This is a genomic window from Bradyrhizobium arachidis, from assembly GCF_015291705.1.
In the GTDB taxonomy this organism is placed as follows: domain Bacteria; phylum Pseudomonadota; class Alphaproteobacteria; order Rhizobiales; family Xanthobacteraceae; genus Bradyrhizobium; species Bradyrhizobium arachidis.
The window spans coordinates 7,766,332-7,823,677 of sequence record NZ_CP030050.1 but is presented as its reverse complement, the minus strand read 5'-3'; the positions used below and the strand labels follow the sequence as shown (position 1 = coordinate 7,823,677).

Here is a 57,346-nt window from a genome sequence, read left to right as displayed (position 1 = left end):
CGATTTCTCGTGACCCGGATTCAGGAATTTAAAATTGTCTGCTGCGTGCGGATTTGCTTCTGAGCCAGACGCGCCGTTGGCCTTGGAATGCAGCTGAATATCAAGCGCGCCCCCGGTATCGGCGGCGCTCGCATCGCCAGGCGCCTCGGCAGCCTTGCCGCTGTTGGTGTGTTGGGCGGATGCAAAGTGGAAGCCGTCCGGTGTACTGAAAGGAACTTCCAGTCCCGAATGACTTTCGGTTGCAGTGCTGATCGGACTGATCGACATCGAATGGTTGCTGTCGTCTTTTCCAATTTGCTCAAAGACGAACTTGAAGTCCGCCAATGGCGAAACGCTCGCTACTTCCAAGAGGCCGGGTGTCGCAGTCCCGGCCGAGTCGGAAGAGCCGGGATGCTCGCTCGGCCCGGTCCGGCTTTGACCGGCATCAAGGCTATGGTTCGCGTCGGCTGCTTGAGCCGCGGAGATCTGGTCGACGGGGAGGGTCTCGGCCGTCGTATCAGCGATGCTATCGTGTCCGGGGGGCCCGCCGACGAACGGAGGATCCGATACCACGGTCGTCCCTGTGGCCAGATTGTCGAAGTCGTTGGGGTCGCAGTCGCTGGCGCCATGGATCGAGATCGTCACCTCTTGCTTGGTGCCGTCGATGCTTGTCACCGTGAAATGATCGCGGAGCGTATCGCAGGCATCGAGTGCGTTGACCACGCTGTTGCAGTTGTCGAGCGTATAGGTCCATACGCCGGTGGCGCTCATCGTGAAGGTGCCGTAGCCGCAGTCGCTTGCAGTCGGCGAGGTCACGGCGGTGAAGCTGTTGGCCGGATTGTCGACATCGGTATCGGTGAGCGTGCCAACCGCGACTGGCCTGCCGGGTGAGATTGCGCCCGCCTCGAGCACCGAGCCTGTCGTGGTGCCGCAAATGATTGCGGCGTCATTCGTGCCGAAGATCTTGATGGTCACCACCTGCGGCGTACCGTCGATGGTCGTCACCGTGAATGTGTCGGTCAGCGTGCCGCAGGCATTCAGCGCCTGCACGGTGCTGTTGCAGTTGTCGAGCGTGTAGGTCCACGTGCCACACGCCGTCATCGTGAAGGTGCCGAAGCCGCCTGCGCTCGGCTTGGGCGAGCTCACCGCGACGAAGGTGTTCGACGGATTGTCGGGATCGGTGTCGGTCAGTGTACCGCAGGCGACCGGCGTCCCGGGCTTCCCGTTGGCGATGCCCCCGGCCTCGATCACGCAGCCGGCCGTCTGTCCGGAAATGACGGCCGCATCGTTGCTGCCGTTGATGGTGATCGTCACCACCTGTGCGGTGCCATCGATCGTGGTTACCGTGAAGCTGTCGGTCAGCGTCTGGCCGTTGTTGAGCGCCTGTACCTTGGTGTTGGCATTGTCGAGTGTGTAGGTCCACACGCCGGCGGCTGTCATCGTAAAGCTGCCGTAGCCGCCCACGCTCGCCGTCGGCGAGCCGGCCGCCACGAAGGTGTTGGACGGATTGTCGACGTCGACATCGGCAAGCATGCCCGTCGCGATCGACGTACCGGGCGAGGTGCAGCTGCCTTCGATAACAGCACCGGCGGCGGTGCCGGAGATGATGGCGGCGTCGTTGCTGCCATGGATCGTGATCGTGACGACTTGCGGGGTGCCGTCGATGCTGGTCACCGTCAAGGTATCGGTCAGGGTGTCCCCGACATTGAGGGCCTGGACCGCATGATTGGTGTTGTCGAGCATGTAGGTCCACACGCCGGCTGCCGTGATCGTGAAGAAGCCATAGCCACCCGTGCTCATGGTCGGCGAACTGACCGCCGCGAACGTATTGGGCAGGTTGTCGACGTCCACATCCGTGAGCGTGCCGGTTGCCGTTGGCGCGCCAGGCGCCGCATTGGTGGCACCGCCTGCCTCCGCCACCGTGCCATTGACGTTGCCTGAGATGATAGCCGCGTCGTTGGCGCCGTTGATGTTGATCGTGAAGGCCTGACCCACCGAGAGCGAGCCGTCCGAAACTGTGATGAGGAAGCTCGTCGTCGTCGGCGATTGCAGGGCGTTGATTGCATCGTTGTTCGGAACGAAGGCGTAGGCGCCGGACGTGCTGTTCAGGAAAAGGGTGCCAAAGGGACCCGCCTGCGAAAGATTGTAGGTCACCCCATTCAGTGTCGTGCTGCCGGCTGTTCCCCCGCTGAGGCCGAAGGCCAGTACGGCGCCGGTCTCGGAACTGTTGGCCGTGAAAGTACCGCTCGCCGTGGTGAACTGGTCGAAATGGATCGTGTCGACTTCGACCGGTCCGGCGGGCAGGCCCAGAGACGGCGGCGTATGTATGATGATGGGAACAGGGATGTCGAACGGCGGCAACGGCGGAAGCGGGTCTTGCGGCCTAGTCGAGTCATGCGACGTGAAATTGATATGCTGAATCGAGAGTGAATCGCCGAAAGGAGGTGTGCTCGATCCCGTCGGCCCCCGCGTGAGATTGGCGAGCACGTCCTGTTGCGCCGACTGCAACTCCTCCATTCGCGTAGCACTATTGGCGACCTGATCGACCCTGACCGAGGAGCCGATCCTGTTCAGGACGATGGTCTCGCCGGGATCTTCGACGATGATGTGTCGCGGCACCGCCTCCTTGGTGATGAGCTCGAAGGAGCCGTGCTGAAGGTCTTTGTAATTGATCTTGTCGTCATCCAGGAATGTGGCGTCGGGGTCCGCGGCGTTTGCGTCCGGCATCATCGAGAAGGTCAGCGCCGCAAGCGTCAGTATTCCGAAACCGCTCGAATAGGAGCGGCCGCGAAGGCTTCCCAACGGCGTGTCGACCGTCAGAGTGCCGCCGCTGCCCAGCCGGCCGGCTGCGAAGGAAAAGCTTCCTCTGGTCACCGCAAGCACGATCGCGCGCACGGTGTCGTTGGGATCGTAGACGAAATCGCTCACCTCGATCCGGGCTCCGCCGGCGAGATTGAAGACGGTGCCGTCGACGAGCAGAATTCCGATCTGTCCGTCCGCGGCAGTCTCGATTGTGTCACCATGACAGACAGGGGCGCCAACGCTGACCTGTATTGCCGCGGAGTTGTCTCGCGTGAGAGTTGTGCGACCAATCGCCGTCTGAACGATGCCGATGATTTGGTGAGGCGGGATCGCGACGGCCTCATCCGAGAGTTCAACGCCGGACGCAACCAACATTGGGCCTCGCCTGCTGGACAATTCTGGCTCAGCGCGATGCCGCAGTCTTGTTGGTCTTGCCTACGCCACAGAAACAGAATGCACTGGCGTCGGCTGATTGGGCCCTGCACGCCGAAAACGTTTTGAAACTCGATCCCTGCGGGGCCAGCCAGGAGCAGGGCCCCCCTTCCTGCGAGCTTAAGCGCCCCGGCGCGACGGTGGAAAACGCAAAAGGAGTACTCCATTTGTAGGCTGGTCCATGGGGCCGCTTCAGGTGGTAGATTCCGCGATGCACGACGTGCGGGCGCCGCCGAGGTTCAAAGAGCCCATCGCGCGGCCATGCGAACGAGATCTTCTCGGAGATGGCGGGTCATGTGCAGACAGACGATTGCAGCTTTCGCGACCGGTTTCGTTTGGGTATTTGCAAGTACCCTCTCTGGGCCCGCGCAAGCGCAAGTCGATTCTGTGAAGCCCGCCGTCCAGGATGTTGCGCCAAAACTCATCGGTAAGGTCATCCGCGTCACCGGCGTGGTCACGATCGAGCACAAGGGTGCGGTCGTGGTCCAGGCGAGCCTTGGCGATCAGGCCGGCCAAACCAAGGTTGGCGATGTCGTATATCTGGGCGACGTGGTGCGAACCGAGGTCGACAGCCGGGTCAGCATCAACTTCACCGATGGCTCGTCGTTCAATCTGTCCAGCAACGCTAGCATGACGTTGGACGAGTATGTGTACGAGCCGGAGGGGAAGTCGAATGCGACGTTTTTCAATCTGACCAAGGGAACGGCCACGTTTGTTGCCGGCAAGGTCGCCAAGACCGGCGACATGAAGGTGGATACGCCCGTCGCGACCATGGGAATCCGAGGCACCACGCCGCACATCGAAATCCAGGATGATGGTTCCACCAGATTCTCCACTCTGATCGAAGAGGGCAAGAGCAAGGCGCTGAAGAAGCGTGCAGCCGCCCCGCCGCAGCAGCCCGCAGACGCAGCCAATCGCAAGCTGACCATCTGCCGAGGATGCTGAAGCGATTCCGCGCTGCGTCATCCATTGCAGTGGGAGCCGATACGGACATGAGTATGAGGGGCGCTCTCATCGACGGCGCGGCGACCATCCTCGTTTTGCTGTTGGTCGGCTCACCGGCAGCGGCGCGACAGCCGCAGGAAAACAGCAATCTCAAGAGCATCGAACTGTGCAACGGCGCGGACGTTCCGCCTCAAGCCAGGATCGTCGGCTGTACGGCGCTCATTGGTTCGGGTGAGGCCAATGCGGACGCGCTGGCCGTCGCCTACAACAATCGCGGCAATGCTTACGTCGTGACGGCGGAGTACGACCTCGCGATCAAGGATTTCGATCAGGCGATCGAGCTCGCCTCGGGTTACGTCAAACCGGTCAACAATCGCGGCGTGGCCTATCTGAAGAAGGGGGCGTATGACGTCGCGGTGAAGGCTTTCGACGAGGCGATCAAGCTCAATCCCAACTATGGCGGTGCCTTCGTCAACCGAGCCGAAGCCTACATTAAGATGAACGAGTACGAGCGCGCCGCGCGCGACTTCGACGAGGCGATTCGTCTCGATCCGAATTCGAATCTTGCCTGGAGTGGACTTTGCTGGATACGGGCCGCCCTCGGCAATCTCGAGGCCGGGCTCGACGACTGCAACAGGGCGCTCCAGTCGGGATCGGACAGTGCCGCGGCCTACGACTCGCGTGCGCTGATCCATCTGAAGATGGGCCAACTCGCCGCGGCCATCGACGACTATAATGCGGCGTTGCGCGTCGAGCCGAAGCTGGCAAGCGCGCTTTATGGGCGCGGACTTGCCAAGCTCAGGCAGGGTGACCAAGCCGGCGGCGACAGCGACATCTCGGCAGCGAGGATCATCGAGGCCAAGATCGGCGATGACTTCGCTCGCCATGGCGTCCAGTGAGGCGGGGCCGCGGGCGGTCGTTTGAGTTCGTGGAATAGAGGATCGCGAAGTTGATGGAGGGGGCTCGACGCTCCCGCGCGCGAGGCCCCGCCAGTTTGGCGTCGGATGTCGGTTCGACCGCCGGCTCCTCAGTCCGCTACAAGTTCGATCCGTGAATCGCGTCGATCACGGCATCCGTGACTTCCTTCGTCGTCGCCTTGCCACCGACGTCTGGCGTCAGCACGCCGGCCGCGCAGACGCGCTCGACCGCCTTCATCAGCCGCGCAGCCGCATCCTTCTCGCCGAGATGCTCGAGCATCTGCGCGCCGGTCCAGAACGTCGCGACCGGATTGGCAATGCCCTTGCCGGTGATGTCGAAGGCCGAGCCATGGATCGGCTCGAACATCGAGGGGAAGCGGCGCTGCGGATCGATGTTGCCGGTCGGCGCCACGCCGAGGCTCCCTGCCAGCGCGCCGGCAAGGTCCGAGAGGATGTCGGCGTGCAGATTGGTCGCAACGATGGTGTCGAGGCTCTTCGGATGCAGCGTCATGCGCACCGTCATGGCATCGACCAGCATCTTGTCCCAGGTGACGTCGGGGAATTCGGTCGCGACCTCGGCGGCGATCTCGTCCCACATCACCATGCCATGGCGCTGCGCGTTCGACTTGGTCACCACGGTCAGCAGCTTTCGCGGGCGCGACTGGGCCAGCTGGAACGCATAGCGCATGATGCGGGTGACGCCGACGCGGGTGAACACGGCGACCTCGGTGCCGACCTCTTCCGGCAGGCCCTTGTGGGCGCGGCCGCCCATGCCGGCATATTCGCCTTCCGAATTCTCGCGCACGATCACCCAGTCGAGATCGCCAACGCCGACATTGCGCAGCGGCGAGGCGACGCCGGGCAAAATCTTGGTCGGCCGCACATTGGCATACTGGTCAAAGCCCTGGCAGATCGGCAGGCGGAGGCCCCACAGCGTGATGTGGTCGGGCACATCAGGCGCGCCGACCGCGCCGAAATAGATCGCGTCGAACTTCTTCAGCTCGGCGAGACCGTCGGCCGGCATCATCACGCCGTGCTTCTTGTAATAGTCCGAGCCCCAGTCGAACGTTTTGACGTTGAAGGCGAGGTCGCCGCTGCGTTTTGCGAGAGCCTCCAGCACGCGGACGCCGGCCGAGATCACCTCGGGGCCGATGCCGTCGGCGGGAATGGCTGCGATCGAATGGGTGCGCATGAAGATGCTCCGTTTGGGGTGTCAGTGGGATTGCGGGACGGGTTCGACGGGCGCAGTCTTTGCGCGCGACAATAGCAAAGTGAGGGCTGCGGAGAGAACGAGCAGGCCGCTGACGAAATAGAGCCCGCCGACAAAGCTGCCGGTCTGGTCCTTGATCCAGCCGATCATGGCGGGGCCGACGAAGCCGCCGAGATTGCCGATCGAGTTGATGGTGGCGATGCCGGCGGCAGCCGCGGGGCCGGACAGGAACAGCGTCGGCATGCTCCACAGCGGTGGCTTGGCCGAGGAGATGCCGATGTTGACGAGCGTCAGCGCGAGCAGCACGGCGACGACGCCCGCGGCAAGTCCGGCATAGGCGAGGCCCGCGGCCGCAATCAGGCAGGCCCACACGACGTGCCAGGTGCGCTCGCCGGTGCGGTCCGAATGCCGGGCCCACAGGATCATGGCGACGACGGCGGCGGTTGCCGGCAATGCGTTGAGGAAACCGACCTGGAGCGAGGACAGGCCGAACTGCTTGATGATCTGCGGCGCCCAGACGCCGAGCGTGTAGAGGCCGGCCGAGGTGCCGAAATAGATCAGCGACAGCGCCAGCACGCGGGGATCGGCGAGCCCGCGCCAGATGCTGTGGCTTGCGGTCGCGGCCTTGCTGGTGGTCTCCGCATTCATGGTCTCGACCAGCCAGCGGCGCTCGTCCTCGGCAAGCCATTTTGCTTTCTCGGGGCGATCGGTGAGAAAGCCCAGCACGACGAAGCCGAGCAGCACGGCCGGCAACGCCTCGAGCACGAACAGCCATTGCCAGCCCTTGAAGCCGAGCAGACCGTCCATCTCCAGCAGCGCGCCTGAGATTGGCGAGCCCAGCACCGTCGAGAGCGGCGCGGCCGCCATGAACAGCGCGGTCACCGCGGCGCGCTGGCGCGCCGGGAACCAGTAGGAGAGATAGAGGATGATGCCGGGGAAGAAGCCGGCCTCGGCGACGCCGAGCAGGAAGCGCAGGATGTAGAAGCTGGTCGCCCCTTGCACGAACGCCATTGCGGCCGAGACGAGACCCCAGGTGATCATGACCCGCGCGATCCATATCCGCGCACCGACCTTGTGCAGGATGATGTTGGAGGGCACCTCGAACAGGAAATAGCCCCAGAAGAAGATGCCGGCTCCAAAGCCGTAGACCGCGGACGACAGGCCGATGTCCTTGTTCATCGTCAGCGAGGCAAAGCCGATGTTGACGCGGTCGATGAAGGCCACGAAGTACAGCAGCATGATGAAGGGAACGATGCGCCAGGTGATCTTGCGCAGCACGCGCGTCTGAATCTCGCTCGCCACCCTGGCCTCCTCAGGTTCCGGTTTGTTGTTGTGTCGGCGGACCCGGAAGGTCGATGCCAGCAGCAAGCCTAGGCGGGGGCAGGAGGCATACTCAATTGGCGCTGGTTTATACAAAAAAATGATATAATCCTCGCCAGGGCGTGCTTCCACGGCGTCATGGCCGGGCTTGTCCCGGCCATCCACGTCTTTCCCCGCGGCACGAAGAACGTGGATCCCGGGACAAGCCCGGGCATGACGACTGCGTGTGGACGTGAGGACCTTAAATGGAACTGCATCAGCTTCGATGCTTCGTGGCGGCGGCCGAGCAGCTGCATTTCGGCCGCGCGGCGCAGCAGCTCCAGATGCTGCCTTCCGCGCTCGGCCGGCAGATCAGGCTGCTGGAGGAAGACCTCGGCACGCGGCTGTTCGCGCGGACGACGCGCGCGGTGTCGCTGACGGACGACGGCACGACGCTGCTGCGCGATGCCCGCGCCATCCTCGCCAGGGTCGAGGCGGTCGAAAGCAATTTGCGCAACCGCTCGCGTGCAGGGGCTGCACGGCGGCTCCGCGTCGGCGCCATCGACAGCGCGGCAGCCGGGCTCCTGCCGCCGCTCTTGCGTGATTTCCGCGCCAGGCATCCGGAGATTGCGGTGCAGCTGCTGGAGGACAAGACCGTCCGGCTGCTGCCGAAGATTTTGACCGGCGCGCTCGATCTCGCCTTCGTCCGTCCGCCCGATCGTGCGGACAAGCGGCTCGAATTCCGCGATCTGCTCCAGGAGACCGCCATCGTTGCGTTCCCGCAGCGGCACGCACTGGCCGCGCGCAAATCGATCACGCTCGCCGACATCGCCGACGAGGCGATGCTGGTGCCGGACCGCCGTTCGCGGCCGCACAGCCACGACCTCACGATCAAGCTGTTCGAGCAGGCCGGGTTGACGCCGCGCATCGTGCAGGTCGCCGACGAGAAGCAGACCATCATCAACTTGGTGGCAACCAGGCTCGGCGTTGCCATCGTGCCGCGCTGGACCACGCGGATGGCGGTCTCAGGCGTGCGCTTCGTGCCGCTGCGGCCGAGGCAGAACGGCCCGGTCGGCCGCCTGCCGCTTGCCGCCGCCTGGCTGCGCGGCTCGCGCGATCCCGCCCGCGATGCCATGCTGGCGGTGCTGGAAGCGCGCCTGCGCCGCTATGCGCGGGAGGCGTGAGGGGCTATGACGTAGGCTTGGACCAAAGGTGGATGCGATGACTGGATCGAAAGCGCCGAACGAGTTGCAGGTTGCCATCGCCGGATTGGGCTCGATCGGCACCAAGATCGCGACCGCGCTGGATCAGGGCATCGAAGGATTGGCGCTGTCCGCGGTGGCCGTGCGCGATCCCGCCAAGCATCAGGCCTTTCTGAGCAGCGTGCGTCGCCCGCCGAAAGTTATGCCCATCGACCAGCTCGGCGACGCCGCCGACATCGTGGTCGAATGCGCGCCGAGCAATCATCTGCGTTCCATCGTCGAGCCCGCGGTGAAGCGGGGCAAAGCCGCGGTCGTGGTCAGCGTCGGTGGCCTGCTCGACAATTTCGACCTCGTCGATCTCGCCCGCGCCAATGGCGGCCGCATCCTCGTGCCGACCGGCGCACTGATCGGCCTCGATGCCGTCAACGCCGCCGCGGTCGGCACCATCCATTCGGTGAAGATGGTGACGCGCAAGCCGATCGACGGCCTGAGAGGCGCGCCCTTCATCGTCCAGAACAAGATCGACATCGATAATCTGCGCGAGCCGCTGAAACTGTTCGAGGGCAGCGCGCGCGAGGGGGCGAAGGGCTTCCCCGCGAACGTCAATGTCGCTGTTGCGCTGTCGCTGGCGGGCATCGGGCCCGATCGCACTCAGATGCAGGTCTGGGCCGACCCCACCGTGACGCGCAATGTTCACCGCATCGAGGTGGAGGCGGATTCGGCGCGGTTCTCGATGGGCATCGAGAACGTTCCGTCCGAGAACCCCAAGACGGGAATGATCACCGCGCTGTCCGTGATCGCGCTGCTGCGCAAGCAGCGCGCCACGCTGTGCGTGGGGACCTAGAGCATGATCCGGAAAAGTGTGAAGCGGTTTTCCGGAAAGATCATGCTCAGACAATAGAGCTTTACGCGCCCGTCACGCGCCAGATCACGTTGCCGACGTCGTCGGCCATCAGCAGCGACTTCTTGTCGGGGCCGATCACGACGCCGACCGGACGGCCGTAGGATTCCTTCTCGTCCGGCGACAGGAATCCCGACAGGATGTCGCGACCGGGGCCGGACGGCTTGCCGTTCGCGAACGGGATGAACACCAGCTTGTAGCCGGACAGCGTGCTGCGATTCCACGAGCCGTGCTGGCCGATCACCATGCCGTCTCCGAAGCCGGGCAGGGTCCCTGCGGGCATCCAGCACAGGCCGAGCGAAGCCGTGTGGCCGCCGAGCGCGTAGTCCGGCTGCAGCGCCTTGGCCACCATCGCCGGATCCTGCGGCACGCGGTCGTCCACCGTCTTGCCCCAGTAGCAATAGGGCCAGCCATAGAAGCCGCCGTCGCGCACCGAGGTCAGGTAATCGGGCGGCGTCTCGTCGCCGAGGCCGTCGCGCTCGTTGACGACGGTCCAGAGCACGCTCGTATTCGGCTCCCACGCAAGGCCTACGGGATTGCGCAGGCCCGCACCAAAGATGCGATGCGTGCCGGCGGCGAGATCGAGCTCGTAGACCGCGGCGCGGCCTTCCTCGACCTCCATGCCCATCTCGGCGATGTTGCTGAGCGAGCCGACGCCGGCATAGAGCTTCTTGCCGTCGGGGCTTGCCAGCAGGCTGCGCGTCCAGTGGCCGCTCGGCTTGAACGTGGTGAGCCGCTTGCCAGGCGCGGTGATGCGGTCGGCATTGGCGACGTAAGGAAAGGCCATCACGCCGTCGGTGTTGCCGACGTAAAAAGTGTCGCCGACCAGCGCCATGCCGAACGGCTGGTTGAGATTCTCCATGAAGGCGCCGCGGACTTCGGCGACGCCGTCGCCGTCCTTGTCGCGCAGCAGCGTGATGCGATTGGCGGACACGCCGAGCGCGGCGGCGCGCCGCATCGTCGCCTGCATCGCGTAGTGAAACACGCTGCGCGGGGGACCTGCGATCTGCGTCGCTTCGGCGATCAGCACGTCGCCATTGGGCAGCACCTCGATCCAGCGCGGATGGTCGAGGCCGCTCGCGAATGCGTTGACCTTGAGGCCGGGCGCGACGGTCGGCTTGTGGCCCTCGCTCCAGCCGCGCGCGGTCGGCATCTTCAGGGTCGGGATCGCGCCTTGCGGCTTGGCTTCGGGAATGGCGGGCGTCTGGCCCCAGGCCGGCGCGGGCTCGGTGCCCGACAGTTTGCGCCATTGCAGCGCGATGCCGCCGAGTAACGCGACGAACTGCGCGAAGATGCTGGAAAAAGTCATGAGACGCCCCTGTCGAATTCTGCGGCACCGTCCAACGCCGATCGCCAAAAACCCCGCGCGGGCTCAGGCCTGATCGCCGACCTCTCCAGATCAACGATGAAATGTCGTGCCTCGTTGCGCGCGCATCCAACTGGTTGGCGGTAAAAAGGTCAACCGCCAGGGAACTCGGCGGATGTCTATTCCCGCGGAATGGCAGCCGGCCAAATTTGCATGGAGAGGTCAGCGGCCGATCTGCCGCTCCAGCCGCCGCGCCGCGCGGAAATCGTCGAGGTGATGGACGTTGGGCGCGAGCGCAGCCTCGCGGGACAGCAGATGATAGACCCGCGCCACCGTGCGCTGCTTCTGCTTGGAACGCCCGGGCGGCAGCGCCCGCGCCTTACGGACGGCGGCGATCGCATGCGCGCGGAAATAATCGTAGGCGTCCGACATGGTTTGATGCTCGGCTCGATGCTCTGCTTCTGGTGCAGGTGTCGAGGGCTAACGGACGAGCGGAGGGGCGGTTCCGTGGCGGAATGTTCCGGGCTCGCGACGCATCCCCGTCATCCTGAGGTGCGAGCCATGTGGCGCACGGCGCCGCATGGGGAGCCTCGAAGGATGGACGGCCCGGCTGCATCTCGGCCGTGCATCCTTCGAGGCTCGGCTCGCGATGCATCCGCATCGCAAGCCTCGCACCTCAGGATGACGGGGCTAGTAGCAGCGTTGCACTGAGAAAGCGGGAGGTGGAAGCCGAAGCCGCGCTCACCGCGGCGACGTGAACGGGATGATCATCGGCACACGGCGGCAATAGGCGCCGTAGGCGTCCTCGCCGAGCTCCTTCGACAGGAACACCTCTTCCATCCGGCCCTTCTGCCACATGCCGAGCGAGATCAGGATGGCGCCGAGGATCGTCGTTACGCTGCCGATCGCGAAGCCGGTGACGAGCATGCCGAAGATCAAACCGGTGTAGATCGGGTGACGCACGATGCCATAGGGGCCGGTGTCGATAACGCGGTGATCTTCCTTGTGGGTGATGGTGTTGGACCAGAATTTTCCGAGATGCAGCCGGCCCCACCAGGCGAAGGCGATGCCGGCAGCCGAGAGGACCGCGGCGATGTAGATGCCGGCGTTGCCGAGCACCCAGAGCGGCTTCCAGCCCAAGACCTCCGCAATGAACGGCGTGTACAGGATGCCGCCGATCAGGATCGGCAGGCGATAGCGCTGCGACTCCAGCGTCATGACCTGCTTCTTGGTCTGCCCCTGCCAGAACGAGGCGCCGACCCAGCTGGCGAGAAAGGCGAGCCAGATCAGGGCCAGGAGTTCGGTCGGCCAGGTCGTGGTCCAGCCACCCCAGGCCACGGAGAGAAGCTTGCTGAAATCGAAGGACATGAAGGTTCTTTGCGTTGGGCGGCGGCTTCAGCCCGCGCGCGAGGACAGCGCGTGATGCTCGATGGCGCCGGAGGGCTGCTGGCCGTTGCGGGCGAGCAGATGGGTGATGGTTTCGCGCAGCACCGGCTCGATCGGGCGTGGCGAATAGCCGAGCTCGTTACGGGCTTTCCCGATCGAAAGATCGCTCGCGGCGAGCGCGATGCGCACGCCCTCGGCGGTGCCGTTCGGCGGCCGGCGCGTGATGTGGTCGGAGATGGATTCGAGCATGATCGCGGAGAGCTCGGCGATCTTGCCGGGCACGACGATCGGAAACTGCCGGCGGCCGCTCATCGCCGACATCATCCGCAGGATGCGGCCGAGCGGGACGCAGTCGCCGCCGAGAATGTAGCGCTGGCCGAGGCGGCCGCGCTCCATGGTCAGCACGAGGCCCATCGCGACGTCGCGGACGTCGACCAGATTGACCAGGAAGTTGAGATGCGGCTGCACCTTCTTCTGGAGGAAGTACCAGAGCATCGCGGTCGGCGGCGTCAGATTGTGGTCGGCGGCGCCGATCGGCATGGTCGGCGTGCCGATGACCAGCGGGAAGCCGCTGGCCGCGGCCTTCGCCGCAAAATGCTCGGCGAGCGACTTCGAGCGCGTATAGGCGCCGGGCATCGCATCGGCCGGCTGCAGCGCCTCCTCGGCGGCGACGCCGCCCAGGTCGGAATAGGGGAACAGGATCGATTCCGTCGAGCAGTGCAGGAAGCGCGACACGCCGCGCTTCATCGCGGCTGCGAGCACCACCTCGGTGCCGCGGCAATTGACGTCGTGAAAATCCTGCTTGTTGGCAACCCACATGCCGGGCAGGCCGGCGAGGTGATAGACCTGATCGACGCCCGCGACGGCAGCGTCGACCGCGGCGCCGTCCAGCACCGAGCCATGGACATATTCAACGTCGGCGTTCGCCGCGGCCGGCGCACGGACATCGAGAACGCGTACCCGCTGCCCACGGGCGCGGAGCGCTTCTACGAGGTGATGTCCGATGAAGCCGCTGCCACCGGTAACCAGTACGAGAGCCATGCAGAAGGTTTGCCGTTTCGCTTCTAGAGCTATCGGGTTGAAAGGGAATTGGCCGGAACAGGCGCCAGAATCGCGGCAAGGTCGCGACGGAAGCCCAATGCAATGAACAATTTCGCCATGACAAACATCGGTCCAAGCAGGAAATGCGTGGGATGGTCCACCATCGACGGCTGCCGTTCCTCGAAAACCCTGTGGCCGACGATCTGCGATGCGACGCCAAAGCCGATCAGCGCCGCAAAAATCGACCACATCATGACGATCGAGACCTGATTGCCGATCGCGGTTGCGACCGAAAGCAGCACGATCATCGCGGCGAGGATGCCGAGCCCGATCCCGGCGTCCAGCATCAGCCAGTAGACCAGCACCGGCAGTGCCAGGATCACCGCCAGGCTCACCTCGACCCCAAACACGGAGAAATGCACGAGAGTCAGCGGCAGCACGGCGCCGGTGAACAGCAGCAGGATACCGACCACGTGCATCGCGCAGTTCCAGGGATCGCGATGATATTCGACGTAGTCCGCCAGTTGGCGTTGAAAATAACTGGCCATCTCGGTCTCGTGCATCGTGGGGTTGGGAAGGGCGAGAACAGGCTATAGCACCTGACAGGGCGGTGCACAAACCGGCCCTATCGTCGCGCAAAACCGTGTTGTCGCGCTGTGAGACAGGTCACAAAACGGAAGAACTTCAAGGGGTTCCGCCAGGCGCCGAGAGGTGCATCCTCAGCGCTTCTTGGCGGGCTTTTTCGCCGCAGGCGCAGGCGCTGCAGCCGGATGCGCGGGCGCTTCCTCCGGCACCTTGGCGAAGGTCAGGATTTGCAGCTGGCCGTTCACCGCCGAGGTCGGCTTGGCCCGGTCGAGAAACTGCTCCTCGCCGAGGCCGATTGGATGCAGTCGCTTGGTCGATATCTTGAACGTGTTCACCAGCACGTCGCGGATTGCATCCGCCCGGCGCTGGCTCAGGATTGCGTTGGCCTCGCGCGTCTTCTGATTGGATTCGACGTGGCCGACGATCAGGAAGGTGTAGGGCAGCAACGAGGAATGAACCAGCGCGTCGGCGATGCGGCCGACGGTCTGGTAGGACGCCGGCTGGATGATCGGCGTGTCGGCGTCGAACTGGATCTGCGCATTGAAGGCGGGCAGCTTGGCGAGATCGGGCGCGATCGGCGGCCGGTTCACCGGACCCGGATCGTTCTTGATCCTGGCCTTGGCGCGCTCCATCACCTGCTGCTTCAGCGCAGGGAGATCAACCTCGGGCGCCTCCTCGAAATGGTTGAGCTTGGCGACGATGTCGTCGCGGGTCGGCGCTGCCGCCGTCTGCGCGTGGGCTGGGTCCGCGAGCAAGGCGAGACCGAGCGCGATGCCGATTCCGGCGGTGGAGAGCCAGGGCGCGCGCATCAGCGATACCCCGCGTCGTCGACGGCCTTCAGGCAGTTGTTGCTGATGCCCTTGGGCGTCGAGACCAGGCAGGGGACCGACTTGCTGGTCTCCTTGGTCGAGCCGCCGCAGACCTTGACGATCTCGCGCTGGCAGGCGTTCGCCACGGTGACGCGCGCGGCGATGCGTTTCTGGATGGCGTCGAAGACGCTGAGATAGTCACTCGCGCATTGCTGGGAGAGCACGTCGCGGTTGCGCGACAGGCACTCCTTCAGCCGGGTCGAATCCGGGTTGACGCCGCGGCAATTGGCGACGATTTCGGCGCCGCAGCTCGCCGCCAGCTTTCCGATCGAATCGCCAAAGCTCATGGTCTCCGCCGCCGCAAGCGACGGCATCCCCAATGCCAGCAAGATCAGTGTGATGGAGCCCCGGACCATATGTGCATCTGATACGGGGAAGTTCGCGGTGGTCAAGGGCTGTTCGCCCCGGAACGGTCGAGAGTCCGGCGAGTGCGGCGAACAGTCCTCACTCCGTGGCCTCAGTGAGGGGTGGCCATTCGATCAGGACGGCCGTGTGTTTCCTGAGGTCCTCGGCGAACTCCGGATCGGCCTTGAGTTCGTCCAGCGTCCGCGGCGGGGGAAGCTCGCGGCCGTCCTCAATCAGCTCCTGCGCATAGAAGGCGAGCGCCTCGGGCGCATTCTCCAGGGCCTCGTCGGCATCATCGCCGCCGGAAATGCAGCCGGGCAGATCGGGAAACCACAGGCTGACGGCGTCGTCCGGACCGGCGTCTTCGATGATGGCGACGTAGTGAGGCATGGCAGGACTGGTGGCCTCGATGGTTGTGCCGCCCGGTTTCATTCAATTATGAATACCGCATCTCAGGAGGCAAGCAATTGACCAAATTGACTCTGGCTGAAGGCGCCGGCTCATTCGTGTTTTGTGATGATGGTGCCGTCCCCTCGCCACGCACGATGCGAGTCTTTTCGTTCTGCCCCCGATCGCGCAATGCGCACACACGCATTATCGTGGCGATGCATGGCGTCGATCGCGCTGCCGCGGCGTTTCGCGATCTGCTCGCTCCTCAGGCCGAACGCAACGGGCAAATCGTGCTGGTGCCGGAGTTCGATCCCGAGCAGTTCCCGGGCATCTCCGCATACAATTTCGGTGGCGTGCGGCTGCCACCGCCGGACAACGCGCTCCAGCCGCGCGATCACTGGAATTTCGGGGTCATCGACCGGCTGTTTCACTATGTCCGGGATGCGATCGGGTCCAGCCGAGAAACCTTCGGCTTGTTCGGCAATTCCGCGGGCGCCCAATTCGTCCTGCGCTATCTCGCGCTCAACGAGGCCGCTTCGGTCGATCTTGCCGTTGCCGCCAATTGCGGATGCTACATGCTGCCGAACCTCGCCAAGGACTATCCCGACGGCATGGGAGGGATTGGCCTCGATACAAGTGATTTGCGGAGGTATCTGGGGCGCTCGCTCGTCATCCTGCTGGGCGATGCCGACAACGACCCTGATGCTCCGGACCTGCCGCGCTGGGACGAGGCGATGGCCCAGGGGCCTCACCGCCTCGCGCGTGGTCTCTGGCATCTCGAACACTGCACGAAGCTGGCCAGCAGCCTCGATGTGGCGCTGGGCTGGCGGCTCGAGATCGCGCCGGGGGCCGGGCACGTCGACCAGCTGATTTACGACCAGGGCGCCAACATCCTGAACGGCTGAGTGGATGGCCTTGTGTGCAAGGGTCTCACGCCCTCTGCACAAAGCTGTCCACGACCTTCTTCTCGCCGGCCTTGTCGAAGGCGATGGTGAGCTTGTTGCCGTCGATCTTGGTGACGTGGCCGTAGCCGAATTTCTGGTGGAAGACGCGGTCTTCGAGCGAGAATTCCGAGGTCGTGCCGGTCGATTTGGCGACCAGCTCGCCCTCGATCGTGAGGGGGCCGCGGCGGCGCGAGGAGAAGCTGCCGAAATCGGGGCCGGATGACGAGGCGGACGAGAACGACGCGGTCTCTTCCTCGAAGCCGCCGCTTTGGCTGCCGCCAGTGCGGCCGCCGCCACGGTTGCGGTTGGCCTGGGCGCGCTGCCAGCCCGGCGTCGAATAGCTGGAGCCGAACGCCTCCATGTCGTCGAAGCGCGAGGCGCCATAGCCACCGGCGCCGCCCCAGGCCGAGCCGCCCTTGGATTCCGTGATCTCGACATTGGCCGCGGGCAATTCGTCGAGGAAGCGCGACGGGATCGTGGTCGACCAGGTGCCGTGGATCCGGCGATTGGTGGCGAAATAGATCATGGCGCGGCGGCGGGCGCGGGTGAGGCCGACATGGCCGAGCCGGCGTTCCTCTTCGAGGCCGGCGCGGCCCTGTTCGTCCAGCGTGCGCTGGCTCGGGAACAGGCCTTCCTCCCAGCCGGGCAGGAACACGTTGTCGAATTCGAGGCCCTTGGCCGAATGCAGCGTCATCAGCGACACCGCATCGTCCTCGGCGCCGCCCTCGCGGTCCATCACCAGCGAGATGTGCTCCAGGAACCCTTGCAGGTTCTCGAACTCCTCCATCGAGCGCACCAGCTCTTTGAGGTTCTCGAGCCGGCCGGCGGCATCGGCCGAACGGTCCTTCTGCCACATCTCGGTGTAGCCGCTCTCGTCGAGCACGATCTGCGCCAGCTCGGTGTGCGAGGTGACCTCGCGCTGGGCGCGCCAGCGGTCGAACTGGGCGACGACGTCGCGCAAGCTTCCGCGTGCCTTCGGCTTCAGCTCGTCAGTCTCGACCACCGCGCGCGCCGCCTCGAACAGCGGGATGCGGCGCTTGCGGGCGTGGTCGTGCAACATCTGAATAGTGGCGTCGCCGAGCCCGCGCTTGGGCACGTTGACGATGCGCTCGAAGGCGAGATCGTCGGCGGGCGAGTTGATGACGCGCAAGTAAGCCAGCGCATCGCGGATCTCGGCGCGCTCATAGAAGCGCGGGCCGCCGATGACGCGATAGGGCAGGCCGAGCGTGACGAAACGGTCTTCGAACTCGCGCATCTGGTAGGAGGCGCGCACCAGGATCGCGATCTCGTTGAGCTTCTCGCCCTTGCGCTGGATCTGCTCGATCTCCTCGCCGATGCCGCGGGCTTCCTCTTCGGAATCCCACGAGCCCTTCACCGTGACCTTCTCGCCGTCCTGGTCCTCGGTGCGCAGCGTCTTGCCGAGCCGGCCTTCATTGTGCGCGATCAGATGGGAGGCGGCGGCAAGGATGTGACCGGTCGAGCGGTAGTTGCGCTCGAGGCGAATGACTTTTGCGCCCGGGAAATCGTGCTCGAAGCGCAGGATGTTGTCGACCTCGGCGCCGCGCCAGCCATAGATCGACTGGTCGTCGTCACCGACGCAGCAGATGTTTTTCGTCTTCTCCTTCTCCCCGCTTGCGGGGAGAAGGTCGGGATGAGGGGGAGTCTCCACGAGCTCGGTGCTTGGAGAGTCCCCCTCACCCGCATCGCTTCGCGATGCAACCTCTCCCCGCACGCGGGGAGAGGTGAAAGAAGGCGCCTGCGACAAGAGCCGCAGCCACAGATACTGCGCGACGTTCGTATCCTGATACTCGTCCACCAGGATGAATTTGAAGCGCTGCTGGTACTGCCGCAAGATATCCGGGTGCTCGCGGAAGATGCGGATGTTCTCCAGCAGCAGGTCGCCGAAATCGGCGGCATTCAAGATCTTCAGCCGCTCCTGATAGCTCGCATAGAGTTTGCCGCCCTTGCCGTTGGCGAAGACAGCGGCTTCGCCGGAGGGGACCTGCGAGGGCATCAGGCCGCGGTTCTTCCAGCCGTCGATCAGGCCGGCGAGCATGCGTGCGGGCCAGCGCTTGTCGTCGATGTTCTCGGCCTGGAGCAGCTGCTTGAGCAGCCGTACCTGGTCGTCGACATCGAGCACCGTGAAGTTCGACTTGAGCTGCGCCAGCTCGGCATGGAAGCGCAGGATGCGCCCGCCGATCGAGTGGAAGGTGCCGAGCCATGGCATGCCTTCGACGGCATGGCCGAGCATCTGGCCGAGCCGGTGCTTCATCTCGCGCGCGGCCTTGTTGGTGAAGGTCACCGACAGGATCTCGGCGGGCCGGGCGCGGCCCTGGCTCAGGATGTGGGCGATGCGCGTCGTCAGCACGCGCGTCTTGCCGGTGCCGGCGCCGGCCAGCACCAGGACCGGACCGTCCAGCGTCTCCACCGCCTCGCGCTGCTCCGGATTGAGCCCGGACAGATATTTCGGGCCCACGGAGGCGCGTGCACGCGCGGCGATGCCGCCGGCTGCGGGCTGGTGGTCGGGAACGCTGGTAATCTTGCTCGGCTCGGTCATGCGAATCATTTGGCCCCACGATGGCACCGCGGGGTGACGGGAGGGAGCCTTCTTAACAGGGATTGCTGCCTATATGGGGCACCGGGACGGGGTTTTCCACGTACGCGGCGGCCCGATTTGTTCCCGAAAGCCGGGCCAATTTCCACCGGGCCGGGTGGGGAACCATCGTTCCCACGTCGAGATTGTCTGGGCAGGTGGCGCGGTCAGCCGCGTCGATCGCAGACAGACATCAAGACGAGGTTTTCGCCATGCTAGGCTGGGTTGTGACGTTTCTGGTTATCGCACTGATCGCCGGCATCCTGGGCTTCGGCGGCATCGCCGGCGCTTCGATCGAGATCGCCAAGATCATCTTCTTCATCGCGGTCGTTCTGTTCCTGGTCTCGGCCGTGGTCGGATTGGCGCGTGGCCGCACCAGAATATAGCTAGCGCTTCGAGGGCATCGCCACGTTGCGGCCGATGCCCTCGGGCCGCGGCACGGCGCTGTGGGCCTTGGTGACCGCAACGACGCGCTCCCGGACATCAGGCGGAAACGGCGCAACGCGCCGCGCATTCATATCCATGTGCAGCGACATGTTCTCCGAGGTCGCCGACAGCCAGCCCTCGGTCGCGTGCCGCATCTCCTCGAATGTGTGCAGCCGCTTGTCGTCAGCGGCGAGCAGCCAGACGAGGATCTGCACGGGATCGCCGAGGTGGATTTCGCGCAAGTACCGCACGTGGCATTCAGCGGTGAAGGTCGAGCCGTGGCGCTCCTTCTTGTACGCCGGACCCATTCCCAGCTCGAGCCAGAGCTCGTCGATCGCCCGGTCGAACATGACGTTGTAGTAGGCCATGTTGAGATGGCCGTTATAGTCGATCCATTGCGGCTCGATCTGCATGATCGAGGCGCGGAACGGCTCTGCGGCGGGCTTCGAAGCGGCACTCTCCGGCATGTTTCATTCCCTGGGTATGCGTCCGGTCGCTTGACTTGACCGGCTTTATGTCCTTTGCCACGGTTCTTCTGTCGGGAGGAATGTCCGTGGGTACGACCATCACCAATAATCCGCCGCGGGTCGAGCCGAAAGCCCTCGCAAGCGCGCTGGAGCAGCTTGCCGCGCGCTTCGGCAACCGCCTCATCACCTCGCAGGCCGTCCGCGAGCAGCACGGCCATACCACCACGTGGATCGTCAACCAGCCGCCGGACGGCGTGGTGATGGCGCAGGAGACCGCTGACATCCAGGACGTGGTGCGGATCTGCGCCAAGAATCGCGTCCCCGTCATTCCCTTCGGCACCGGCACCTCGCTCGAGGGCCAGGTCAACGCGCCCGCCGGCGGCATCTCGATCGACCTGCGCGACATGAACAAGGTGCTCGCCGTGCATGCCGAGGATCTCGACTGCGTGATCCAGCCCGGCGTCACCCGCAAGGCGCTCAACGAACATCTGCGCGACCAGGGCCTGTTCTTCCCGATCGATCCCGGCGCGGATGCTTCGCTCGGCGGCATGGCCTCGACCCGCGCCTCCGGCACCAACGCGGTGCGCTACGGCACCATGCGCGACAGCGTGCTGGCGCTGAAGGTCGTCCGCGGCGACGGCGAGATCATCACCACGGGCACGCGCGCCAAGAAATCCTCCGCCGGCTACGACCTGACGCATCTGTTCGTCGGCGCCGAGGGCACGCTCGGCATCATCTCGGAACTCACAATCCGGCTCCGCGGCATCCCTGACACGATCGCGGCCGGCGCGGTGTCGTTCGAGACCGTGCACGGGGCGTGTCAGGCCGTGATCCTCGCGATCCAGACCGGCATTCCCGTGGCGCGCATCGAGCTGCTCAACACCGCGCAGGTGAAGGCCTGCAACGCCTATTCCAAGCTGACGCTGCCGGAGACACCGCTGCTGTTGATGGAATTCCACGGCAGCGAGGTCGAGGTCGCCGAGCAGTCGAAGGCGTTCGGCGAGATCGCCAGGGACTGCGGCGGTGGCGATTTCTCCTGGACTACTAAACCGGAGGACCGCACAAAACTGTGGCAGGCGCGGCACGACGCCTATTGGTCCGTGAAGGCGCTGCGCCCCGGCGACAGCATCGGCGTGGTTGCGACCGACGTCTGCGTGCCGATCTCGCGCCTTGCCGATTGCGTCAGCGAGACCGAGGAAGATCTCAAGCGCCTCAATCTGCTGTCGCCGATCGTCGGCCATGTCGGCGACGGCAATTTCCACTGCTCGCTGGTCTGCGACACCAACGACGCCGCCGAGATGGCGCGCGGCGAGGAGTTCATGCATCGCCTCGTCGAGCGCGCGCAGGCGATGGACGGCACCTGCACCGGCGAGCACGGCATCGGCCAGGGCAAGCAGAAATATCTCAAGGCGGAACTCGGTCTGGAGGCGATCGAAGCGATGCGCGCGCTGAAGCAGGCGTTCGATCCGCTCAACATCCTCAACCCCGGCAAGATCGTGCCGGAGGCGTAGCGCGCGGCCCGGGAACTTTCGGCGGCCAAGCCGGTTCCAATTCCCGACAAGTTCCGATGCCTCAATGGCGCGGCTTTGCGGGAGGATGCGATGTTGCGACCGGTCATTGCAATTGCCGTGATGGCGCTTGCCTGCATGCTGGCAGGGACGGCTCTGGGCAAGGGCGGACACGGTGGCGGACACGGCGGTGGTCATGGTGGTGGTCACGGCGGCGGACATGGCGGCGGCCATGGCGGAGGTCACGGCGGCGGGCATGGTGGAGGCCATCACGGCGGCGGCCATTTTCACGGCCACGGCTTCGGGCGTGCACATGGTGGCGGTCATCATCGCGCGATGCGGTTTGCAACCGGCGCCCGACACGGCCCCAACTTCGGTCAGATCCGCAATGCGTCCGTCCGTCCTGCGCATTTCCGCAACGCGTTCAACGCGCATTCCGGCGCTTTCCGCAACGGTCGCCTGATCGGCAACCCGGCGGCGCGCGCCCAGATCACGGCTGCGGCCGCGCTCGCCGGCTGGCACGGCGCCAGCAGCGGATGGTGGCAACATGCGGGCGGCGGTTACGGCTGGGTCGGACCGCTGTTCTGGCCGTTCGCCTATAACGATCTCTACGACTACACGATCTGGGGCGACGGCCTCGGCTTCTGGGGCTACGGCTATCCGGACATCTATGCCGGCCTGTTCGGACCTTATGGCTATGACGGACTGTCGGCCTATCTGCCGCAGCGCCCGCAGGGACGACGGCAAGCGCGAGGCGTTGCGCTGGATCAGCTTTGCGGCAGCGACCGCCGCGAGATCGTCGGTCTGCCGATCGATCAGATCGCCGCGGCGGTGCAGCCGACCGAGGCGCAAGGCGCCAATCTCGATGCGCTCGGCAATGCTTCGATTGACGCTGCAGCGCTGATCCGCGCGTCCTGTCCGTCGCAGGTCGCAGCGACGGCACCCGGCCGGCTGGCGGCGATGCAGCAGCGTGTCGAGGCGATGGTGAAAGCCGTCGATCTCGTTCAGCCCGCCCTCGACAGCTTCTATGGCTCGCTCACCGACGAGCAGAAGGCGCGGTTCAATGCCCTGGCCGAAGATCAGCGCCGCGCGACAGCTTCTAGCGGCAGTGGGGGATCGCTGATCCAGACCTGCGGCGCGTCTGCCGCGCTGGATTGGCCCGGCGCCGACATCGAGGCGAGGCTTCACCCCAACGATACGCAGCGCGCCGCACTGCAGGTGCTCCAGGATACCAGCGCCAAAGTCAGCGCATCGCTCAAGTCGGCCTGCCAGCCAAGCGAGGTGATGACCCCGCCGGCGCGAATGGCCGCGGTCCGCAAGCGGCTCGATGTGATGCTCGATGGCGTCAAGTCGGTGCGCGCGGCGCTGGAGGATTTCTACGCCACGTTGAATGACGAGCAGAAGGCGCAGTTCGAGGCCATCGGACCACGCCGAACGTCCTGAAGACGTCAATATCCTGCGGAAAAATCGCCTCGCCGATATTGATCGGCCTCTCTATGCTGGGGAGGCTGAAGCGCGGCGATATGGCGGCTCGAAGATCGCGGATGGTGGGGCGATGACGTGGTTCGCGCGCAAGACGCGACAGGACATCTGGGACGAGGAGATCGAAGCACCGCTCGGTGACATCGAGGCCGCCGCGCGCATCCGCGCGATCTGTGACGCTGCGGCTCCGAGCGCCGCCGGCTCGGCTCGTAACGACAAGCGCGACAGCGAACGCTACGAGCGCGCCGCCAAGGTTGCGATGGAGATCGCGATGAAGATCTCGGACGACCTGATGCGCGACGACGCGGTCCGTCGCATCGTCGATCTCTGCATGACGGCTGGCGATCTCAAGACCGCGCAGATCCTGTTCCGCGCCATTCACGCGAGCTGGATCCGCGAGACGGTGCAGCGGGATCATCCGACATTGGCATCGTAGAACGGTTACTTCGCCAGCTTCCGCACAGCCTCGTCCACGCTGTGGAAGACGTGCTCGCGGGGCAGGGCATCGAACAGTCTGAACCGCTCGAACGCGTCCTGCGCGCGCACCGATTCCAGCCGCGCCAGCGCGACGGTAACGCCCTGTTCGCTGCATACCTTGAACACGTCGAGCAATATCTGCGCGGCGGTGAAGTCGATCTCGACCATGCCGCTCGCCTCCAGCACCAAGAGTTGCGGCGTCGCCGTGCCGAGCACCTTGCTCACGTCGCTGCGGAAACCCGGCGCGTTGAGAAACGACAGCGGCGCCTGCAGGCCGATCACGGCAACGCCGGCGATGCGCTCGCCGGGGAGGTGCGGATGCGCCGGCCACCAGATGGTGGTGCCCGGCACGCGCTCGAACTCGACCAGCCTGGCGCGCGTGGTGCTCCAGATGCCGTGCAGCAGCGACAGTGCGATGCCGAGGAAAGCGCCCTGCTGGATCGGCAGTACGATGATCAGCGCGGCGGTGGCCACGATCAGCAGGAACTCGCCGAACGACTGCCGGTAGATCGTGGCGATCTGCTTGGCGCGGATGATGCGCAGCGCCACGAACAGCAGGATGCCGCCCAGCGCGGCGTCCGGCACGTGCTGCAACAGCCCGGTGCCGAACGCGAGTAGCGCCAGCACGATCACTGCTGCGGCAAGGCCCGCAAGCTGCGACTGCCCGCCGGTCTCGGCGACGATGCCCGTCCGCGGCGGGCTGGCATTGACCGGAAATGCGCCGAACAGGCCGGCCAAGACGCTGCCGGCCCCCGCGCCGAGGAAATCGCGGTCGACATCGGCCGGCTGATCAGGATCGGACGGGAACGAGCGCGTCGTCGCGGCGGTCTGCACCATCACCACGACCGTGATGACGAAGGCGAGTGGCACCAGCCGCACCCACAGCTCCGGCGCAAGCTCGGGGAAGGTCGGCCGCGGCAACGTGCCGGGCACGCTGCCGACGACGCTGACGCCCTTGCTTTCGAGGCCGAGCGCGATCGTGGCCAGCGTCGCGCCGACCAGCCCGATCAGTGCGCCCGGAATTTTCGCGCTGATCTTCTCGGAGATGAAGACCACGGCGAGCACACCGAAGCCGATGCAGAACGTGATGGGATTGGTTCGGCCGATCTCGCTTGCGAGCACGCCGATGCGATCGAGCGTCGGCCCGCTCGGCGATGGAAGCCCGAGCACACCCGGCAGTTGGGACACGATGATGTGGACGGAGATGCCGGCGAGGAAGCCGACCATGACCGGCACCGACAACAAATTGGCGATGCCGCCGAGCCGGAATGCGCCGCCCGCCAGCATCATCGCGCCGACCATCAGCGCCAGCGCGATCGCGAGGCCCTGATATTCCGGCGTACCGGCCGCAGCCAGCGCAGCGAGTCCGCCGGCGAAGATCGGCGTGATCGTGGAATCGGCGCCGCAGGACAGAAAGCGGTTGCCGCCGAGCAGCGCAAATCCCAGCGAGCCCGCCATGAAGGCGAAGAAGCCGATCTGCGGCGCAAAACCGCCGAGCCGCGCGGTCGCCATCTGCTCGGGGATCGCGATCGCCGCCAGCGTCAGCCCCGCCATCAGATCGCCGGGCAGGGCGTAGGACGCGAGCGAGCTGAACAGCGGCCAGGCGTGCTTCGATGATCCCTTGGCGTGAGCGTCGTGCGGCATTGATGGGTCGTCTCCGGAAAGGCTGGCGGTGGCCGATCAGACTACAGCATTTCCGGAGAGGAGAGCGGCGGATCGAGCCACTTCTCCGTCATCAACAAGAATGTCCGCAAGCCATGGGCTTGCGGACATTCTTCGCAGTGCGGTGGACTGCCTCAGTACCGGCCGCGGTCGTTGTGGTAGTCGCCGCCGCGGCCGCCACCCATGCCCATGCCGATGCCGATCCCAATGCCGATGCCTTGCATGATGGCGCCGGGCGGTGGGCCGCGATCCGGCGGTGGTGCGCGCTCGTAGACCACTTCGTCGGGCGGCGGCCGGCGCGGCTTCGGCGGTGTCTCGACCACCTTGCGCTTCGGCGGTGTCTCGTCGACCTTGCGCTTTGGCGGCGTGTCGTCGACGCGCTTCTTGATGATGGGCGCCACGTCGGGGTTGACCGGCGAAGCCGGGCCCGTCGGCGTCGAGCACGGGCAGGTCGGCGCCAATGCGACGGCGATCGGGGCAGGGGCCGCCGCGGCCGCGACCGGCAAGGCATAGTTGCGGTTCTGAACCCGGAGCAGCAGCCTGCGCGCGGTAGCAGCCAGGTCGCTGTTGTCCCAGTTGGCGAGATAGGCCTCGAACGAGGCGCGGGTGTTGATGGCGGTGGCGCGCTCCCAGGCCAGCATCTGGCGCCGACGCTCCAGCACGGTGCGCAAGCGCGGTGTGCGGGCGTCCTGAGCGTAGAGCTCGATATAGGCTTGATAGGCCTGCACGGTGTCGTCAGCGATCACGATCTCATAGGCCGCCTTGGCGTCCTTGCCCTGCAAATCCTTGCGCCAGTCCTCGACGCTGCGTGTGCCGCTGGCGAGCGCCATCGATGATGCGCCCGGCAGGGACGACGAACTGCTCTCGCCGCCGAAGAACCTGAAATCGGTCGTCAGCGAGGAGCTTTCCCAGGGGATCTGCCGTCCGTCGGTCGATTGCGCCACCGCGACGCGGATGCGCTTGAACACTTCCTCGATCGGCAGGTTCGGCTGCTTAGCGATGGCCAGCGCGGCCGTGGTGTAGGGGCTGTCGATGCCGTTGCCATCCTCGGCTTCCGCGCCCGGCGAGGTCGAATAGGAGATGAACGAGCCGGGCGCGCCGGCCTTGGTGTCGACGATCGCAAGCCCGTGGCCGGCGCCGCTGAGCGCGGGGAACGGATTGTTGCGGCAGGCGTCCAGCATGAAGATGCGCGCCCGCGTCGGCAGCGCGCCGAGCGTGTTGAGTAGGTCGTTGAGCCGCACGCCCTGGAGCGGAATGTCGGCCTCGCGCTTGGGGTCGAGGTCGACGGGCACCAGATAGTTCTCGCCGTCGATCTGCAGGCCATGGCCGGCATAAAACACCAGCGCGACGGTGTCGGCGCCGCTGGCGCTGACCTTGCCGGCGAAATCCGAGATCGCCGCGCGCATCTCGTTCTGACCGAGATTGGCTGCCGTGGTGACGGTGAAGCCGGCATTGCCGAGCAGCTCGGTCATGCCCTTGGCGTCGTTGGCGGCATTGGGCAGTTCCGGCACGGTGCGATAGGCGGACTGGCCGATCACGAGCGCGAGCCTTGCTTCGGCCGCGGCCTCCGTCGGTGTCATCAATTGCGTGAATGCAAGAAGGCCGGATGCAAGAAGCAAATTGCAAAGGACTGGACGGCGCATGGTGTCACCTCCATCGGCAATGCGCGCGATGATGTCACCTTTTCTACGTCTGTGCCATGACACTGTCTGTGCGCTGGATCACGCTGCCCGCTGCGGCAAAATGGGGCAGGGCGTCTGCCGGAGCGGGAAGCATCGTTCTGGCGCCATCCATGTGAATTGCGCATTGATCCATGCGCCAATTGGATTGATCCCCGCCGCTGCATGGCGTGCTCTCTCGCGTCCCGCGCCGTGGGCCCATCCGCATCGCGAATCCCGCAAAACATGACCGTTTCGCTGCGCGCCTGTGCCGTCGGCATGTGCCTCGCGCGGCTTTGCGAGGTCCGGGCCCAACCCTTGCCTGCCCCGTCGCTTTGGCCATACAGTCTGCGCAACAGGCCGCGACAACGATCGCGGCCGTAAACAAGAATGCTTGGGAGAGACCGCACCATGACCATCGTGCCCGTGAACCGTCGCGCGTTCATCAAGTCATCGGCGGCGGTCACCGCCGGCCTCGTGCTCTCTCCCGCCATCATCGGCCGTGCAGAAGCTGCGACGCTGAAGCTGAAATGCTCCTCCTCGCTGCCGAACGATCCCAAATACGCCAACGGCCGCGTCTACTACGACAATCTCGTCAAGAATCTGAAGGGCAACGGCCTCGGCGAGCAGGTCGAGGTCGCCTTCTTCCCGGACAACCAGCTCGGCCAGGAGATCGACGTCATCAACTCGGTGAAGCTCGGCGTCATCGACCTCATGGTGTCGGGCTCGTCGATCTCGGCCAACCTGGTGCCGCTGGTCGGCACCTTCGACCTCGGCTTCCTGTTCTCGAGCTTCCCGCAACAGACCAAGGCGTTCGATTCCGGCGCGGCCAAGCCGATCGAGGACGCACTGCTCAAGGGCGGCAACATCCGCATCATCGCTTGGGCCTATAATTTCGGCTCGCGCAGCGTGCTGGCGAAGAAGCCGGTGAAGACGCCGGAGGATCTCGCCGGTCTCAAGATTCGCACCCTGCCCAATCCCGTCATCACCGAATGCCTGCGCCTGATGGGCGCCGCCGCGACGCCGCTGGCCTTCGGCGAGATCTACACGGCCTTGCAGGCCGGCGTGCTCGATGGCCTCGAGCACGATCCGCCGACGATCCTCGCCAGCAAGTTCTTCGAAACCTCAAAGTTCTACGCGCTGACGCAGCACAATTTCTCGCCGCTCGCGATCTATTTCAGCGACATGACCTATAACCGCATGGATCCGAAGCTGCGCGAAGGCTTCCTCGATGCCGCCAAGAAGGCCGCGGCCGACACCCGCGCCCATGGGCTCGCGGTCGAGAAGGAGGCGCTGGCGGCCCTGACCGAGAAGGGCGTGACGGTCGCCGAATGCGACCGCGAGGCCTTCAAGAAGCGCGTCGCGCCGCAGATCGAGAACTTCGTCAAGGCACGGCCGGAATCCAAGCCGGTCATCGACATGATCCGCGCGACGCAAGCCTGAGATGACGATGACCGCCGCCGTGCCCGTCTCGGGCGGCCGCCACGGGAGCATCACCCTGCTGCTTCGCGTCAGCGACGCGATTGCGGCCATCCTGCTCGCCGCCGATCTCGTCGTGGTGTGCGCCTCCGTGCTGCTGCGTTTCTTCTTCAACGCGCCGGTCGAGTGGTCGGACGATGTCGCGCGCGGATTGATGGTCGGCTCGGCCTTCTTCGGCGCGGCGAGCGCGCTCGCGCGTGGCGAGAATGTCGGCGTGTCCTTCTTCCGCGACCTCCTGCCGGTGCGGCTGCGCACGCTGGTCGATGCCGCGAGCGCGCTGCTGATCGTGCTGATCTCCGGCTATGTCGCCTACAACGCGATCAAGCTTGGCTCGCTCACGGCCGGCCAGACCACCGGTTCAGGCCTGCCGCTGGAATTGACCTTCTACCCGATGGGCGTCGGCGCCCTGTTCATGACGGTGTTCGCGATCGACCATCTCTGCGCAAGGCCGCTTCCCGACATCGTCAGGGGCCTCACTGCGATCGTCATCGTCACCGGCCTTTATCTCGCCTGGGATTACCTCTCGCCGTCGTCGGTGCCCTCGGCGGGCACGCTGATGCTGATCGGCTTCTTCGCAACGCTGTTCGGCGGCCTGCCGATCGGCTTTGCGCTGGCGCTGGCCGCGCTGATCTTCATCTGGGTCGAGGGCGCGCTGCCCGGCGTCATCTTCGCCCAGCAGATGGCGCGCGGCATCGACAATTTCGTGCTGCTCGCGATTCCCTTCTTCATCCTCGTCGGCTACCTCATGGAAGCCAACGGCATGTCGGTGCGCCTGATCGAGCTGTTGCAGCGCGCGGTGGGACGCATGCGCGGCGGCCTCAACGTCGTGATGGTGGCCTCGATGGTGCTGTTCTCGGGCATCTCAGGCTCGAAGATGGCCGACGTCGCCGCGGTCGGCTCGGTGCTGATCCCCGCCGCGCGCCGCTCGAAGCAGAATCCGGGCGGTGCGGTCGCGCTGCTGGCGGCGTCCGCAGTGATGGCGGAAACCATTCCGCCCTGCATCAACCTGATCATCCTCGGCTTCGTCGCGAACCTCTCGATCGGCGGCCTGTTCATGGCCGGGCTCTTGCCTGCCGCGCTGATGGCGCTGGTGCTGATCGCGGTCTCCATCATCTTCGGCAAGCCGCCGGCGGACGCCGAGGACATCGCGCCGCAGGCGCCGGTGTCGGGCCTTTGGAGCGGCGCGATCGCCTCGTTCGGCCTGATCTTCATGATCTTCTTCGGCTTCAAGAGCGGCTTTGCCACGGCCACGGAAATCTCGGCCTTCGCGGTCGCCTATGCGCTCGTCGTCGGCAGCGTGGTGTTCCGCGAGCTCGGCTTCAGATCGGCCGCGCACAGTTTCGTCCAGGCGGCAACGCGTGCGGGTCTGGTGCTGTTCATCGTTGCCGCTGCGCAGTCGCTGGCGTTCACGCTGACCTTGCAGCAGGTGCCGCATGCGGTCGGCGATTTCATGCTCGGCCTCTCCAAGACCTCCGGCGTCTGGCTGTTCATCCTGCTCGCCATCGCCGTGCTGATCGTGATGGGCTCGGTGCTGGAAGGCGCGGCCGCGCTGATCATCTTTGGGCCGCTGCTGCTGCCGGTCGCGGTGCAGCTCGGCGTCGATCCCCTGCATTTCGGCGTGGTGCTCGTCATCGCGATGGGCATCGGCCTGTTCGCCCCGCCGCTCGGGCTCGGGCTCTACGGCGCCTGCCTGATCGGCAACGTGCCGATCGAGCAGACCGTGAAGCCGATCATGGGCTATCTCGGCCTCTTGTTCCTCTGCCTGCTCGTCATCGCCTTCGTGCCATGGCTCTCGACCGCTCTGCCGCGGGCATTCGGCTACTGAAGGAGTCTTGTCGTGAAGGTCCTGCTCGCGCACACGCCGGAGATGCGGCGCAATTACTACGGCGATCGCAGCTTGAACGGCCTGCGCGCGGCCGCCGAGGTGATCCTGCACGAGAGCGACGAGACTCTGGACGCAACCGGGCTCGCGCGCGCAGCAAAAGATGCCGACATCATCGTCGCCGATCGCATGACCGAGGGACGCGGCGAGATCTTTGCGCAGCTCCCGCGCCTGCGCGCCTTCGTCCGCTGCGCCGTCGATATCCGCAACGTCAATGTGGAAGCGGCCTCGAACGCCGGCGTGCTCGTGACCCGCGCCGGGCCCGGCTTCGTGCAGGCCGTCGCCGAGCTCGCGCTCGGCTTCATGGTCGATCTCTCCCGCGGCGTGTCGCGGACCACCGCCGACTACCAGGCCGGCCGCAAGCCGGAAGCGCGGATGGGCCGCCAGCTCGCCGGCAGCCGCATCGGCATCATCGGCTATGGCAGCATCGGGCGTTATCTCGCCGAGATCGCAAAGGTGCTGCGCATGGAGGTGCTGGTCGCCGATCCCTTCGCTGATGTCAGCGACAGCGCGATCCGGCACGTCAGCCTCGACGAGCTCCTCGCCGCGTCAGACTATGTTGTCTGCCTTGCGATCGCCAACGAGCAGACCGAGAACCTGATCGGCGAGGCCGCGCTCGCGCGCATGCAGAAGCATGCCATCTTCGTCAATCTCTCCCGCGGCAATCTCGTCGACGAGGCCGCGCTCGCGAAGGCGCTTCTCGAGGGCCGCATCGCCGGCGCGGCGATGGATGTCGGCCGCGCGCCCGACCAGATGCCGACGCCGGACCTCGCGAAGCTGCCAAACGTCATCGCGACGCCTCACGTCGGCGGCCTGACGCCGCAGGCGATCGAATACCAGTCGCTGGAAACCGTGCGGCAGGTGGAGGCCATCGTCAAAGGCGAGGTGCCTCAGGGCGCCGTCAACGCCGACCGCTGGACGCGGCGGCCCTAACGCCCCTCTCGCCAACAAGTGCCGCTCTCTCCGTTCGCACCTTCATCGGTGCGCTAGTGGAGTCTCAATCTCATTAACCCCTACAGCCGATCCACCGCCTTGAATGTCCCGTCCTTCTCGATCACCGTCAAGAACACTTTTGGTGGCGTGTCGAGTGCGCGCACGCCGACGGTGACGATGCTGCCGCTGATGTCGAAGCGGCCGACATCGTTGATGGCGCGTAGCAGGCCCGCGCGCGTCGGTTGCGGTCCGGCATTTTCCAGCGCTGCGGCGGCGAGGCGGCCGGAGAGGTAGCCTTCGAGCGACACGAAATCCGGCGTCAGCGTCGGGTCGATCGCCTTCTGTGCCGCCTGGTAGTCGGCGACGAGCTTGAGCGAGTGGTCCCAGGGAAACGGCACGACCTGTGAGACGATGACGCCCTCGCCCTCGGGGCCGAGCTCCTTGGCGAGCGCATTGGCGCCGACGAAGGAGACGTTGACGAAGGTCGGGTAGGAGCCGCTGCGATGCGCGAGCTTGATGAACTCCGCGCAGGGACCGTAGGTGCCGACCATGACGATGGCCTCGGGCTCGGCGCGCTTGATGGTGCGCCAGGCCGAGCCGACCGCGCGGGTGTTGCGCTCGAAGGTGCCTTCGGCGGCGAGCTCGAGCCCGCGCTTGGCGAGCGCGCGCTTCACGCCGGCAAGACCGTCGCGGCCGAAGGAATCGTCCTGGTAGAAGATGCCGATGCGGGCGAAGTGGCGATCCTCCGTGAGGTGCTTGATCCAGGCCTCGGCCTCCGCGCCATAGCTGGCGCGGATATTGACGACGTTGGCGAGCTCGAGGTCGCGCAAGAATTCGGCGCCGCTGAACGGGCCGATGAAGGGAATGTTCCTGGTGCTGGTGATCGGGATCGTCGCCATCGCGGTCGGCGTTCCCACCGCGCCGATCAGTGCGAACACTTTGTCCTCGTCGATCAGGCGCAGCGTCTGCGCCGTCGAGCGGTCGGGATCGTAGCCGTCGTCGCGGCTGATGAGCTGGAGCTTGCGGCCATGAACGCCGCCCTTGGCGTTGATCTCGGTGAACGCCGCGACGATGCCTTGCCGCATGCGCTGTCCGAGCGCGGAGGAGGGGCCTTCGAGAGCGGCGGCCTGGCCGAACAGGATCGCGTCCTCGCTGACGCCGGCCTCCTCGCACCTCGCCGGAAGCATCAGCGCGGCCAGCCATGCGATGGCCAGGGCGACAGATGTCGCGGATCGCGATTGTGTCATGAGGATGCTTTGCCGGATGCTGAATGCGCTTGGTGGAAAGATAAGTCTGCGGCCCTGAACAGGTCGCTAACCGCTCGATGACCAGCGAGTCCATATGACTCCGGGGAAAACCGGCAAGTTATGTCCAGACTGCCGAAACTTGCGGGGGCAATCGTTAACTAAGCCGCGTGATGCGGACCACGCGGGTTCCGATATTGTCCAGTTCTTAACCGCGATCCTTGTCCGATAGTCGCGCCGGCGGCTCAACCAGAAGTTCGCACCGGCGCGCCGAGGGGGACTTGCGGGATCAAGATGGGCGGTCGCGATCAGAACGATCAGGATCGGAAGCGTGTGACCGGATGGTGGCGTGCCGCGCCGCTGCTCGGGCTCTATCGCCCTGCGCTCGTCGCCGTCGCCGTCGGGCTTCTGTTCTCGATCGTGGGCGCCGCCGCCGTCGCGCGCTGGGAAGGCCGCGTCAACCGGATCGAGTTCGAGAACGCGGCCGAGACCGAAGCCATCGTCATGCAGAACGGCATGAGCGAGTATATCTCGCGGCTGGTCGCGCTGCGTACGCTGTTCGAATCCACCAACGAGGACATCACCCGCAGCGAATTCGAGACCTTCAGCGCCCGCCTGTTCGAGCGCCATCCTGGCATGCTGCGCATCGCATGGTTGCCGCGCGTCAACCGCAAGGAGCGCGCCGAATACGAGGCTGCCGCGATCACGGACGGGGTGTCCGGCTATCGCGTCAAGTCGCTTCAGGGCGAGGCCCTCGCGACCGCGCCGCAGGGTGACGAATATTTCCCGGTGTTCTACTCGACCCAGCCGAAGACCTCGCAGGTCTATGGCATGGACTACGCGACCATCCCGGAGCGCCGTGCGGCGCTGGAGCGGGCGCGCGACAACGACCGGGTCGCCGCCATTCGCACGCGCCTGTTCGAGCCGAAGGAGGGCGGCCGGCTGCCCGACGTGCTCGTGGCGCTTCCCGTCTATGCCAAGGGCACGTCGCGCGAGACGGTCGCGGACCGGCGCCGCAATCTCACCGGCTTCGTCGTCGGCGTCTTCGACCTGCCTCTGCTGCTCCACACCATTCGCGTGACCACCGGCGCAAGTCCTGCGGTGAGCGTCAACGTCTATCCGCCCTTCACGGGGCAGATCGTCAGCCTCGAGTACATGCTGCCGGATTTCTCGTCGGCCGCCACCGCGCCGCAGTCGATGCGCGACGTCGCGCGGATGCTGCACTGGTCGGGCGGTCTCAAGATCGGGGACACCGACTGGCAGGTGCGCGCCATGCCGACGGCCGGCGGCGCGCTGGAGACGGTCTATGACCGCGCGGCCGCGGTCCTCATCGTCGGCTTGCTGCTCACGCTGTCGCTGTCGACCTATCTGATGCTCGCCAGCCGCAATTCGCGACGGCTGTCGCTGGCGAACCAGCGCGTGCTCGAGCTCGCCCAGACCGACATCCTGACCGGCTTGCCCAACCGCGCCTTCTTCCTCGCCCGGCTCGACGAGCTCAACGGCCAGCTCGACGATGCCGGCGCGGCCTTCTCGATCCTGATGCTCGATCTCGACCGCTTCAAGAACGTCAACGATTCCCTCGGTCACGGCGCTGGCGACGTGCTGCTGCGCCAGGTGGCGCAGCGGCTGAGATCCGCATTGCGCGCCGGCGACGTGCTGGCGCGGCTCGGCGGCGACGAGTTCGCCATCATCCAGGAAGGGAGCGAGGACCAGCGCGCCTGCGCGACCGAGCTCGCAGCGCGGATCGCCAAGCTCGTGGCCGAGCCGTTCCTGCTGCCCGGCCATCGCGTCGAGATCGGCACCAGCATCGGCATTGCGATCGCGCCGGATCACGGCAGCGACCAGGAGCAGCTCCTGAAGAAGGCCGACCTTGCGCTGTACCGTTCGAAATCGGCGGGCCGCAACTGCTACACCGTCTACGACGAGGCGATGTCGGCCGAGCTCGAGGCGCGCAACACGCTGGAAGGCGATTTGCGCGATGCCATCGCGCAATGCCAGCTCGAAGTGCACTATCAGCCGTTCGTCGATGCGCTCACCGGCGCGCGCCGCGGCTTTGAGGCGCTGGTGCGCTGGCGGCATCCGAGCCGCGGCCTGATCCCGCCCGACCAGTTCATTGCGCTTGCCGAAGAGACCGGGCTGATCGTGCCGCTCGGCGAATTCGTGCTGCGGCGCGCCTGCGCCGATGCGGCCGGCTGGCCCTCCAATCTGATGGTCGCGGTCAACCTGTCGCCGATCCAGTTCAAGGAAGCCGAGCTGTTCGAGATGATCTGCGCCGCGCTCGCCGACTCCGGCCTGCCGCCGCAGCGGCTCGAAATCGAGATCACGGAATCGGTACTGCTGGAGCGCGGTGTCGAGAACCACGCCTTCATGGAGCGGCTGAAGAGCATCGGCATCGAGCTCGCGCTCGACGATTTCGGCACCGGCTATTCGTCGCTGAGCTATCTCACCGCATTCCCGTTCGACAAGATCAAGATCGACAAGTCCTTCATCCGCAACCTCACGCACCAGCCACGCTCATCCGCCATCATCTCCTCGATCGTGACGCTGGCGCGCGGGCTCGACATGTCGGTCACCGCCGAAGGCGTCGAGACAGCCGAGGAATTCGAGCGGCTGACCGCGCTCGGTGTCAACTTTGCGCAAGGCTACCTGTTCGGCAGGCCGGTGCCGGTCGACCAGATCGAATTCGACGTGCCCGTTCGCACGACGCAGCGCGACGCCGCCTGAGCGCGCCTCGCTTCCACAGCGTCATGGCCGGGCATAGCCGTCCGAAGGACGGCGTCGCTTCCGCTCGCCTATGGCCCGGCCATCCACGCCTTCGCCACAGCACAAAGAACGTGGATGCCCGGGACAAGCCCGGGCATGACGACCGCATGTGAATGTTCAGAGCGATTGACCTGCGCCGAGCGCGCATGCGCGAAAATCGCTTGACCTGCGTATCCCCGGATGGTCGGTAGGATCGTCCAGGGATGAAACACACCATGCGGCTTCGGTTCTTCTACGGCTGGGTCGTGGTCGCCGTGACCTTCGTCACCATGGCGATCGGCGTCAACGCGCGCACCGCATTCTCATTGTTCTTTCCGCCGATCATCTCCGAGTTCGGCTGGGAGCGCGGCGTCACCGCGGGCGCGTTCTCGTTCGGCTTCGTGGCCTCTGCCGTGGCGAGCCCGCTGATCGGCCGGCTGATGGACCGCGCCGGTCCCCGCGCGGTGATGGAGCTCGGCGTCGTTCTCATGGGCGGCGGGCTGCTGCTGGCGCCGCTGACCAGCGTGCCCTGGCATCTCTATGTGACGCTCGGCGTCATGGTCGGCGCCGGCAGCGTGTGTCTCGGCTATTCCGGCCAATCGCTGTTCCTGCCGAACTGGTTCATCCGCAAGCGCGGCTTTGCCATCGGCATTGCTTTTGCCGGCGTCGGCCTTGGCTCGGTGACGCTGCTGCCATGGGTCCAGCACATGATCGAGCAGACCGGTTGGCGCACCGCCTGCACGGCGATGGGCCTGCTGCTCCTGATCGTGCTGGCGCCGATCAACCTGTTGCTGCACAAGCGCCCCGAGGATATCGGCCTTCAGCCCGATGGCGACGCTGCGCCGGCGTCCGGCGCCGCCAAGCTGGTCTCGAACGTCGTCGATCCCGCCTGGGTCGCGACCGAGTGGACGCTCAAGCGCGCGGTTGCGACCGCGCGCTTCTGGTGGATCGCGCTCGGTTATTTCTGCGGCCTTTACATCTGGTACGCGGTGCAGGTGCATCAGACCAAATTCCTGCTCGATATCGGCTTCAGCCCTTCCGTCGCGGTGTGGGCGCTCGGCATTGTCAGCCTGCTCGGCATTCCCGGCCAGATATGGCTCGGCCACGTCTCCGACCGGATCGGGCGGGAATGGGTCTGGGCGATCAGCTGTGTCGGCTTCGCGATCTGCTTCGCGGCGCTGATGGCGCTGAAGTTCCAGCCCTCGCTGTGGCTCGTCTACATCATGGTGTTCACGCAAGGCGCGCTCGGCTACGGCCTCACCTCGATCATGGGCGCAGTGGTGTTCGAGATCTTCCAGGGCAGGCACCAGGGCAGCATTTTTGGCACGATCATGCTGGCGGCGCTGGCTGGCGGCGCGGCGGGACCGTGGGTGACCGGGTTTCTTTACGATCGCGCCGGCGACTACACACTCGCCTTCGGCATCGCCATCCTCGTGAGCGGATTGTCGGCGCTCGCGATCTGGCAGGCAGCGCCGCGCAAGGTGCGGGCCGTGGCCGGTCAGTTGCACAGGGTGCGAGCGGGAACCGGCGCCGAATAGGTTCCCCGAACATCAAGATATCTTCGCAGCTTTCGCGGAACGTTAAGCATGTCGCATGTTGGGCGGCTGACGGCGGGTCGCAAAAACGTCTTGGACACCATCAAAGCGTTAACCTCGGGCTGATTGCCGCATTTTCCCGATCCCCGCCGGGTCAGACGATGTCCGCTTCCGATTGTGTTGTGACCGAAATTCCGGATGTGCTGCGCGCCGCGCTCGAATGCGCCGACGATGGCATCGTCATCGTCGACGCGGCGCATCGCATCACGCATTTCAACGGCGCCGCGGAGCGGATCTGGAAGCTCGCGCGAAGTGAGGTGCTCGGCCGCGATGCCGGCATTCTCGCGCTCAAATGCCTTCATGCCGACGCCGCCCCGGACTTCCGTGGCGAGATCAGCCTCGTGCGCCGCGACGGCAGCCGGATCAAGGCGCTCGTCTCGATGTCGCCCGCGACCGTCGGCGGAACCGCCCATCGCATCGTGTTCGCGCGCGATGTCACCGCCGACGCCGAACGCCGTGTCAGGATCGGGCTGCTCCACGCCGTCTCCGACCAGACCAATCGCGCGGTGATCATCACCGATGTCGAGCAGAACATCGTCTACGTCAATTCCTCCTTCACGACACTGTTCGGCTACAGCAGCGACCAGGCCGAGGGCCGCCGCGCCGGCGAGCTCATCGCCGGCTGTCACACCGATCGCAATGCCGTCGCAAAGCTCGTCAGGCGCCTGATGGCCGGCGGCCCGCGCGGCGAAATCGAGACGCTGGTCTACAACAAGCACGGCGAGGAGATCTGGGTCAGCGCCCGCATCGACGCCTTCCGCGACAAGAAGGGGCGGGTCAGGCACATCTTCGCGCTGCTCGAGGACATCACCGAGACCAAGCAGCTGCGCTCGCTCCAGCAGCTCATCATGAGCGCGCTTGCCGATGAGGTTCCGATCACCGATATCGCCGACCGGCTGTGCCGCCGCGTCGAGGAGATCGCGCCTGACGTCGTCTGCTCGCTGCTTCACGTCGATGCCGCCGGCCTGGTCCATCCGCTCGGCGGACCGAGCCTGCCCGAGGATTATTCCCGCGCACTGGACGGCATCGCGATCGGTCCCGATGTCGGCTCCTGCGGCACCGCCGCCTTCTACGGCGAGCCGGTGCTGGCGGAAGATCTCGACACCGATCCGCGCTGGCAGCCCTACAAGACCCGCCCGCTCGAAGTCGGCCTGCGCGCCTGCTGGTCGACGCCGATCAAGGCCAAGGATGGCCGGGTCATCGCCACCTTCGCCTTCTATTTCCGCGAGCCGCGCGCGCCGAGCAACTGGCACCGCCGCATCGTCGACGCCTGCGTCGATCTTGGCGCCTTCGCGATCGAGCGCAAGGAGGCGCGCGCCGAGATCGCGCGGCTTGCCTATCACGACATCCTCACCGGCCTGCCGAACCGCGCGCAGCTCCGCCATCTCATCACCACCGCGATCGATGCCTGCCCGACCGGCAGTCATGTCGCGCTCGCCTTTCTCGACGTCGATCATTTCAAGGACGTCAACGACACGCTCGGCCACGCGGCCGGCGACGAGCTGCTGATCCAGCTCGCGCAGCGCCTGCGCGAGCATATCGGTCCCGAGGACATGCTGGGACGGCTCGGCGGCGACGAATTCGTCATCCTGCTGCCGAAGCGTAACGCGCAGGACGCCGAGCGCGTCGCGTCAGGAATCACGGAGGCGTTGGCCGCACCCTTGAGGCTCGGATCGAAACTGATGCCGATGTCGGCCAGCATCGGCATCAGCCTCTATCCCGACCACGCCACCGACATCGACACGCTGATGCAGCAGGCCGACGCCGCCATGTACATGGCCAAGCAGGCCGGCCGCTCCACCCATCGCATTTTCAGCGTCGAGATGAACGGCCTCGCCGAGCAGCGGCTGGCGCTGATCGCGGCGCTGCGCAAGGCCATCGCCGAGGGCGCGCTCAGCCTCAGCTATCAGCCGCAGATCCGCAGCTGTGACGGCGCCATCCACGGCGTCGAGGCGCTGGCGCGCTGGCACGATGCCGTGCTCGGCGACGTCTCGCCCGCAAAATTCATCCCGCTCGCCGAGGAGTGCGGCCTGATCGAGCAGATCGGCCTGTGGTCGGTGCGCGAGGCCTGCCGACAGATGGCGAGCTGGCGCCGCGCCGGGCTCAACATTCCCAGCGTCTCGGTGAACCTGTCGCCGATCAACTTCCGCAACGTCACGCTGGCCGCGCGGCTCAAGGATATCCTCGCCGAACACGATCTGCCGCCGGATGCCCTCATGCTCGAGATCACCGAGGGCGCGTTCATGCAGGACAGCGTCGCCGCGCTCGAGACCATGAACGCGATCCGCGAGCTCGGCGTCGGGCTTTCGGTCGATGATTTCGGCACCGGCTATTCCAGCCTCAGCCGTCTCGCCCATCTGCCGATCCGCGAGCTCAAGATCGACCGCAGCTTCATGCGCGACATCGAGAAGGACGTGGGCGCGCTCGCGATCGCCACCGCCGTGGTCCGTGTCGGCCAGGGCCTCGGCATGACCGTCGTCGCCGAAGGCGTCGAGACCGAAGGCCAGCGCAGGACGCTGGCCGAGCTCGGCTGCGACGTCGTGCAAGGCTTCCTCTACGCCCCCGCGCTCGCGCCGGTCGCGTTGGAGCGCTGGCTGATCGAGCACTGCGCCGAGCAGGCGAGGGCGATGCTCGGCCGGTTCGATGTGGCGGCGGGACGCGAGGCGGTGAAGCGGTCGGCGTAGCGCGGCCTGAGAGGTCGGCTCAGGCGTTCGGCTGCAGGAACGTGCCGTATTGCTTGCTCGCTGCGACCCCCGCGGCGGCCTGTCCGATGACACGCATCGCTGCCATCATGGGCCACGGCCCGAGACTCACCCGCCGAACGCCGACGCGGGCGAGATCGGGGATTTCGGGAACACCTTGCGTCACCATGATGTTGACCGGCAGCGGCGTGAGCTGAACCAGCTTCTCGATCAGCGCGAGGTCGGTGAGGCCGGGAACGAAAATCCCGTCGGCGCCGGCCTCGGCATAGACCTTCGCGCGCCGAGCCGCTTCGTTCAGGCATTCCTCCGGCGATCCGAATTTCAGCAGAAACGGATCGGTCCTGGCATTGATGAACAGGCGAACGCCGAAACCTTGCGCGGCGTTTCGCACCGCCTTGATCTTCGCGGCGTGCTGTTCGGGGCTGACGAGTTGGCGCTTTCCGCCGGAGAGCCCGTCTTCGATATTGATGCCGACGGCGCCGGCTTGCAGAATTTTCGTCGTCGACGTCGCGGCGGCATCCGGTGTGTCGCCATATCCCGCCTCCAGATCGATCGATACCGGAACCGGGACGGTCGCGGTGATCCGCGACACCAGGCCGGCCACCACGTCGAGCGGGACATTTTCTCCGTCGGCGTAGCCAAGGGCGGAGGCGACCGCTCCGCTGCTGGTCGCGATGGCGGCCGACGCCTTCGCAATCGCCTTGGCGGTAGCGGCGTCCCACGCGTTGAACAGAACGAGCGGATCGCCTGTCCTGTGAAGACCAAGAAACGTCTCTGCGTATTTCTGCTGTGTCCCGATGTCCATTGCGTGCACTCCTGCTGAGAGAACGAGATCGATCGTGCGGCGTCGTCCGGCGTCCGCGATTGCTTTCAGGCGGATGCGTGCGTCCTGAACCAGTCCATGATCAGGCCGGTGACTTCAGCCTCACGCTCGAGGTGCGGGAAGTGCCCGACATCAGGCAGAACGACGCGCTTGTGCGGTCCCTTGAACAGCCGCTCCTCTTTCACCGAATATTTCGCTGTCGGATCGTTGCTGCCATAGATCGTCAGCGTCGGCGTGTGCATGTCATTGATCGGCAGCCGGCCCATGCGGCTCGCTTCGGTGAGGCCGCCATAATATTTGAGCGCCGCCGCCATCGTGCCCGGCGAGCTGAGCGTCTCCTTGACCGAACGGAGATGCGCTTCGTTGTCGAAGGCCGGTGACCACAGCTTCCAGAGATAGTCGACGAAGGGCAGTCCCTCGATATTGACCGCCGACTCGGCGCCGATCAGCTGGAAGAAGTAGACGTGGAAGATGGATCGAACGATTTCGGGATCGCGCCTGATGCTCGAGAACGTGATCGGGTGGGCCGTGTTCATCACCACGGCGGCCTTGATCGACGATGGCGCCGTGTCCAGCGCCTGAAAGGTCGACGTGCCACCCCAATCCATGCCGGCGACGCAGGCTTGTCCGTCCTCGCTCAGCGCCGCAATGAGCGCTTCGAGATCCCTGCCGAGCGCGATGGGGTCGAAAACATCGTCCGCGGGAATCCCGGTCGGCGCGTAGCCGCGCAGGAACGGCGAGACTGCACGATATCCGGCATCGGCGAAGACCTGCAGCTGCTTGCGATAGGACCAGGCGTTGTCGGGAAATCCGTGCAGGAACATTACGAGGGGGCCGGTCCCCTGTTCGAGATAGGCGAACCGCACGCCATTGGCCTCTACGTATTTCAGGGCGGGTTCACCGGCGGTGGCCGTTGGTGTCGTCCGCGCAGCGCTGCTCGGATTCATCGTCATTCTCCATGTCGTCGTTTCCTGCACGCGAATATGTGCGCAGCACACATGTCTGGTCAAGTTGTTTTTTGTGCGCAGCGCACATATTGTTGCGGGCATGGAAACGGGAATCGCGAATTTGCTGGGAGCGCTCTCGCTCGCGGTCATGGATCGGATCGAGCAGGGCGCGCGCGAGGTCATAGGCCGCGGTGGCGAGACGCCCGCGGCGCTCGTCGTCATCGGCTACGGCCAGGGCATGACCAACGACAAGCTGCGGCGCATCCTCGGCCTGTCGCATTCCGGCACCGTCCGCCTGGTGGACCGTCTGGTCTCGGATCGGCTCGTCGAGCGCCGTGCCGGAAAGGACGGCCGCGAGATCGCCTTGCACCTCACCGCGACGGGGGCGGCGATGCGGAACGAGTTGATGACCTCAAGGATTTCAGCCGTCGCGTCGCTTCTGGATGTGCTGTCGCCTGCAGAGACGAAGCGGCTTGAGACGCTGATCCACGAGCTGCTGGCGAGGCAGGACACATCCGAGATGGATCGCTTCACGATCTGCCGGATGTGCGACGACAGCGTCTGCACCAATTGCCCCTTGCCCACGAACAAGGGCAAAAGCGGCCGCTAAGCGAGCGGCTGCGAGGGACGTGAAGGGGATCTCCGCGAACTCGGAATCGTAGGGTGGGCAAAGGCGCACTCGCGCCGTGCCCACCACCTATCAATGATTTCGAGAGAAATGGTGGGCACGCTTCGCTTTGCCCACCCTACGATACTGACGCGAAGGTCGCCGAGCCGAAGGATCTAGCGTATCGTCGCTTCGATACGTTTCTTCGAGCGCCATCGGGCCGGGGTACTTTTTCCGGATCGGAACGTCCGGCTATTCCCCACGTTGTTGCGGCCGGGCGGCTACCGTCCAACCAACCGGCACAAGAGCAGCAACATGATGAAGAAGACCGCCGCAATCCTGATCATGCTCTGCGCGTTGCCGGCTGCCGCCGGCGCGGAGAGCTGGAGCAGCTATCGCATTCCCGAGAGCGGAACCAGTGTCGACATTCCCGCGTCCATCTTCACCGAAGAAGCGGGCCGGCCCGACGGATATGGCGTGCAGTACCGGACAGGCGACGGCCGTGCGGACCTCACGGTGCAGGCCGTCCCGAACGACGGCGGCTCACCGCGGGCGTTCCTGGCCAGGAAGAACCCGCCGGCCGGCATCATCTACAAGCGCGTCACACCGCGCTTCTTCGTGGTCTCCAGCATCCGGCGCGGCAAGATCTGGTACGACCGCTGCAATTTCGCCAGCCGCTACGTCCACTGCGTGCTGATCAACTATCCGGCCGCCGAGAAGCGGCAATGGGATGCGATCGTCACCCGGATCAGCAATACGCTGAACGGCGGCTGATTCTCGCGCTGCCGGGTCGCTTCTGCTCGCACGCAGAGATCGCCCTATGCGTCCGCCGCCGGCTCGTCCGTCGCGCCGAGCACGCCGAGCCGTTCGGCAATCCGGACCAGCTCCACCAGCGACTGGATCTGAAACTTTTCCATGATCGCGCGCCGATGCGCCTTGATGGTGCGCTCGGAGCTCCCAAGCTCGCGCCCGGCATGCTTGCTGGTCTTGCCCCGCACGATGATCTGGAAGACCTGCCGCTGGCGCGGCGTCAGCGTCAATAGCCTGCGCCGAAGCACCTCCACTTCGCCGTCGAGCGCGCGCGCGTTGCCATGCCGCGCCATCGCGCGTGCGATCGCCCGCAGGAGTTCATCCGGGTCGACAGGCTTGATGAGGAAGTCCTCGGCACCCGCCTTGATCGCTGTCACGGTGATGCCGGTGTCGGCATATGCGGTCAGGAAGATGATGGGCAGCGTCGAGCCGCGCTGCATCAGGCGCTGCTGCAGCTCGAGTCCCGAAAGGCCCGGCATCCGGACGTCGAGGAGAATGCAGCCTTTGCTTTCGTCCGGCCCCTGGTCCAGCAATTGCTGCGCCGACGCATAGATGGCGACGCGGTATCCGCTCGCCTCGAGAAGTTGCTGGATGGTCGTCAGATACGATGCGTCGTCATCCACGACATGGACGATGCCGGGCAATGATGTCTCCTGGACGAAAAGTAGCGCGTCGCTTGCTTTTCTTGCTTGTTGTTGCAGCGCCTTCTCGCCCGGCCATTGCCGGATCACGTCGCTCTTGATCGGCAGTTACGTTTTGGAAGCGCAGGGGGCAAATTAATTCTGTGTCAGTCAACGGCACCAATGCCGACTGTGCTCTTTTGATTGCAAATGCCTCGCAACTGCGTGCGGACGCGCGTGTGGGCGGCCAGGGCGCGCTGGCATCAGGTCTGCTTGCTACGGCCTATCGCTTTCAATGCTGCAGGCCGCAGAAAAAGAGCCCCGCCGGGAGGCGGGGCTCGAAAAGCGCATCAGTACTTCTTGGCCGGCTGCCCTGACGTCGAAGGCGGCGGGGCATTGTTCTGGTTGGTTTGTCCAGTCGGCGTGTTCTGGCTGGTGCCGGGCTGACTGGTGGACTGAGTGTTGCTCTGGGCCGGGGCCTGGCCGGTGGTCTGGCCCGATGGCGGTTGCGTGCTGGCCTGGCCCGGGTTCGCCGGCTGGTTCTGCTGAGCCTGGCCGGTCGTGGACGGCTGGTTCTGCGGAGCCTGACCTGTGGTCTGGTTCTGCTGCGCCGGCGCGTTGCTCTGGCCGGTGCTTTGCCCGGTCGTGCTCTGCGGCGTCGACTGGTTGTTGCCGCCCTGGCCGACGGTGGTCGACTGACCTTGCGTGGCGCTGATCTGGTTCGACACGCCGAGCGCAGTGACCGTGCGGGTATCGATCGAGCCGGTGGCCTGGAAGCCTTCCTGTCTCTGGAAGGTCATCAACGCATTGCGCGTATCCGTCCCGAGAACGCCGTCGGCTTCGCCGGACAGCATGCCGCGTTCGATCAGGACGCGCTGAACGACGCGAATCTCGTCCGGGCTGAGATCCAGCGCGGCAACGCTGCCGCCGCCACCGCTAACGGTCGAGCTGCTGCTCCGAGCATAGTGCGTCCGCGGTCCGGCGGGAATGACGTCGACGATCCTGCGGCTCCGGTCGGTGACGACGATCTCGTCATCGACGACGAAGAAGCTGTCGTCGCGGTAGTCAGGATAGACGTCGATCAGCGCGGGATAGGCCGAGACCGAAACCACGGAGATGTTCCGCGGCACGACCACGCCGGCATTGACGCGGAAGTTGAGCGAATTGGTGTTGACCCTCACGCGGTCCACATTGCGTGAGCTCAGCACCGACTGCTGCAGCTGGGTCTGCTGCTGGGCATTCACCTGTACGCGGCCGGACATGCTCTGCGTAGCCCCGCTCTGGGTCTGTGCCTGGGCGTTGGCCTGTCCTTGCGTGTTGGCGCCGGTCGTTGCGCCCTGCGTGTTTTGGCCTTGGGCGTTCTGGCCTTGGGCGTTATTGCCAGTGTTCGCGCCGGTGGTTGTCTTGCTCGGATCCTGCGCGGTCTTGCTCTGGGCGTCATTCCTGGTGTTCGCGCCGGTCGTCGTGGTGCTCTGACCGTGCGCATTTTTGCCCTGGGCATTCTTGTCTTGTGCGTTCTTGTCCTGTGCGTTCTTGTCTTGCGCAGCCTTATCCCGGGCATTGTCCCTGGTATTGGCGCCCGTGGTCGTGCTCTTGTTCTGCTCTGCGCCTTGCGACTGATGCGTACGGTCGCGGTCGCTGCGGCTCTGTCCGACGGTCTGATCCTTTCCGCTCTTGTCGCTCTCGGACTTGGACTGACGCGCCTGGTCGCGATCGCCACGGCTCTGACCGATCGTCTGGTCCTTGCCCTGCTTGCCGGGTTCGGATTGCGACTGACGTGCGTTGTCGCGCTCGCGGCCCTGACCGATCGTCTGCTTGTCGGCCTTGTCGGCGGCCCGGCTGCTGTCTTGCGTCGCGGAGGAACCCTCGGCCCGGCCACCGCCGGCGCGGCCCTGCGTCATTCCTTCGCTGTGCGAGGCGCCACCTGCACCGTGCGAGCTCGCGCCGCTGGAGTGTTCCGCAGCACCTCCGCTGGCACCGCCAGCTGCGCTGCCACTTGCGCTGCCGCCCGCACTCATTCCGCCGCCAGCACCTTCACGCATGCCTTGCGCCGATGCCAGGCTGACACCAGCGAGCAGCACTGCTGTCGTCAGCAGGAACTTGTTCTTTCCCATGTTCATCTGAATCTCCTTGGGGTTGCTTGGTTGCAGTTGCGCGGTTGCGTAACGACGCGACCGCGCGCACGAACGCTCTCGATCGAAGCCGGATGCATCGATCTGGTTGTTCGGTTTCCGAGGCTCAGCGTTCCGCGCCGGGCCTGTCTTGGCGCTTCACATCACCAGTGATGGTGCCAACGATGGTGGTAGAAGTGCCGCCGCGGGAACGGTGCGCCGTAATAGGCGAAAGCGGGACGCACGACGCGGCGATAGCGGTAGCCGTAATAGGCCGGGGCATAACCCGAGCTGTAGTAGGTCGTGGTGTAGCCGCCCCAGGGATACGGCTCGTAGCCGCCGTAATACGCCGGCGCGTAGCCGCCGCCGTAATAGCCGTAACCGGGGCCATAATAGCCGTAACCCGGACCATACGCGTAAGCGGAAGAGGCGAGGCCGCCGAATATGGCGCCTGCGATCAACCCGCCTGCCAGCGCCGGACCGAAGCCGCCACGCCAGCGGGCTTCCGCGGGCGTTGGCGCTGCCACGGCGCTCACGCCGAGCGTGCCGACGGTTGCCAGAACCAACGCGGTCTTCTTCATGTGCCTTCCTCCCAGTTGGTGTTGCGATGCCGGGCCAACAGCAACGACGGGCAAAAGTTGCAAACGCGCGTGCGGGAGAGAGAAAGAGTCATGAAGATAAACGCGCGTTCATCTCGACGGCTGCGCGTCTTCCGACGGAGGCCTTGTCGCTGATCGCGGTGATTGAAGAGATCGGCACGTTCCGCTGTTCCGCGGCCGATTCAGACCGCGTTGCGCAAGGCGTTCGTTCCCCGACTGCGACGGATTAGCGCATGCGAAGATTCTAGTCCGACGCCAGTCCCGTCCTGCGGCGCAAATCAGTGATCGCGCGCAAGAAGCTGTCGGCCGGCGTGGTCTCGGGATCGATCAGCCGGTGCAGGCGGAAGCCGTCTTCCAGCGCCAGTACGACGCTGGCCATCCAGGGCGGGTTTAGCGTCTCGCCGCTCGGCTTGTTCTTCAAGGTCGCCTCGACGATGTCGGCAACCAGCTTGCGCCGCGCGCGCAGCCGTTTTGCAAGCTCGGGACGGCGCTTCTCGGCGCGCGCGACGAACAGGATCATCTCCATGTGGAGCAGGGGTGAGCGGCCGAGGGGATCCTGCTTGCTGCGGTCCATCGATTTCAGTGCCGCGATGAAATCGTCGAGATTGTCGTGCTGGGCCAGGATGTCCATATTGCGCCGGATCGACTGCTCGACATGGTCCTCGAGCATGGCGATGATCAATTCGTCCTTGCTTTTGAAGTTCGAATAAAACGCGCCGCGGGTGAAGCCCGCCGCGGCCGCGATTGCCTCGATGCTGGCGCCGCCAATGCCGTCCGCTTCGAACACGCGCGCGGCCGCCTCGAACAGCTTGTCGCGCGTGTCGTCCCTGGTCGGCCTGGTTCTCACCCTTGACATCGGCGCAGTTTAGGGCAGAATGCAACTCGATACAACAATGTATCGAGTTGATAATTTCAGGGATGGTTACGCTGCGCGAAAGAGGGGCTGCCGGCGTATTCGTGTCATGCGGCAACCGATGTGAGGTCACCATGAACGAGCAAGTGCAACCCGCAGGCGGACCGCTGTTCGATCCGCTGTCGCCTGACTTCATCCGCGATCCCTATCCGCATTACGACCGGCTGCGTACGATCGATCCGGTCCATGTGACGTCGTTCGGCCAGTTCGTCACCAGCCGCCATGCCGACGTCAGCCTCGTGATGCGCGACAAGCGCTTCGGCAAGGATTTTGTCGAGCGCACCAAGCGGCGCTACGGCCCGCAGATCATGGACGAGCCGATCTTCCGCAGCATGGGTCACTGGATGCTGCAAGCCGATCCGCCCGACCATACCCGCCTGCGCGGCCTCGTCGTGAAGGCGTTCACCGCCCGCCGCGTCGAGGACATGCGACCACGCATCCAGGAGATCGTCGACCAGACCATCGATGCCGTGATCGATCGCGGCCACATGGACCTGATCGAGGATTTCGCCTTCCGCCTGCCTGTCACCATCATCTGCGACATGCTCGGCATTCCCGAGGATCATCGCGAGGTCTTCTACAAGAGCTTGCGCGACGGCGGACGGCTGCTTGATCCGGTGCCGATGTCGCCCGAGGAGATCGCCAAGGGCAATGCCGCCAACATGATGGCGCAGATGTACTTCCAGCAGTTGTTCGAGCTGCGCCGCCGCAGTCCTGGAGACGATCTCACCACCCAGCTGGTGCAGGCCGAGGAAGACGGCAACAAGCTCACCAACGAGGAGCTGACCGCCAACATCATCCTGCTGTTCGGCGCGGGCCACGAGACCACCGTCAATCTGATCGGCAACGGCCTGCTTGCGCTCCACCGCAATCCGGACCAGCTCGCGCTGCTCAAGGCGCGGCCGGAGCTGATGGTGGGGGCGATCGAGGAATTCCTGCGCTATGATTCGTCGGTGCAGATGACCGGCCGCGTCGCGCTGGAGGATGTCGAGCTAGGCGGCAAGACCATCCCCAAAGGCGAATCCGTGCTGTGCCTGCTCGGTTCGGCCAACCGCGACCCGGCGGTCTATCCTGAAGATCCCGACCGGCTCGACGTTACCAGGCCCAATGTCAGGCCGCTGTCGTTCGGCGGCGGCATCCATTTCTGCCTGGGGGCCCAATTGGCGCGGATCGAGGCCGAGATCGCCATCGCGACGCTGCTGCGGCGGCTGCCGGGATTGCGGATCGACGACGTCGAGAACCCCGAATGGCGCCCGACCTTCGTGCTACGCGGCCTGAAGCGGCTGCCGGCGAGCTGGTGATCGCTGCCAGGGTCCTCTCCTGAGGAGCGCGCCAGCGCGTCTCGAAGGATGACAGGCCCCGCTGCATCTACGCGGCGATAGCCGGGCCTTGCCGTTCGCGACGGCCGCGTTTCCGCGGCCTCCTCACCATGAGGGTTTACCACCGGCGTTAACCTCCGCGCGCAACAGTCGCTGTGACTTCGCCACACTTGGCCCTATATAAGGGGGCTGTTCCGGCGCGCCTGAGGCCCTCAGGTTTGGCCCGGGCCGGTTTGGCCGAGGGGAGACCCGTGCAGACGACGCTGCTCGGATTAGCGATTGCCTTCATCATTGCGCTGCTGGCCGCGCTGATCGGGCCTTACTTCATCGACTGGAACCAGTTCCGGCCCCAGTTCGAGGCGGAGGCGAGCCGCATCATCGGCGTGCCGGTGCGGGTGGCAGGCGAGCTCGACGCGCGGCTCTTGCCGGCGCCGACCCTGCGGCTGCGCTCGGTCACCTTCGGCGGCAACAACGATCTCGGCCGCCTGCGCGCCGACAAGCTCGACGTCGAGTTCAGCCTGGGCTCCCTGATGCGCGGCGAATGGCGCGCCACCGAGCTTTCGGTCAATGGCATGGCGGTCGATCTCGGCCTCGATGCGCGCGGGCGGGTCGATCTGCCCTCGACCGCGAGCGGCACCTTCAACCTCGCCTCGCTCGCGATCGAGCGGCTCAACCTCACCGGCCGCATCGCCCTGCACGATGCCGCCAGCCGCTCGACGCTGGAATTGAACGACATCGCCTTCTCCGGCGACGTCCGCTCGCTCGCCGGCTCGGTGCGCGGCGACGGCAGCTTTACGGTCGGCCGCTCGCGCTATCCGTTCCGAATCTCGTCCGGTCCGAGCGCAGACGGCAGCGCCACGCGTCTGCATCTCAACGTCGATCCTGGCGAGCGCCCGATCCTCGCCGATCTTGAAGGCGTGCTCGCCTTCGACAACCGCCAGCCGAAATTCGACGGCGCGCTGACGCTCGCGGTGCCCGCGGCCAAAAGGCCGGGCGAGGCCGGCCCGACGCCGTGGAAGCTCACGACAAAACTCAAGGCCGATCCGGCCGGCGCCAAGTTCGAGCAGGTCGATGCCAGCTTCGGTGCGGAGGACAGCGCGCTCAAGCTCGGCGGCGTCGGCGATCTCAAATTCGGCGCCTCGCCGCTGCTGCGCGCGGTGCTGTCGGCGCGCCAGGTCGATGCCGACAAGCTCGCCGGCAAGGACGACGCCGAGCCGCTGCGCATCCTGCCGGCACTGCGCGCCGGGTTAGCTGCGATCCCGCAGGCGCCGATCCCGGCGCAGATCGAGTTCAACTCCGACCAGATCATGCTTGGCGGCCGTCCGCTCCAGAACATCGCCGCGGAGCTTTCGACCGACGGACGGTCCTGGACTTTCCAAAAGCTCGAATTGCGTGCTCCCGGCATGACGCAGCTCTCGCTCAACGGTGCGACGCCCGGCGCCGACAGTTTCAGCGGCCGCCTCAGAGTCGAATCGTCCGATCCGGATACGCTGGTGGCCTGGCTCCTGGGCCGCAGCGAGATCAACCGTCGCAGCACGCGGCCGCTGCGCCTGTCCGGCGATGTCACCGTCGCCGCCAATCATCTCGCCGTCGACAAGTTGAAGGCCGAGATCGAGGGCGGCGCGGTGGAGGGCCGCATCGCCTTCGTGCAGACAGGCGCGAGCAAGGGCTCGCACATCGACGCCGAGATCAAGGCCGATCGCCTCGACCTCGATGCCGCCGCAAGCTTCGTGCGCGCGCTCGCCGGCCCGCAGGGCGAATGGCCGGAGGAAGCAAAACTCTCGCTCGATATCGGCCGCGCCATCTCTGCCGGCCAGGAGCTGAAGCCGTTCGCGGCCAAGCTCGGCTACGGCCCGGCGGCGCTGTCGCTGGAGCAGTTGCGGTTCGGCCAGGCCAGCGGTGTGACCACGGAGGCGAGCGGCAGTTTCGATCGCACCAAAGCGACCGGCAAGCTCGCGCTGAAATCCTCCGCCAATTCGCTGCGCGAGCTGACCGCGCTGATCGAGCCGTTTGCGCCTTCGGCGCGCGCACGCTTCGATGCGCTCCCGTCGGTGTCGGGCGCGACGCGCCTCAAGCTCGACCTCAGCCTCGACAAGAACGCCGAACATGCCGATCGCAGCAACGCCCGCGCCGTGTTCGACCTCGACGCGCCGCAGCTCAAGGCAAGCGCAACGCTGACCGCGCAGACCCCGGTCGCCGCCGTGAGCGGTATCGATATCGAGACGTTGCGGAGCAGCGACTTCACGCTGGACTCGAAAGTCTCGACACCGCAGGCCGGCGCCTTGCTGGCGCTGCTCGGGCTCGACCGCATCGTGGCCGCAGGCGAGGGCGCTTCGCAATTCGAAGGCAAGCTGAGCGGTGCCTGGCGGCGGCCGCTGCAATTGAACGCAAAGCTCAACGGCGGCGGGCTGGACGCGGATGCGCAAGGCAATGTCGAACTCTCGGAGCCCAAAGGCAGCGTGAATTTGCGCGTGCGCAATGCCAATCTGGCACCGCTGTTCGGCACCAGCCCGACCGACAAATCGGTGCAGAGCGTCAACCTGTCCGCGCGCGTCGCCCTGTCAGGCAACCGCCTGACGTTCGACGATTTCGACAGCAGCTCGGCCGGCTCGCATCTGCGCGGCCATCTCGCGGTGACGCTCGACCCGGAGAAGAACGTCGAGGGCGAAGTCGGCCTCGACTCACTCGATCTCATGCCTGCGCTCGCAATGGCCGTTGGTGCTGCCGGGCGTGATGCCGGCGAGCCGCTCAGCGCGGGGCTCATCAGTGGCTGGCGCGGCCGGATCGCCTTCCAGGCGCTGCACGGCAATTTGCCCGGCGGCATCGAGCTGCGTCCCGTCGGCGGCATCCTCAGGAGCGACGGCCAGTCGCTCGCGCTCGATGGCCTCAAGGGCGGTCTCGGCGGCGGCGAGATGTCGGCGAGTTTTGATGCGCGCAACGGCGCCAATGGCCTTGCGCTGAGCGCGCGCATCGAGCTCAGCAATGTCGATGCGGCGAGCTTGCGCTACCGCGACCTCGCGCTGCCGAAGGGGCGCGCCTCGGTGCAGATGGCGCTGACGAGCCAGGGCCGCAGCATCGCGGCGCTGACCGGCGCGCTCGCCGGCAACGGCACGGTGACGCTCGAGTCCGCCGAGATATCCGGTCTCAATCCGCGCGCCTTCGAGATCGCCATCCGCGCCAGCGACGGCGGCCAGGTCAGCGACGACAACCGCCTGCGGCAGCTGGTCGAGCCCGCCTTGTCGGCAGCTCCCATCGCGGTTGCCTCGGCGCAGATCCCCTTCACGATCCGCGACGGTCGGTTGCGGGTCGGCGCAACGCCGCTGGAAGCGAAGAATGCGCGCGCCATCGTTTCCGGCGGCTACGACATTCCCGCCGACCAGGCCGACATCCGCGCCAGCCTGACCCCGATCATGACCGGGCTCTCCGGCGCGCCGCCGGAGATCCAGCTATTCGCGGCAGGCCCCCCCGACAGGCTGAGCCGCACCGTCGATCTCGCGCCGCTGTCGTCATGGCTCGCCGTGCGCACCATCGACCGCGAGACGCGCCGATTAGATGCGATCGAGCGCGGCGAGCCGCCGCCGGCGACCGCGGCGCTGCCGACGCTGGTGTCCCCCGATCCGGTGCCGGAGCCGTCGCTGACCGACGTGCCGCTGCCCGGCCGCGACCCGCGTCGTGCGCCGCCGGCCAAGCCAAAGGCCGCGCCGATGCCGAAGGCGCCGCAGGCCGCTCCCGCAGCGCCAAGCCCACCCCTTACAAGCCCGCCGCTCGCAAGCCAGCAGGTCGCCCCCCTGCCGCCGCCGATCGAGGTGAGACCGGCCCCGGGCCCGCCGCCGGCAAAGCCGCGGCCGAAGCCGCCGCTGGTCCTGACGCCGTCGAATCCGTAAGGGCCGATTGGTTTGCGGGGATCGAGCCGCGGGCTTTCTTAACCTCTCCCGCTTGCGGGAGAGGTCGGCGCAAAGCGCCGGGTGAGGGCTCTCTCCTCCAGGGGGCTATCCCATTGCAGAGACACCCTCTCCCCAACCCTCTCCCGCAAGCGTGAGAGGGGGCGCACCTGCCGTGCGGCGGCTTCCCGTCCTGCTCGCCAGTTAACCCATTCCCTCGCATTTGAATGAATTTTGGTCGGCAAAACTGATTTGCTGATTTTACTGAATTCTCGCATCTCAGCTCTAGTGTTGTTCCCAGAGGAATTCGGCGTCCTGCCAGCACAGGCAGGACGGCGCGCCAAGGACGACCAAGAACTGGGGTTATCGAGATGAACGGGGCGAAATCGCTTCTACAGGATCTGGACGACGCGATCGCGCGCGGCACCGACGAGAGCCGCGCCAAGGCGTTGTGGCATGCGACCGACATCCTGATCACGGGCCGCTACAGCGACGACGAGATCAGCATGTTCGGCGAGGTCATCGGCCGGCTCGCCGACGAAATCGAGGTGGCGGCGCGGGCGCAGCTCTCCGAGCTGATGGCGGCCTGCGATCACGCCCCGCTCAACGTCATCGAGAAGCTCGCCCTCGACGACGAGATCGAGGTCGCCGGTCCCGTGCTGCGCGATTCCAATCGCATCGACGAGAAGATGCTGGTCGAGAGCGCCCTGACCAAGGGCCAGGCGCATCTGCTCGCGATCTCGCAGCGCCAGCAGATCGGCGAGGCCGTGACCGACGTGCTGGTCAAGCGCGGCAACCAGGAGGTCGTGACCTCGGTTGCCAGGAACGAGGGCGCGCGCTTCTCCGGCTCCGGCCTGTTGCACATGGTCCGCCGCGCCGAGGGAGATTCGATCCTCGCCGAGCAGCTCGGCCTGCGCAAGGACGTGCCGCGGCACATCTTCCAGCAGCTGATCTCGAAGGCGTCGGAAGACGTGCGCCGCCGCCTCGAGACCGAGCGTCCCGAGATGATGGCGCAAATCCAGAGCTCGGTGACCGAGGTCACCGGCGACCTTCAGTCCAAGTTCGGCCCGTCCTCGCGCAGCTATTTCGTCGCCAAGCGCGTGGTGACGACGCAGTACCGCCAGGGCAATCTCAATCAGGATTCGATCTCGAACTACGCGCGCCAGCACCGCTTCGACGAGGTGCAGATCGGCCTGTCGCTGCTGTCGGCGCTGCCGGTCGACGTGATCGAGCGCGCGCTGATGGACCGCAACCGCGAGATGCTGCTGGTGCTGTGCAAGGCGCTCGACTTCTCCTGGGACACGACGATGTCGCTGCTGTTCCTCGGCGCCAAGGATCACCTGATCACGGCGCGCGAGCTGCAGGACAACGAGCGCGAGTTCGGCCGGCTCAAGATCGAGACCTCGCGCAGCATCTTGAAGTTCTACCAGTCGCGCAAGACCGGCGCGGGTGCCGATGCGGGCCGTCAGCCCGAGCTCCAGGTTCACTGAGCGGAATTCGAGAGGGGAGTCATTGCAATGTTGCCTCAATTCGGCACCGCGGTTCGCAAGAACAAGAACCTCACCAAGGCCGTCACCGCCGATGTCGGCGACGGCGCACCGGACAAGGCGTCGGTGGACGCCGCCTGGCTCGTTCTCGAAGCCGCCAACGATCTCGGCGACCACGCCGCGATCGAAGCCTGCCGCCGCGTCATCGACGCCGAGCTGACCGGCACCGCGGCCCGCAGCTCGGACATCGATCTCGTGCTCGGGTATTTCAGGTAAGACGTCGCAGGATGGGCATCGTCTGCCCATCGGACAGGTTGCAGGATGGCTTCCGTCGTCATTGCGAGGCGCCCGTGCGACGAAGCAATCCAGATTTCCGCAAGGCTCTCCCTCGATTCCGGGCGGGCAATCGCCGAACCGGCGCGGTCGAAAGCGTGCTATCGTACCACCTGGGATAGCACGCGCTATCCCCAGGATATGGGAGAGATAGCCATGAAGACCTTGTCGTTCCTCGTCGTCGGGCTCGCTGTCGCAACCCTTTCGACGTCGCCTGCGAGTGCCGAGTACAAATGCTCCTGGAGCGGCGGCACCATTTCCCCGGTGCCGTGCGCCAAGCGCTATGCTGCCAATTACGAAGCCTGCCGGAAATACGTCATAGAGCGCGGCACCAGCGCGGCCGACGCCATGTGGTGGTGCACGAGCCAGGGTTACACCAAGTGATTTGATGCGTATCGCAATGAGGAGGCCGCCGCGGTCGGCGGCCTCTTCTTTCGTCCAAATGCAAAAAGGCCCCGCCGCAGCGGGGCCTCCTTGCTCACTTGTACTGGTCCGCACTAATCGTCCCAGTCGTGATGTCGGCGAATTACGAAGCCGCGGTCATAGTCGCGGTCGCGGTGGTACCAGCCATGATGCCAGCCGCGGTCATGCTCGTAGATGCGGGCGCGCGGGCCGTCATAATAATCCCTGTCGCCGCCGACATAGACGCCGAAGCCGGCCGCATTGGCGATGGTGGGGGCACCGATTGCAAGCGTCGCTAGCGCCGCAAGAGCGTAAGTCAGCTTCTTCATCTGTTCCTCCTTGGTCTGCATCGTCGCGGAGTCAACGACTGCCGCCATCACCTGTTGCAGGAACAGTAGCGAAACTTTCTTGAATGGCTGTTCAGGTCGGTTGCATTCGCGAGCTCCAGCGAACAAGTTGCAATGGAACTGCAAGAGCAAGCGAGGCACCCATGGATGAACGATCAGACGGTGGAACACGCGCACAACAAGCAGGCTTTGCCGGCGTCACACGCAAGGTTCTCGAGCGTCTTCCCTTGCCCGGCACGCAGCAGGAGCTGATGGTCGTCGAGGTCACCTATCCGCCGGGCGGTGTTGCGCCTCTGCACCGGCATCCCGTCGCGGGCGCGATCTATATCGTCGAAGGCGTTGCCGAGTCTGCTTACGGCAGCGACGAGCCGCGGCAATACCGGGCGGGCGAGACGTTGCAGGACCGAGCGGATCTTCCACACACATTGTTTCGCAATTGCGATCCGGACCGACCGCTCCGCTTCCTGACCATCTACGTGCTCGAACCCGGGCGTTCCTACACGATGGAGCCATGAGGTAGCCCGTAGGATGGGTAGAGCGAAGCGAAACCCATCATTGCCTGCCGAGCGTACTGAAGCGTGATGGGTTTCGCTTCGCTCTACCCATCCTACATGCTGTCGCTCGCTGTCCACGAACACGCGCATCGCACGCAGCTGTGATCTTTGAACCGGCCAGGCGCGGGTAACACCGGAAGCTCCTCTCCGTATAGCCCGTAGCGAACGCTTTCGTTCGCCAGCAGATGCGCGCGCAGTCCGGGGAGACATCGTCACATGCAAGGGTTCAATGTCGCCGAGAGCGGTGGCGGTTCTTATCGTCCGCTCGCCATCCTTCGCTGGGTCATGGTGATCATCTTTATCTCGTTTGGAATGCAGAAATTCACGCTGCAATCCGCACAGGGCATCGCCCAGTTCATCACCAACAGCCCGTTCATCTCGTGGCTGTCGGTGTTCGGCCTGAGGGGCGAGGCCTATTTCCTCGGTGTCGCCGAATTCGTGATCGCGGCGCTGCTCGTGGCCGGCAGCTTCAGTCCGATCTTGTCTGCGGTCGGTTCATTCATGGGCGTCGTGACCTTCGCGATCACGTGGTCATTCTTCTTCACGACGCCGGGCGTCGTGACATGGAGCCTCTCGACCGATCCGATGGCCTGGAATCTGGCCGGAGAGTTCCTGTTCAAGGACATCGTGCTCTTGTGCGTCTGCGTCGTGCTGTTTCTGGCGTCGCTGCCGCAATCAATCGTTCGGTCGCGCACCGGCTGAGGGTGAATCCGCCTTTCACCGCCGGATACGGTAGATCACCACGTCCTCGCCGCGATGAATCGTGCTCTTCTCCAAAACGTAGTTCGCCTTCTCCAGCACGCGGCGGGAGGCGCCGTTTGCGAGGAAGACCAGGCCGATGAGGGACGACAGCTCGAGTTGCGACAGCCCGATCTCCGTCAGTGCGGTCGCGATCTCGCTTGCCAGTCCCTGGCCCCAGAACTCGCGCTTGAACGTGTAGGCGATCTCGATCTCGTCGATGTCATCGACGACGATGTGCCGGATGCCCGCCCGTCCGGCGAAGGTCCCGTCTTTCGTGCGCAGGACCCACAGCCCAAAGCCGTGCTGGTCCCAATGCGCCATGTTGACGGCGAGGTATTGCTTCGTCGCCTCCGCCTCCCGCACCCCGCCGAGATAGCGGGACACCTCGGGATCGAGATGCAGCGCGACGAGATCGTCGAGGTGACTTTCGTTCAGCCGCTCGGCGGTCAACCTCGTCGTGCTGAAGCCATTCATGGAAAAAGACTGCCGCTTTGGAGATGGCCAGCGATGCCGAGGCCGACGCTGCCATCTGCCGCTGTTTTGCCCGGCGGGTCAATCGGCGCGCTCAGCCCGCCGTGCCTTGCTGATGGCCAGGCCCCGCCACTCTCAGGGCACTGGGCCGCAGGCCGTATCTGCGCATCATGGCCTTGCTCAGGGCGCTTTCGGACGCGTACCCGACCTCGCCGGCGATCTTTGCGATCGGATCGGAGGTGCCGGCCAGCCGCTTGCGCGCGATCGTCAATCTCAGATCGGCCAGGAACGTCATGGGCGCGACCCCGGCGCGCTTGCGGAACGCCCGCACCAACGTCGCGCGCGATGAGATGGCGACCGTCGCCATTTCGTCGAGCGTCCAGTCCCTGGCGAGATCGTTGAGGATTGCGGCTACCACGCGGGCCGTGGTGCGGTCCCGCAACAGCGACATCGTCCCGTCCCCGGAGGCCTCGTCGGCGAGATGGTCGCGGAGCATCATGACGAACAGCGCCCGCGCAAGGTCGGCCGCGACCATCTCCGCTCCAACGCGCCCGGCGTCGAGCTCGTCGCGGATGTCGATCAATAGGTGCCGGAACCTTTCCAGCAACGGCTCTCCCGCCGTGCGCAGCACGATCTCGTCGGGAAGGGCCGCGATCAGCGGGTTCTCGTCCGAGGTTTCGAACAGGAAGCGGCCACACAGGAGTTCGGTGTCGACTTCGGCATCGACCGTCGCGCGCTGCCGGACGCCGTTCCGGAGCTCGGTCGAAATCCGTCCGGCAGCACCGTTCCTCTGGCTTCGGACCGCGTGACTGTCGCCGTGCGGCAGCAGGAGGATGTCGCCGGCCTCCAGCCGCTGCGGGCCGAGGCCCGGCCGCTCGACCACGCAAGAGCCGCGGGTGACCATGTGGAATTGCGCCCAGCCCTTGCCGTTTGGCGCGTGTAGCGACTCCCAGCTGCCGCCGAACTTGCAGGAATCCT

Annotated in this window: 49 protein-coding genes (2 of these 49 running past the window's edge); 24 read left to right on the top strand and 25 right to left on the bottom strand. The window is 65.6% G+C overall.

The genetic code is table 11. The features are described 5' to 3' along the window. Positions 1-3,153, bottom strand: the 5' portion of a protein-coding gene (locus WN72_RS36870; RefSeq protein ID WP_244553659.1) for a VCBS domain-containing protein. The gene continues 168 nt to the left of window position 1, outside the view; 3,153 of the gene's 3,321 nt are visible here — the first part of the coding sequence; the start codon lies at positions 3,151-3,153; the stop codon falls past the left edge of the window. A gap of 354 nt (positions 3,154-3,507) precedes the next feature. Between WN72_RS36870 and WN72_RS36865 the strand changes: the two genes are divergently transcribed. Both WN72_RS36865 and WN72_RS36860 read left to right on the top strand, forming a co-directional pair. After that, the gene (locus WN72_RS36865; protein ID WP_092212633.1) at positions 3,508-4,158 is read left to right on the top strand and encodes a FecR family protein; all 651 of its coding nucleotides are present in this window, start codon (positions 3,508-3,510) and stop codon (positions 4,156-4,158) included. A gap of 47 nt (positions 4,159-4,205) precedes the next feature. After that, positions 4,206-5,057, top strand: a complete 852-nt coding sequence (locus WN72_RS36860; protein WP_092212631.1) for a tetratricopeptide repeat protein — start codon at positions 4,206-4,208, stop codon at positions 5,055-5,057. A gap of 136 nt (positions 5,058-5,193) precedes the next feature. Here WN72_RS36860 and WN72_RS36855 read toward each other — a convergent pair whose 3' ends face one another. Then, complete coding sequence (locus tag WN72_RS36855) at positions 5,194-6,267, bottom strand: tartrate dehydrogenase (RefSeq protein WP_092212629.1); 1,074 nt, start codon at positions 6,265-6,267, stop codon at positions 5,194-5,196. Between the two features lie 21 nt (positions 6,268-6,288). Further along, a complete protein-coding gene (locus tag WN72_RS36850; RefSeq protein WP_092213062.1) occupies positions 6,289-7,587 on the bottom strand; it encodes an MFS transporter in 1,299 nt (432 codons plus the stop codon). Between the two features lie 263 nt (positions 7,588-7,850). Here WN72_RS36850 and WN72_RS36845 point away from each other — a divergent pair, with 263 nt between their 5' ends. Next, complete coding sequence (locus WN72_RS36845) at positions 7,851-8,768, top strand: LysR family transcriptional regulator (RefSeq protein ID WP_092212627.1); 918 nt, start codon at positions 7,851-7,853, stop codon at positions 8,766-8,768. Between the two features lie 37 nt (positions 8,769-8,805). Next, the gene (locus WN72_RS36840; protein ID WP_092212625.1) at positions 8,806-9,630 is read left to right on the top strand and encodes an aspartate dehydrogenase; all 825 of its coding nucleotides are present in this window, start codon (positions 8,806-8,808) and stop codon (positions 9,628-9,630) included. Between the two features lie 61 nt (positions 9,631-9,691). Here WN72_RS36840 and WN72_RS36835 read toward each other — a convergent pair whose 3' ends face one another. The 8 genes from WN72_RS36835 to WN72_RS36800 all read right to left on the bottom strand — a co-directional run bounded on the left by WN72_RS36835 (position 9,692) and on the right by WN72_RS36800 (position 15,609). Then, positions 9,692-10,996, bottom strand: a complete 1,305-nt coding sequence (locus WN72_RS36835) for a PQQ-dependent sugar dehydrogenase (protein ID WP_092212623.1) — start codon at positions 10,994-10,996, stop codon at positions 9,692-9,694. Between the two features lie 219 nt (positions 10,997-11,215). Beyond that, complete coding sequence (locus WN72_RS36830) at positions 11,216-11,425, bottom strand: hypothetical protein (RefSeq protein ID WP_027560579.1); 210 nt, start codon at positions 11,423-11,425, stop codon at positions 11,216-11,218. 309 nt (positions 11,426-11,734) lie between these two features. After that, complete coding sequence (locus tag WN72_RS36825; protein WP_027560578.1) at positions 11,735-12,361, bottom strand: methyltransferase family protein; 627 nt, start codon at positions 12,359-12,361, stop codon at positions 11,735-11,737. 27 nt (positions 12,362-12,388) lie between these two features. Next, on the bottom strand, positions 12,389-13,420 hold the full coding sequence (locus tag WN72_RS36820) for an NAD-dependent epimerase/dehydratase family protein (RefSeq protein ID WP_092212621.1): 1,032 nt from the start codon (positions 13,418-13,420) through the stop codon (positions 12,389-12,391). Between the two features lie 29 nt (positions 13,421-13,449). Next, positions 13,450-13,968, bottom strand: coding sequence for an Mpo1 family 2-hydroxy fatty acid dioxygenase (locus WN72_RS36815; protein ID WP_092213060.1), 519 nt, complete (start codon positions 13,966-13,968; stop codon positions 13,450-13,452). A 171-nt stretch (positions 13,969-14,139) separates the two neighbouring features. After that, on the bottom strand, positions 14,140-14,814 hold the full coding sequence (locus tag WN72_RS36810) for an OmpA family protein (protein ID WP_027560575.1): 675 nt from the start codon (positions 14,812-14,814) through the stop codon (positions 14,140-14,142). Beyond that, the gene (locus WN72_RS36805) at positions 14,814-15,230 is read right to left on the bottom strand and encodes a hypothetical protein (protein WP_027560574.1); all 417 of its coding nucleotides are present in this window, start codon (positions 15,228-15,230) and stop codon (positions 14,814-14,816) included. The genes WN72_RS36810 and WN72_RS36805 overlap by 1 nt, the downstream gene beginning before the upstream one ends. A gap of 88 nt (positions 15,231-15,318) precedes the next feature. After that, positions 15,319-15,609 (bottom strand): type II toxin-antitoxin system HicB family antitoxin, encoded by a 291-nt coding sequence (locus WN72_RS36800; RefSeq protein ID WP_027560573.1) that lies wholly within the window; start codon positions 15,607-15,609, stop codon positions 15,319-15,321. Between the two features lie 209 nt (positions 15,610-15,818). Here WN72_RS36800 and WN72_RS36795 point away from each other — a divergent pair, with 209 nt between their 5' ends. Next, a complete protein-coding gene (locus WN72_RS36795) occupies positions 15,819-16,514 on the top strand; it encodes a hypothetical protein (protein WP_208617476.1) in 696 nt (231 codons plus the stop codon). Between the two features lie 25 nt (positions 16,515-16,539). Here the strand turns inward: WN72_RS36795 and WN72_RS36790 are convergent, their stop codons facing one another. After that, positions 16,540-19,119, bottom strand: a complete 2,580-nt coding sequence (locus tag WN72_RS36790; RefSeq protein ID WP_092212617.1) for an ATP-dependent helicase — start codon at positions 19,117-19,119, stop codon at positions 16,540-16,542. Between the two features lie 239 nt (positions 19,120-19,358). Between WN72_RS36790 and WN72_RS36785 the strand changes: the two genes are divergently transcribed. Further along, on the top strand, positions 19,359-19,532 hold the full coding sequence (locus tag WN72_RS36785; protein ID WP_011089300.1) for a DUF1328 domain-containing protein: 174 nt from the start codon (positions 19,359-19,361) through the stop codon (positions 19,530-19,532). On the opposite strand, the gene WN72_RS36780 is transcribed toward WN72_RS36785, so the two are convergent. After that, positions 19,533-20,039 carry a thioesterase family protein gene (locus WN72_RS36780; protein WP_027560570.1) on the bottom strand — a complete coding sequence of 169 codons (507 nt, stop codon included), beginning with the start codon at positions 20,037-20,039 and terminating at the stop codon, positions 19,533-19,535. An 86-nt stretch (positions 20,040-20,125) separates the two neighbouring features. Here WN72_RS36780 and WN72_RS36775 point away from each other — a divergent pair, with 86 nt between their 5' ends. From WN72_RS36775 to WN72_RS36765, 3 genes are all read left to right on the top strand, one after another. Beyond that, positions 20,126-21,550, top strand: a complete 1,425-nt coding sequence (locus WN72_RS36775) for an FAD-binding oxidoreductase (RefSeq protein WP_092213058.1) — start codon at positions 20,126-20,128, stop codon at positions 21,548-21,550. A gap of 90 nt (positions 21,551-21,640) precedes the next feature. Beyond that, positions 21,641-22,990 carry a Spy/CpxP family protein refolding chaperone gene (locus WN72_RS36770; RefSeq protein ID WP_092212615.1) on the top strand — a complete coding sequence of 450 codons (1,350 nt, stop codon included), beginning with the start codon at positions 21,641-21,643 and terminating at the stop codon, positions 22,988-22,990. Between the two features lie 112 nt (positions 22,991-23,102). Then, a complete protein-coding gene (locus WN72_RS36765) occupies positions 23,103-23,465 on the top strand; it encodes a hypothetical protein (RefSeq protein WP_092212613.1) in 363 nt (120 codons plus the stop codon). A gap of 5 nt (positions 23,466-23,470) precedes the next feature. On the opposite strand, the gene WN72_RS36760 is transcribed toward WN72_RS36765, so the two are convergent. Together WN72_RS36760 and WN72_RS36755 are read right to left on the bottom strand one after the other, a co-directional pair. After that, positions 23,471-25,150: a SulP family inorganic anion transporter gene (locus WN72_RS36760; RefSeq protein WP_092212611.1), complete on the bottom strand. Its 1,680-nt coding sequence runs from the start codon at positions 25,148-25,150 to the stop codon at positions 23,471-23,473. 152 nt (positions 25,151-25,302) lie between these two features. Beyond that, on the bottom strand, positions 25,303-26,811 hold the full coding sequence (locus WN72_RS36755) for a caspase family protein (protein ID WP_027560565.1): 1,509 nt from the start codon (positions 26,809-26,811) through the stop codon (positions 25,303-25,305). Positions 26,812-27,237: 426 nt separating this feature from the next. Here WN72_RS36755 and WN72_RS36750 point away from each other — a divergent pair, with 426 nt between their 5' ends. Genes WN72_RS36750 through WN72_RS36740 form a run of 3 tightly spaced genes read left to right on the top strand, consistent with a single transcriptional unit; the run spans position 27,238 to position 31,120 of the window. Further along, positions 27,238-28,269: a TRAP transporter substrate-binding protein gene (locus WN72_RS36750; protein ID WP_092212609.1), complete on the top strand. Its 1,032-nt coding sequence runs from the start codon at positions 27,238-27,240 to the stop codon at positions 28,267-28,269. A gap of 7 nt (positions 28,270-28,276) precedes the next feature. Continuing rightward, positions 28,277-30,130, top strand: coding sequence for a TRAP transporter large permease (locus WN72_RS36745; RefSeq protein ID WP_167380610.1), 1,854 nt, complete (start codon positions 28,277-28,279; stop codon positions 30,128-30,130). A gap of 12 nt (positions 30,131-30,142) precedes the next feature. Further along, positions 30,143-31,120 carry a hydroxyacid dehydrogenase gene (locus WN72_RS36740; RefSeq protein ID WP_092212605.1) on the top strand — a complete coding sequence of 326 codons (978 nt, stop codon included), beginning with the start codon at positions 30,143-30,145 and terminating at the stop codon, positions 31,118-31,120. An 80-nt stretch (positions 31,121-31,200) separates the two neighbouring features. Here the strand turns inward: WN72_RS36740 and WN72_RS36735 are convergent, their stop codons facing one another. Continuing rightward, positions 31,201-32,367 (bottom strand): ABC transporter substrate-binding protein, encoded by a 1,167-nt coding sequence (locus tag WN72_RS36735; RefSeq protein WP_027560561.1) that lies wholly within the window; start codon positions 32,365-32,367, stop codon positions 31,201-31,203. Positions 32,368-32,658: 291 nt separating this feature from the next. Between WN72_RS36735 and WN72_RS36730 the strand changes: the two genes are divergently transcribed. From WN72_RS36730 to WN72_RS36720, 3 genes are all read left to right on the top strand, one after another. Continuing rightward, the gene (locus WN72_RS36730) at positions 32,659-35,088 is read left to right on the top strand and encodes a bifunctional diguanylate cyclase/phosphodiesterase (protein ID WP_167380609.1); all 2,430 of its coding nucleotides are present in this window, start codon (positions 32,659-32,661) and stop codon (positions 35,086-35,088) included. A gap of 254 nt (positions 35,089-35,342) precedes the next feature. After that, entirely contained in the window at positions 35,343-36,644 is a 1,302-nt protein-coding gene (locus WN72_RS36725) for an MFS transporter (protein ID WP_092213056.1), read from the top strand. A gap of 158 nt (positions 36,645-36,802) precedes the next feature. Continuing rightward, the gene (locus WN72_RS36720; protein WP_092212601.1) at positions 36,803-39,385 is read left to right on the top strand and encodes an EAL domain-containing protein; all 2,583 of its coding nucleotides are present in this window, start codon (positions 36,803-36,805) and stop codon (positions 39,383-39,385) included. Positions 39,386-39,404: 19 nt separating this feature from the next. Here the strand turns inward: WN72_RS36720 and WN72_RS36715 are convergent, their stop codons facing one another. Together WN72_RS36715 and WN72_RS36710 are read right to left on the bottom strand one after the other, a co-directional pair. Then, positions 39,405-40,208, bottom strand: coding sequence for an isocitrate lyase/PEP mutase family protein (locus WN72_RS36715; protein WP_092212599.1), 804 nt, complete (start codon positions 40,206-40,208; stop codon positions 39,405-39,407). A gap of 65 nt (positions 40,209-40,273) precedes the next feature. After that, positions 40,274-41,173 carry an alpha/beta fold hydrolase gene (locus tag WN72_RS36710; protein ID WP_092213054.1) on the bottom strand — a complete coding sequence of 300 codons (900 nt, stop codon included), beginning with the start codon at positions 41,171-41,173 and terminating at the stop codon, positions 40,274-40,276. A 100-nt stretch (positions 41,174-41,273) separates the two neighbouring features. Here WN72_RS36710 and WN72_RS36705 point away from each other — a divergent pair, with 100 nt between their 5' ends. Both WN72_RS36705 and WN72_RS36700 read left to right on the top strand, forming a co-directional pair. Beyond that, positions 41,274-41,783 carry a MarR family winged helix-turn-helix transcriptional regulator gene (locus WN72_RS36705; RefSeq protein WP_027560555.1) on the top strand — a complete coding sequence of 170 codons (510 nt, stop codon included), beginning with the start codon at positions 41,274-41,276 and terminating at the stop codon, positions 41,781-41,783. A 315-nt stretch (positions 41,784-42,098) separates the two neighbouring features. Next, the gene (locus tag WN72_RS36700) at positions 42,099-42,554 is read left to right on the top strand and encodes a hypothetical protein (RefSeq protein ID WP_027560554.1); all 456 of its coding nucleotides are present in this window, start codon (positions 42,099-42,101) and stop codon (positions 42,552-42,554) included. Positions 42,555-42,598: 44 nt separating this feature from the next. On the opposite strand, the gene WN72_RS36695 is transcribed toward WN72_RS36700, so the two are convergent. The 4 genes from WN72_RS36695 to WN72_RS36680 all read right to left on the bottom strand — a co-directional run bounded on the left by WN72_RS36695 (position 42,599) and on the right by WN72_RS36680 (position 46,776). Continuing rightward, positions 42,599-43,234 (bottom strand): response regulator transcription factor, encoded by a 636-nt coding sequence (locus tag WN72_RS36695; RefSeq protein WP_092212597.1) that lies wholly within the window; start codon positions 43,232-43,234, stop codon positions 42,599-42,601. A 326-nt stretch (positions 43,235-43,560) separates the two neighbouring features. Then, positions 43,561-45,330, bottom strand: coding sequence for a peptidoglycan-binding protein (locus tag WN72_RS36690; RefSeq protein ID WP_092212595.1), 1,770 nt, complete (start codon positions 45,328-45,330; stop codon positions 43,561-43,563). A 155-nt stretch (positions 45,331-45,485) separates the two neighbouring features. Then, positions 45,486-45,902, bottom strand: coding sequence for a hypothetical protein (locus WN72_RS36685; RefSeq protein WP_036055976.1), 417 nt, complete (start codon positions 45,900-45,902; stop codon positions 45,486-45,488). A 262-nt stretch (positions 45,903-46,164) separates the two neighbouring features. Then, complete coding sequence (locus WN72_RS36680) at positions 46,165-46,776, bottom strand: TetR/AcrR family transcriptional regulator (protein WP_027560551.1); 612 nt, start codon at positions 46,774-46,776, stop codon at positions 46,165-46,167. A 131-nt stretch (positions 46,777-46,907) separates the two neighbouring features. On the opposite strand from WN72_RS36680, the gene WN72_RS36675 reads away from it, so the two are divergent. The 5 genes from WN72_RS36675 (at position 46,908) to WN72_RS36655 (ending at position 54,237) form a co-directional block, all read left to right on the top strand. Continuing rightward, a complete protein-coding gene (locus WN72_RS36675) occupies positions 46,908-48,134 on the top strand; it encodes a cytochrome P450 (RefSeq protein WP_167380607.1) in 1,227 nt (408 codons plus the stop codon). Between the two features lie 269 nt (positions 48,135-48,403). Further along, complete coding sequence (locus WN72_RS36670; protein ID WP_092212591.1) at positions 48,404-52,036, top strand: AsmA family protein; 3,633 nt, start codon at positions 48,404-48,406, stop codon at positions 52,034-52,036. 368 nt (positions 52,037-52,404) lie between these two features. Further along, positions 52,405-53,523, top strand: coding sequence for a DUF2336 domain-containing protein (locus tag WN72_RS36665; protein ID WP_092212589.1), 1,119 nt, complete (start codon positions 52,405-52,407; stop codon positions 53,521-53,523). Between the two features lie 27 nt (positions 53,524-53,550). Continuing rightward, positions 53,551-53,796 (top strand): hypothetical protein, encoded by a 246-nt coding sequence (locus tag WN72_RS36660; protein ID WP_027560547.1) that lies wholly within the window; start codon positions 53,551-53,553, stop codon positions 53,794-53,796. A gap of 213 nt (positions 53,797-54,009) precedes the next feature. Beyond that, positions 54,010-54,237, top strand: a complete 228-nt coding sequence (locus WN72_RS36655; protein WP_027560546.1) for a hypothetical protein — start codon at positions 54,010-54,012, stop codon at positions 54,235-54,237. Positions 54,238-54,350: 113 nt separating this feature from the next. Here WN72_RS36655 and WN72_RS36650 read toward each other — a convergent pair whose 3' ends face one another. Beyond that, positions 54,351-54,584 (bottom strand): hypothetical protein, encoded by a 234-nt coding sequence (locus WN72_RS36650; protein ID WP_027560545.1) that lies wholly within the window; start codon positions 54,582-54,584, stop codon positions 54,351-54,353. 161 nt (positions 54,585-54,745) lie between these two features. On the opposite strand from WN72_RS36650, the gene WN72_RS36645 reads away from it, so the two are divergent. Beyond that, positions 54,746-55,117, top strand: coding sequence for a cupin domain-containing protein (locus tag WN72_RS36645; protein WP_027560544.1), 372 nt, complete (start codon positions 54,746-54,748; stop codon positions 55,115-55,117). A 255-nt stretch (positions 55,118-55,372) separates the two neighbouring features. Beyond that, entirely contained in the window at positions 55,373-55,858 is a 486-nt protein-coding gene (locus WN72_RS36640) for a YkgB family protein (RefSeq protein WP_027560543.1), read from the top strand. Positions 55,859-55,873: 15 nt separating this feature from the next. On the opposite strand, the gene WN72_RS36635 is transcribed toward WN72_RS36640, so the two are convergent. Further along, complete coding sequence (locus WN72_RS36635; protein WP_092212587.1) at positions 55,874-56,371, bottom strand: GNAT family N-acetyltransferase; 498 nt, start codon at positions 56,369-56,371, stop codon at positions 55,874-55,876. 91 nt (positions 56,372-56,462) lie between these two features. Then, a protein-coding gene (locus WN72_RS36630) for an AraC family transcriptional regulator (protein WP_167380606.1) crosses the window boundary here: on the bottom strand, positions 56,463-57,346 show its 3' portion. The gene runs 70 nt beyond the window's last position; 884 of the gene's 954 nt are visible here — the last part of the coding sequence; its start codon lies off the right edge, out of view — the gene reads right to left on this strand; the stop codon is at positions 56,463-56,465.

Bases quoted from the DNA above. Each gene is read 5' to 3' on its own strand.
- WN72_RS36830 (WP_027560579.1), bottom strand. From the start codon at position 11,425: ATGTCGGACGCCTACGATTATTTCCGCGCGCATGCGATCGCCGCCGTC.
- WN72_RS36815 (WP_092213060.1), bottom strand. From the start codon at position 13,968: ATGGCCAGTTATTTTCAACGCCAACTGGCGGACTACGTCGAATATCAT.
- WN72_RS36720 (WP_092212601.1), top strand. From the start codon at position 36,803: ATGTCCGCTTCCGATTGTGTTGTGACCGAAATTCCGGATGTGCTGCGC.
- WN72_RS36645 (WP_027560544.1), top strand. From the start codon at position 54,746: ATGGATGAACGATCAGACGGTGGAACACGCGCACAACAAGCAGGCTTT.
- WN72_RS36675 (WP_167380607.1), top strand. From the start codon at position 46,908: ATGAACGAGCAAGTGCAACCCGCAGGCGGACCGCTGTTCGATCCGCTG.
- WN72_RS36760 (WP_092212611.1), bottom strand. From the start codon at position 25,150: ATGCCGCACGACGCTCACGCCAAGGGATCATCGAAGCACGCCTGGCCG.
- WN72_RS36790 (WP_092212617.1), bottom strand. From the start codon at position 19,119: ATGATTCGCATGACCGAGCCGAGCAAGATTACCAGCGTTCCCGACCAC.
- WN72_RS36710 (WP_092213054.1), bottom strand. From the start codon at position 41,173: ATGAATCCGAGCAGCGCTGCGCGGACGACACCAACGGCCACCGCCGGT.
- WN72_RS36735 (WP_027560561.1), bottom strand. From the start codon at position 32,367: ATGACACAATCGCGATCCGCGACATCTGTCGCCCTGGCCATCGCATGG.
- WN72_RS36820 (WP_092212621.1), bottom strand. From the start codon at position 13,420: ATGGCTCTCGTACTGGTTACCGGTGGCAGCGGCTTCATCGGACATCAC.
- WN72_RS36845 (WP_092212627.1), top strand. From the start codon at position 7,851: ATGGAACTGCATCAGCTTCGATGCTTCGTGGCGGCGGCCGAGCAGCTG.
- WN72_RS36800 (WP_027560573.1), bottom strand. From the start codon at position 15,609: ATGCCTCACTACGTCGCCATCATCGAAGACGCCGGTCCGGACGACGCC.
- WN72_RS36730 (WP_167380609.1), top strand. From the start codon at position 32,659: ATGGGCGGTCGCGATCAGAACGATCAGGATCGGAAGCGTGTGACCGGA.
- WN72_RS36635 (WP_092212587.1), bottom strand. From the start codon at position 56,371: ATGAATGGCTTCAGCACGACGAGGTTGACCGCCGAGCGGCTGAACGAA.
- WN72_RS36835 (WP_092212623.1), bottom strand. From the start codon at position 10,996: ATGACTTTTTCCAGCATCTTCGCGCAGTTCGTCGCGTTACTCGGCGGC.
- WN72_RS36785 (WP_011089300.1), top strand. From the start codon at position 19,359: ATGCTAGGCTGGGTTGTGACGTTTCTGGTTATCGCACTGATCGCCGGC.
- WN72_RS36765 (WP_092212613.1), top strand. From the start codon at position 23,103: ATGACGTGGTTCGCGCGCAAGACGCGACAGGACATCTGGGACGAGGAG.
- WN72_RS36680 (WP_027560551.1), bottom strand. From the start codon at position 46,776: ATGTCAAGGGTGAGAACCAGGCCGACCAGGGACGACACGCGCGACAAG.
- WN72_RS36660 (WP_027560547.1), top strand. From the start codon at position 53,551: ATGTTGCCTCAATTCGGCACCGCGGTTCGCAAGAACAAGAACCTCACC.
- WN72_RS36655 (WP_027560546.1), top strand. From the start codon at position 54,010: ATGAAGACCTTGTCGTTCCTCGTCGTCGGGCTCGCTGTCGCAACCCTT.
- WN72_RS36665 (WP_092212589.1), top strand. From the start codon at position 52,405: ATGAACGGGGCGAAATCGCTTCTACAGGATCTGGACGACGCGATCGCG.
- WN72_RS36840 (WP_092212625.1), top strand. From the start codon at position 8,806: ATGACTGGATCGAAAGCGCCGAACGAGTTGCAGGTTGCCATCGCCGGA.
- WN72_RS36640 (WP_027560543.1), top strand. From the start codon at position 55,373: ATGCAAGGGTTCAATGTCGCCGAGAGCGGTGGCGGTTCTTATCGTCCG.
- WN72_RS36755 (WP_027560565.1), bottom strand. From the start codon at position 26,811: ATGCGCCGTCCAGTCCTTTGCAATTTGCTTCTTGCATCCGGCCTTCTT.
- WN72_RS36860 (WP_092212631.1), top strand. From the start codon at position 4,206: ATGAGTATGAGGGGCGCTCTCATCGACGGCGCGGCGACCATCCTCGTT.
- WN72_RS36865 (WP_092212633.1), top strand. From the start codon at position 3,508: ATGTGCAGACAGACGATTGCAGCTTTCGCGACCGGTTTCGTTTGGGTA.
- WN72_RS36700 (WP_027560554.1), top strand. From the start codon at position 42,099: ATGAAGAAGACCGCCGCAATCCTGATCATGCTCTGCGCGTTGCCGGCT.
- WN72_RS36685 (WP_036055976.1), bottom strand. From the start codon at position 45,902: ATGAAGAAGACCGCGTTGGTTCTGGCAACCGTCGGCACGCTCGGCGTG.
- WN72_RS36810 (WP_027560575.1), bottom strand. From the start codon at position 14,814: ATGCGCGCGCCCTGGCTCTCCACCGCCGGAATCGGCATCGCGCTCGGT.
- WN72_RS36650 (WP_027560545.1), bottom strand. From the start codon at position 54,584: ATGAAGAAGCTGACTTACGCTCTTGCGGCGCTAGCGACGCTTGCAATC.
- WN72_RS36770 (WP_092212615.1), top strand. From the start codon at position 21,641: ATGTTGCGACCGGTCATTGCAATTGCCGTGATGGCGCTTGCCTGCATG.
- WN72_RS36780 (WP_027560570.1), bottom strand. From the start codon at position 20,039: ATGCCGGAGAGTGCCGCTTCGAAGCCCGCCGCAGAGCCGTTCCGCGCC.
- WN72_RS36715 (WP_092212599.1), bottom strand. From the start codon at position 40,208: ATGGACATCGGGACACAGCAGAAATACGCAGAGACGTTTCTTGGTCTT.
- WN72_RS36750 (WP_092212609.1), top strand. From the start codon at position 27,238: ATGACCATCGTGCCCGTGAACCGTCGCGCGTTCATCAAGTCATCGGCG.
- WN72_RS36855 (WP_092212629.1), bottom strand. From the start codon at position 6,267: ATGCGCACCCATTCGATCGCAGCCATTCCCGCCGACGGCATCGGCCCC.
- WN72_RS36805 (WP_027560574.1), bottom strand. From the start codon at position 15,230: ATGGTCCGGGGCTCCATCACACTGATCTTGCTGGCATTGGGGATGCCG.
- WN72_RS36745 (WP_167380610.1), top strand. From the start codon at position 28,277: ATGACCGCCGCCGTGCCCGTCTCGGGCGGCCGCCACGGGAGCATCACC.
- WN72_RS36705 (WP_027560555.1), top strand. From the start codon at position 41,274: ATGGAAACGGGAATCGCGAATTTGCTGGGAGCGCTCTCGCTCGCGGTC.
- WN72_RS36725 (WP_092213056.1), top strand. From the start codon at position 35,343: ATGCGGCTTCGGTTCTTCTACGGCTGGGTCGTGGTCGCCGTGACCTTC.
- WN72_RS36825 (WP_027560578.1), bottom strand. From the start codon at position 12,361: ATGTCCTTCGATTTCAGCAAGCTTCTCTCCGTGGCCTGGGGTGGCTGG.
- WN72_RS36690 (WP_092212595.1), bottom strand. From the start codon at position 45,330: ATGAACATGGGAAAGAACAAGTTCCTGCTGACGACAGCAGTGCTGCTC.